The sequence below is a fragment of the Pedobacter sp. BAL39 genome (assembly GCF_000170795.1).
Taxonomy (GTDB): domain Bacteria; phylum Bacteroidota; class Bacteroidia; order Sphingobacteriales; family Sphingobacteriaceae; genus Pedobacter.
In genome coordinates this window covers 57672-115342 of the sequence record NZ_ABCM01000005.1, presented here as the reverse complement: position 1 = coordinate 115342, position 57671 = coordinate 57672, and the positions used below count along the sequence as shown (strand labels likewise).

The window sequence follows — 57671 nt, the reverse complement described above, 5'->3', positions numbered from 1 at the left end:
TTTTTCCTCTGTTTACCTCGTCTATACGGATGGATGTGCTTTCAACAAAAGGGCGCCATTCAGAAGATCCTATTAAAAATTGCGTATTTTTGCGGCTTTCAGGATAGACGTAAAGGTTAATATATGAGTTTGGTAAGGGCAAAAAAACATTTAGGGCAGCATTTTTTAACCGATAAAAAGATTGCGGCCAGGATCGTCGATGGTCTTGTGCATACCGATCAGTACCGCGAAGTGCTCGAAGTTGGCCCCGGAATGGGCATCCTGTCGGATATCCTGCTGGACCGTGATTACTTGGACACTTTCCTGATTGACATTGATGTGGAATCCTACGAGTTCCTGAAAGATAAATATCCGCAGCTGGGAGCGCGTTTGATCAATGGTGATTTTCTGGCACTGGACTTATCCTCTATTTTCAAGGGAAAGTATGCCGTGATCGGTAATTTCCCTTACAACATCTCCTCGCAGATTCTTTTCAAAATTCTTGATAACAGGGAACACGTAGTGGAGATGGTGGGCATGTTCCAAAAGGAGGTTGCCGAACGCTGTGCTTCCAAGTCAGGTACGAAGGAATATGGGATCCTGAGTGTGCTGATCCAGGCCTATTACGATATCGAATATCTGTTTACCGTAAAACCGGGAACCTTCAACCCGCCACCAAAGGTAAATTCAGGAGTGATTAGGCTTAGCAGAAATAAGATAGACACCTTGCCTTGCGATGAAAAACTGTTTTGGAGGACCGTAAAAGCAGGTTTCAACCAACGGAGAAAAACATTGAGAAATGCACTTTCCGGAGTGGTCTCTAAAGATAGAATGGACGACCATTTTTTCTTTGATAAACGTGCGGAGCAATTGAGTGTAGACCAGTTTATCGAGCTGACACAACATTTAACAAAACTGATGTCCTGAGATTTCAGACAAATAAGAAAATGAGCAAAGGAAAAATATTAATTGTTGATGAACTGCATGCCATCTTCAAAGAGCGTGCGGCTGCAATGGGTTATGAGGTGCATGATGAACCGAATTTTACCCGCGCACAAACCCTGGCGGCCATCGCCGACTATGATGGTATTGCGGTAAGGACCAAATTCCGTATCGACCGCGAGCTAATAGACGCTGGAACGAAGCTGAAGTTTATTGCACGCGCAGGTGCAGGTCTCGATAATATCGATGAGGCGGTGGCGCTGGAACGCAACATCCATTTGATTAATGCGCCGGAGGGAAATATGGATGCCGTTGGAGAGCATGCCGTAGGGTTGATGCTGTCGCTGATGAACAACTTCCGCAATGCTGATATGGAGATCCGCAAGGGGAAATGGGACAGAGAAGGGAACCGTGGTTATGAGCTGAAGGGCAAGACGGTGGGCATCATCGGTTATGGTTTTATGGGTAGCAGCCTGGCACGTAAGCTGTCTGGTTTTGGTGTTCAGGTCATCGCCTACGACAAATATAAAACAGGCTTCAGCGATCAGTATGCGAGAGAAGTGAGCATGGAAGAGATCGTTAAGCTGAGCGATGTGCTCAGTTTTCACATACCACTGACCAATGAAACGCGGCAGCTGGTAGATGAGGAGTACCTGCTCCATTTCCGGAAGCCCATCTTTTTCATCAACACAGCAAGAGGGGAAATTGTCAGCACACAGGCAGTGCTGAATGCATTGAACAAAGGAAAAATCCTTGGCGCTGGACTGGATGTGCTTGAGGTGGAGAAGTTCCCTGCGCTGGCAGAGCAGCCCTGGTTTGCGGAGCTGATCTCGAGTGGCAAGGTGATCCTTACACCACACGTAGGTGGCTGGACCTTTGACTCTTACCGTAAGATTTCAGAGGTGCTGTCGGATAAGCTGGCAGCGCTCTCCTAGCAGGGATTTTACAACTATACTGCATGATTTCAGATGAATAATTTGGTTTTGTGCTTAGACCCCATTATCTTCGTTTTAATTGAAGCAAGACTATGTAGGCTTATGAGCCGATATAGTCTTGTTTGTTTTTAGAGTAACTATAAAATAAATTGAGCTATGACAGAGGTAACGTATTATACCCAAGATGGTTTAGATAAACTAAAGGAAGAACTCCATCATATGAAGACTACAGGAAGGCAACTGATCTCCAAGGCAATCGCCGAGGCAAGGGATAAAGGTGACCTTTCAGAGAATGCAGAATACGATGCTGCAAAGGAGGCGCAGGGATTACATGAAGCAAAAATAGCAAAACTGGAAACTACCTTATCTACCGCCAGACTAATTGATGAATCCAAGCTGGACACCTCCAAGGTGCTTGCTTTATCCATAGTAAAGATCAAGAATGTTAAAAATGGGGCTACCATGTCCTATCAGCTGGTTGCCGAAAGTGAGGCCGACCTTAAAACAGGAAAGATCTCCGTGAAATCGCCGATAGCGCAGGGGTTGTTGGGCAAGTCGGTAGGTGACAAAACAGAAATTCAGGTTCCTGCGGGAAAGATTGAATTTGAAATCTTAGAAATCAGCAGGTAATCAATCGTTCTATGGCTACTATATTTTCAAAAATCATTGCAGGTGAAATTCCTGCACACATCGTCGCAGAGACCACAGAATTTCTCGCCTTCCTTGACGTCAACCCATTGACCATGGGGCACGTGCTGGTCATTCCCAAAAAAGAGATTGATTACATCTTTGATATGGATGAGGAGAGTTACTTCGGACTGACCTTATTTGCCAAAATTGTAGCGACAGGGTTGAAAGAAGCTTTCCCATGTAAAAAGGTGGGCGTCGCGGTCATTGGACTGGAAGTGCCTCATGTACACATCCACCTCATTCCCATGAATCATGTTGGGGACATGAATTTCGCTAAAGAAAAGCTGAAACCTTCGCAGGAAGAACTTGCTGAGGCTGCTCAAAAAATTAAAGAGGTATTGTCCAGAGATTAATACCTGCAGAAATTAAGAAAAGGGATGTTTCGATGAGCAGCATCCCTTTTTCTGTTTGCGGATTTATTTTGAATTCCTGCTGCATAAAACAGCGAAACGGTGTACATCCTGCATATAGGTTATTTATTATTTTACTTCAGCTTCTCGTTGTTCTGATGTCTTTCAGTATCTCTTTTTGTTTTCTTGATCAGGTTTTTATTTAGTGCCTCCGTCAGGTCAATACCGGTTTGATTGGCCAGGCAGATCAGTACGAACAGAACATCAGCCATCTCATCGCCGAGGTCTACCGCCTCATCACTCTTTTTAAAAGACTGCTCACCGTATTTCCTAGACATAATCCTGGCCACCTCGCCAACTTCCTCCATCAGGATCGCCGTATTGGTAAGTTCATTGAAATAGCGGATTCCTGTACTGTTGATCCATTTGTCTACGGTTTCCTGTGCTTCTTTAATTGTCATGTTATTGATTTAGAGTTTAATATGATAATGTTAAGGCTTTAACCTAAGAATTTCCAATAGTTATCTCGATGGATTACTTGTATGTATCAATATGCAGAGAATAATTTTCCCAAATATCATGACATCGGGAGAACAGGAATTTTATTCCTTGTTTTTTGTATCAATTATGATCGTTACAGGGCCGTCATTCAGCAGACTGATTTTCATGTCAGCGCCAAAAATTCCCGTTTGAATATTTTTATCTAGTTGTGTGGATAGCTGCCTGATCATCTCTTCATACATAGGGATGGCAAATTCAGGTCTTGCGGCTCTTGTAAAACCAGGTCTGTTTCCCTTTTTTACTGCTGCGAATAAGGTGAACTGGCTGATCAGGAGGATGTTTCCATCCACGTCGGAAAGAGATTTATTCATCATCCCATCTTCATCACCGAAAATTCTCATGTTGATAATTTTCTGGCTGAGCCAGATCAGGTCTTCCAGGGTATCGGCATCTTCAATGCCAAGCAGTACCAGGAAGCCATTGTCAATGCTGCCGGTCGTGTTTCCATCGACTACGCAGGAAGCTGCTGTAACACGTTGTATAATTGCTCTCATTGTTATTGGTTTTGTGCCAGGCCATATCAGGCGCGGGTTTCATTCCCGTGGTAGATACTCAGGTAACTTTCATACCTGCTGAGTTCGATATCACCATTTTCTACTGCTTTGATCACTGCACAGCCCGGTTCGTTTACATGTCTGCAATTGTTGAACCTGCACTGGTTCAGCATTGCTTTCATCTCCCGGAAATAATGACCAAGTTCTTCAGGACGGATGTCAAAAATGCCAAGCTCCCTGATGCCAGGGGTATCAATAAGATACCCGCCGAACGGAAGTGTGTGCATCTCGGCAAAAGTTGTGGTGTGCTGTCCCTTGTCGCTGGACTCCGAGATTTCACCCGTTTTGATGCTTCTGCCGGGAAGGAGCGCATTGATGAGGCTGGATTTTCCGACCCCGGAATGGCCGGAAAAAAGCGTGATTTTATCTTTCAGCAGGTTTTCAATTTGTGGTATATTCGTACCCTCCAATGCCGAAACGGTATAACAAGGATAGCCAATATGCTCATAAATGGATTTGTACTCATCAAGGACCGCAAGGCCATCCTCATTGAAAAGGTCAAGTTTGTTGAAGATCAGTATTGCCGGAATACCATATGCTTCGGCTGTCGCCAGAAAACGGTCTATAAAACCAAGAGAAGTACGTGGTGAGGCTAGTGTCACGACCAGGAATGCCTGATCCATATTGGCAGCAATGATCTGTGCCTGTTTTGACAGGTTGATGGATTTGCGGATGATGTAGTTTTTACGCTCGTGCAGCTTGCTGATCACACCTTTGTCTGAGTTTGGCTCCAGCTCAAACTCTACCTGGTCGCCGACGGCGATAGGGTTGGTAGTTTGAATGCCTTTAATCCTGAACTTACCTTTAATCCTGCAATCGTAGCTTAAGCCATCTTCTGCATGTACCTGATACCAGCTTCCTGTTGATTTTATAACTAATCCTTGCATATAGTGCGATAAAGGTACAGAAAAGTATGTCTTTTTTATAGTTCGTCCTCTTCAAACGACTCCAGACATTACTGGCCGATGGCTGGACCGGACCATCTTCGGCCATTGTTCGGGTGTGGTTCAGGAAGGAGCATAAACAATCTCAGACTAAAGTAAGCCAAAAGAGAGGCAAAAGAGAGGCGGGACGTATCTTCGGTCTCTGTTTAGTCTCTCTTTTGTCTCTGTTTAGTCTCTGTTTAGTCTCACTTTATCTACAACGATGACCGAACAGAGACCGGACAGAGACCGGACAATGACCGGACTTACAGATGCCGCTACAGAAACACTGCCTGAAAACTTAAATGGTGATAAGACGCTGATAATAGTGATGTGATGAAAATCATAATTATTTTTGTAATCATTTGCTAATTAGAAAAATATAACTTTACTTTACAGCACAACAAGAAAGTTTAAAAAATACAATGTATAACAATATATCAATTATTACCATTATTACCACCACCGGGATTTCTCGGAGGAAGGTAAGCTAGTGGCTATAATTGAAAGCAAAAGAAACCACAAAAAGCGCCTTCCTCTAAACGGGGAAGGCGCTTTTTTTTTAACCTAAAACTATGAACATTCTAAAATTCGGAGGTACATCTGTCGGTTCGGTACAAAGCATAGGCGCTTTGCTGAACATCCTCAGGCAGCAGGCGGGACCTGAAAATCCAGTTGTCGTATTATCGGCGATGAGTGGTGTGACCAACACCCTTGTGGCAATGGCTGAAAATGCAAGAGAGGGGAATGATTACAACGAGGCGCTCAGGACCATAGAAAAAAAACACTTCGACATCATCCGTGAGCTGCTGCCAGCAGCGGCACAAAATCCGGTGCTGACCAGATTGAAAATCTATTTCAATGAACTCGAAGACATCCTGCAGTCGGTATACAACCTGAAAGAGCTGAGCCCTCAGACAAAAGACCTCATCCTGAGTTATGGAGAGCGCTGTTCTACGGCGATGATCAGCCACATTGTTAAACAGGACTTTCCTCATGCCCTGTACGTGGACGGATCTGAGCTCATCAAGACCGACAGCAACTTTGGACAGGCAAAAGTGAATACCCAGCTGACAGAACTGCTGGTGCGTGAATTTTATGAGGCCAACTCGGAGAAACTGTTGTTTGTAACCGGCTTCATCGCCAGCAATGAGCATGGACGGGTTACTACACTTGGACGTGGGGGGAGCGACTATACTGCGGCGATCTGGGGATCTGCACTGAATGTGGAGGAAATTCAGATCTGGACAGATGTAGATGGCATGCTTACTGCCGATCCCAGGATCGTTAAGAAAGCATTTTCACTGCCTGAACTCAGCTATACGGAAGCAATGGAACTTTCCTACTTCGGTGCGAAGGTCATCTATCCGCCAACGATGATCCCTGCTTTTCTCAAAAAGATTCCCATTGTAATCAAAAATACATTCAATAGGGATTTTCAGGGTACCTATATCAGACATGGTCTTCAATCTTCCACGTTGCCGATCAAAGGCATTACCTCAATAGATGAAATCAGCGTGCTCAACCTTTCCGGCAGCGGAATGGTCGGCAAAGCCGGTTTTAGCGGGCGCCTGTTCTCCCTGTTGTCACGTGAACAGATCAACATCATCCTGATCACCCAGTCTTCTTCAGAGCACAGCATCACTTTTGCGGTGAAACCGGCGGATGCACTAACTGCACTGGCGCTGATCAACAAAGAGTTTGAGCTGGAACTCCAGGCACGTAAGCTCGAATATCCGGAGGTAGAAAATGGATTGGCGGCACTGGCGATTGTAGGTGAAAACATGAAACGTACACCGGGCATGTCGGGAAAGCTTTTCCATGCCTTAGGCAGGAACGGCGTGAACGTCAGGGCCATTGCGCAGGGTTCATCAGAATACAACATCTCCGTAATTCTTTCCAAAGCAGACCTTTCTAAGGCGGTGAATGCTGTACATGATGCTTTCTATGCAAATCTGAAACGCACGCTGAACATCTTCTGCCTCGGTACGGGCAACATCGGCAAAACATTGTTCAGTCAGCTGCAATACCAGATGCCCTTCCTTTCTACCAACAATGACCTGCAGGTGAAGGTGATGGGCATCAGTAATACTCGCAAAATGCACCTTGATGCGGATGGAATAGACCTTGCAGATTGGGAAAATAGCCTGGAAGCAAATGGAGTGCCCGCAGACCTCTCGGAGTTTGTGCACAAAATGAAAGAAATGAACCTGCCGAACTGTGTGTTTGTAGACAATACGGCGAGTCATAACCCCATCCGCTTTTATCAGGATATTCTGCAGTCGAGCATCTCTGTTGTCACCTGCAACAAGATTGGTAACTCTGCGGATTATGAGCAGTATGAGGCCTTCAAAAATGCAGCGCGAAAATACGGTGTGGACTTCTATTATGAAACCAACGTTGGTGCGGGGCTGCCCATCATCAGGACCTTAAAAGACCTGATGCTGAGCGGCGACAAGATCGCCAAGATTGAGGCCATCCTCTCCGGAACGATTTCTTATATTTTCAATAATTATAAAGGCGACCGCCTGTTTCATGAGGTCGTAAAGGAAGCACAGGATTTAGGATATACAGAGCCCGATCCGCGTGATGACCTTAACGGAAAGGACTTTATGCGTAAGATGCTGATCCTTGCCCGTGATGCCGGATATCCTTTGGAGGAGTCTGACATCGAGATCCAGAGTATGCTTCCGCCTGCCTGTCTTGCTGCCGCCACTGTGGCGGAGTTCTACCAGGAGCTGGAGCGCAACAGCGCTTACTTTGAACAATTGAAAACCGATGCGGCAGGAAGCAATAAAGTATTGCGTTACATCGGTAAACTTGAAGATGGCAAAGTGGCCATTACGCTGGAAATGGTAAATGACAGTCATCCATTTTTCATGCTTTCGGGAAGTGACAACATCATTTCCTTCAGCACGAACAGATACAAAGACCGCCCGCTGGTAGTTAAAGGGCCGGGGGCCGGGGCTGAGGTGACAGCCGCTGGTGTTTTTGCTGATATCATTAATGTAGGTAAACGATGAAAGATTCTATAAAAGTTTTCGCTCCCGCTACTGTTGCTAACGTAGTTTGTGGATATGATGTGCTGGGCTTCGCAGTGAATGAACCAGGAGATGAGGTCATCATGAAGCTGACCGGGGGCAGTGGCATCACGATCACTAAAATTACAGGTGATGAGGGCAAGCTGCCACTCGACCCGAAAAAAAATACGGTAAGTGCCAGCGTGCAGCACTACCTGAACCATATCGGTAAACCTGATACTGGCGTGGAGATTGAGCTCCATAAAAAGATGCCGATAGGCAGCGGACTGGGCTCCAGCTCTGCAAGTACTGTGGCTGGTCTTTTTGCCATTAACACTCTTTTTGATAATCTACTGACTAACAGGGGATTGGTGCCTTTCGCCATGAAGGGGGAGGAGCTTGCCTGCGGATACGGACATGCCGACAACGTGGCTCCCGCGCTAATGGGCGGTTTTGTGCTGATCAGAAGTTATGAGCCGCTCGACATCATCAGCCTGCCGTATCCTGAAGGTCTACATGCAGCCATAGTCTATCCCGAGGTTGATGTACCCACAAAAGATGCCCGTCAGATGATCCGTTCCAAAGTACTGCTGAAGGATGCCGTGACCCAATGGGGAAATGTTGCAGGGCTGGTCAGCGGACTTTTTATGAAGGACCATGACCTGATTGGCAGGAGCATGACGGACATCCTGATCGAGCCTACACGCTCCATCCTGATCCCTGATTTTTATCATATGAGGGGTATGGCGATGGAGGCTGGCGCTACCGGATTTGGAATATCAGGGTCTGGTCCTTCGGTATTTGCGCTGACCAGGGATCGGGAGACGGCTGAATCGATCACCGTACAGCTGAAAAAGCACCTCAGCACTTTAAACATCAATAGTTTATCATTTGTATCTGAAGTCAACCAAAAAGGACCTGTCGTCCTGGATTAAACCAAAAAAACATGAACCTATATAGTACCAACAATAAAGATTTAAGAATAGACTTTCCTACGGCGGTGTTCAATAGCATGCCCCTTGATAAGGGTTTGTACATGCCATTGGAAGTTCCCAAGCTGGATCCTGAATTTATTAGCCGGATTGCGGAGTATTCCATGCCTGAGATTGCCTTTAGGGTGGCTTCTGCCTTGTTGAAGGATGCCATCCCTGAGGCAGACCTTAAAGCGATCATCGATGAGGCGATTAACTTTGATGCGCCTGTGGTGCCCCTTTCAGAGGATGCTTTTGTCCTGGAGCTTTTCCATGGTCCCTCCCTCGCCTTTAAGGATTTTGGTGCACGCTTTATGAGCCGCGTCATGGGATATTTCCTGAAGGATAATGAGCAGATCCTCGATGTGTTGGTTGCTACCTCCGGAGATACCGGAGGGGCAGTAGCCCTTGGTTTTCTCGCAGTTCCAAACACCAGGGTGACGATCCTCTACCCGAAGGGGAAAGTAAGTGAGATTCAGGAGCTTCAGCTTTGTACAAACGGGCATAATATCCACGCCGTAGAGGTTGACGGTACCTTTGACGACTGTCAGGCCTTAGTGAAACAGGCTTTTGCAGATGAGGAGCTCAATAAAAAGTTACGTTTGACTTCTGCCAATTCCATCAACATCTCCAGACTGATCCCACAAACCTTTTATTATTTCAATGCTTATGCACAACTGTTGAGAAAGGGACGACGGAAGGTGGTGTTTTCTGTGCCAAGCGGGAATTTTGGAAATATTGCTGCAGGGCTGCTCGCTTACAAGATGGGGCTGCCCGTACATCAGTTCATTGCAGCAACCAATGTTAATGATACTGTACCACGTTTTCTTAGCACGGGTGTTTATGAAGCCAGGCCTTCTGTACAGACTTACGCCAATGCCATGGATGTAGGAGCGCCAAGTAACTGGGTGAGGATCATGGATCTTTTTCAGCAGGACCTGGATGTCCTGAAATCTCTGGTACGTAGTGCCAGTTATAACGATGCGCAGACGCTGCAGGGTATGAAAGACATCTATGCGAAATATGATTATCTGGCATGTCCGCATACTGCAATCGCATGGCTCGCACTGGAGGACTACAAAAAGGAAAACCCCGAAGCAGATGCTGCGGGTGTGTTTTTGTCAACGGCTCATGCCTGTAAATTTCCTGACGTCTTCCCTGAGGATATGAAGCAGCAGATTGCCATTCCAGCGGAAGTGGGGGCTTTAAGGGCAAAAAAGAAATTGGCAGAAAAGATGAATGCCGACTATGAAGCCTTTAGAGCGTACCTGATTACTTCTTATTAAACCGCATGATCGCGATGTCGCCCATCATAAAATTAAGGGTGCTGTCGCTTACCGAATAGGTGCTTACTTTTTTCAACATTTCAAGAAAAGTGGCCTCTCCTTCACCGGGGCAGGCCATTTTTGTCATGGCAAATCCGTTGCTGAAGTTGATGGTCGTATCATCGGCGGTCAGTGCACCGGAGAAGGAATTACAGCTGGTATTTCCACTTACTTTTTTACCGTTGATGTCGAAGGTCATGACCGGTTTTTTAGCCGGGTAAAGGCCGTTGAAAGCAATCCGTGGTCCTGAAATGTAATTGAGTTCCCAGGTTCCTCCGAGTTGTGATAATCCTCCATTTCCAATCGCTCCGGGTTTCATGGTTGTACAAGCAGAAAAGGTGCCGGTAATAACGATAGCCAGTAACATTAATCTCTTCATAAGGATCTTAAATTTAATGGTCATGATGTAGAGGTCCCTGCATCATGACGATAAGTTGATAGTTGAAAGGTACAAAGAGTATTCCAGAAAAAAGGCAAAAATATGAAAAGCTAGAATACTGCACGGGCAATTTTCCTGGTTGGCTCTGGGTTGCCCATAGTATAAAAATGGAGCACGGGGGCGCCCATCTCTTTCAACTCCTTGCATTGGTGGATCATCCACTCGATGCCGACTTCCTTAACTTCCTTCTCAGACTTGCAGGATTGAATGGCCTCTGTCAGCTCCAGAGGAATATCCAGATGGAAAACTTTAGGTAGCGACATTAGCTGTTTACTGTTGGTAATTGGTTTCAGCCCCGGGATAATGGGTACGTTGATGCCATTTTCGCGGCATTTATCCACAAAAGCCTTGTATCTCCTGTTGTCGAAGAACATCTGCGTAACGATAAAGTCCGCTCCGCCCTCGACTTTTTGTTTCAGGTATTTGAAGTCGGTGTCCAGATTTGGGGACTCAAAGTGTTTCTCCGGGTATCCTGCTACGCCGATGCAGAAATCTGTCTTTTCCAGGTTGTCGATGTCATCGTGCAGGTAACGGCCATTGTTCATGTTGACCACATGCTGGAGCAGTTCCGAAGCATAAGCGTGGCCATCCGGGGTGGGTACAAAAGCGCTGTCGCTTTTTCTCGCATCACCACGTAACACCAGCACATTGTCGATACCCAGAAACTGAAGATCAATCAGGGCGTTCTCAGTTTCATCTTTTGTAAAGCCACCGCAGATGAGGTGAGGAACGGCGTCTACCCTGTACTTGTTCATGATGGCAGCGCAAGTGGCCACTGTACTAGGCCGTTTGCGATAGGCTACTTTTTCCAGCAGGCCATTGGCATGTTGTTTATAGATATAATCTTCACGAAGGTAGGTCACGTCAATAAACGGAGGGTTGAATTCCATAAGCGGGTCGATGGCATCGAAGATTCCTTTGATGCTTTGTCCCTTAATGGGGGGTAACAATTCGAAAGAGAAAAGGGTCTTTCCCTTTGCGTTTTTGATGTGGTCTACAATCTTCATTAATATGGTGGTATGTAAGTCTGGTATTTGGTGTTTAAGTCCGGTGATTTTTGTTAATAGGCTAGGTTAGGGCTAAGCCACCTCTCCACTTCTTCCACAGGCATGTCCTTTCTCAGGGCATATTCTTCAATCTGGTCTTTGAGGATCTTGCCGAGACCGAAGTAACGCGATTGAGGATGTGCGAAATAGAAACCGCTGACAGCTGCTGTGGGGTACATGGCGTAACTTTCTGTCAGTCGCAGTCCGATCCTGTTCTCTGCATCCAGCAATTCAAAGAGGGTACCTTTTTCGGTATGTTCCGGGCAGGCGGGATATCCCGGTGCGGGGCGGATACCAGCATATTCCTCCTTGATCAGGGCTTCGTTGCTGAGGTGTTCATCCTGGGCATAACCCCAGTAATCCTTGCGCACCAGCTCATGCATGCGTTCCGCAAAAGCCTCGGCAAGCCTGTCGGCCAGCGCTTTTGCCATGATGCTGTTGTAGTCGTCATAATTGGCCTCAAACTCCGCAACCAGCTCATCACAGCCGATACCGGTGGTGACGGCAAAACCTCCGAAGTAATCGGCAACGCCTGATTCTTTTGGGGCTACGAAGTCGGACAGCGCATAGTAGGGTTGGCCATCTACTTTTTCGGCCTGCTGGCGCAGGGTATGTATAGTCACTTCTTTACCTTCTACATCAAGGATGATGTCATCACCTACAGTATTTGCAGGCCAGAATCCGATCACCCCTTTGGCGGTGAGCAGCTTTTCGTCGATAATGCGTTTCAGTAATACCTGAGCGTCATCGAATAATTTACGTGCCTCATCTCCGGCAAGCTTGTCTTCAAAAATTCTGGGATAACTGCCACGCAGTTCCCAGGTATGGAAAAATGGGGTCCAGTCGATGTAGGGCACCAGCTCCTCCAGTGGATAATCTTCGAAAACTTTGGTTCCTGTGAAACTTGGAGCCGGAGCTACCTGATCCAGGTCTATTTTAAACTTGTTTTCGCGGGCAACGTCCAAAGATTTGAATCTTTTGTCGGAACGTTTGTTCAGGTGTGCCTCACGTGCTTTATCATACTCTGCCCTGATGCCATTGATGTAATCATCCCTGGTTTCCTTATTCATCAGGGTACTACATACCGTTACACTTCTGGACGCATCCAATACATGGATTGCAGGTCCCGAATAGTTGGGTGCTACCTTAACGGCGGCATGGATCCTGGAGGTGGTGGCTCCGCCGATGATCAAAGGAATGGTAAATCCCTCACGTTCCATCTCTTTGGCGAAATGTACCATTTCATCGAGAGAAGGGGTAATCAGTCCGCTCAGCCCGATGATATCAGCATTGATCTCGCGTGCTTTTTTGATGATCTCCTGCGCAGGCACCATCACGCCCATGTCGACAATCTCGAAGTTATTACAGGCAAGGACTACGCCGACAATGTTTTTGCCGATATCGTGTACGTCGCCTTTTACGGTAGCCATCAGTACCCGTCCAGCCGATGAGCTTTGGTCGCCGTCAGGGTTATCCAGCTTTTCCTGTTCAATAAATGGAAGCAAGTAGGCCACCGCCTTTTTCATTACCCTGGCAGATTTCACGACTTGGGGAAGGAACATTTTTCCTGCACCAAAGAGGTCTCCGACAATGTTCATTCCGTCCATCAAGGGGCCTTCGATCACCTGTATCGGGCGGGCATACCGTTGTCGGGCTTCTTCCACATCGGCATCCAGGTATTCAATAATCCCTTTTACCAATGCATGTGAAAGTCTTTCTTCGACGCTACCTTTTCTCCACTCTTCATCCCTGACCACCTCTTTGCCTTTGGACTTGATGGTGTCGGCAAACTCTACCAGTCGTTCCGTAGCATCGTCCCTGCGGTTCAGCAATACATCTTCCACACGTTCCAATAGTTCCGGTGGTATTTCCTGGTAAACTTCCAGCATCCCTGCGTTGACAATCCCCATGTCCATTCCCGCGCCAATAGCGTGGTAGAGGAAGGCGGAGTGCATGGCTTCCCTGACGGTATTGTTTCCCCTGAAGGAGAAGGATATGTTGGATACCCCGCCGCTCACTTTTGCGTGGGGGAGGTTTTCCTTGATCCAGCGGGTGGCATTGATGAAGTCTACCGCATAGTTATTGTGTTCATCCATACCCGTCGCAACGGTAAGGATGTTGGGGTCAAAGATGATGTCTTCCGGAGGGAAGCCGATCTCGTGGACCAATATATTGTAAGAGCGTCCGCAGATCTCTTTCCGGCGTTCATAGTTATCAGCCTGACCTTTCTCATCGAAGGCCATCACCACTACGGCGGCACCGTAATCCATAATTTTAAGGGCACTTTCCCTGAACTTATCTTCACCCTCTTTGAGGGAGATGGAGTTGACAATCCCTTTCCCCTGCAGGCATTTTAACCCTGCTTCGATGACCGACCATTTTGAGGAATCGACCATGATGGGCAATTTGGAGATGTCTGGTTCTGAGGCGATCAGGTTGAGGAATTTGGTCATTGCCGCTTCTGAGTCGATCATCCCTTCATCCATGTTGACATCGATCACTTGTGCACCACCTTCTACCTGCTGGCGGGCAACGGTAAGCGCAGCCTCATAGTCGCCGCTCAGGATGAGCTTAGAGAACTTCGGGGAACCGGTGATGTTGGTACGCTCACCGATGTTAACGAAGATGCTCTCCGGAGTAATGGTCACAGGTTCCAGCCCGCTCAGGCGCATGAAAGGTTTTAGTTCAGCAATTTTTCTCGGTGTGATCCCGCGTGCTTTTTCGGCAATGCAGCCGATATGTTCAGGTGTTGTTCCACAGCATCCTCCGACAATGTTGACAAAGCCATGCTGAATAAAATCCTCTACCAAATGTGCCGTTTCATGAGGCATCTCATCGTAGGCGCCAAATTCATTGGGCAATCCTGCGTTGGGGTAGGCAGAGACATAACATGGTGCCTTTGCAGCGAGCTCCTCGATGTGAGGCCTCATTTCTTTGGCACCCAATGCGCAGTTAAAGCCGATGCTCAATGGTTTGGCGTGGATAATGGAGTTGAGGAAGGCCTCAACGGTTTGTCCAGATAAAGTTCTGCCAGAAGCATCAGTGATGGTCCCGGAGATCATGATTTCTATTTTTCTGCCGATGATGGCTTCGTACTTCTTGATAGAGAAGATTGCTGCCTTGGCATTTAGCGTATCAAAAATGGTTTCAATCAGGAGGAGGTCTGCACCACCATCAACCAGTCCGCGAACCTGTTGGTCATAAGCATCTACCAGCTCATCGAAGGTCAGGGCCCGGAACCCGGGGTCATTGACATCCGGAGAGATGGAAAGCGTCCTGTTGGTTGGACCTACCGCGCCTGCAACGAAACATTTTCTATCGGGATGAGCAGCCATAAAATCATCTACAGCATGTCGGGCAACGCGTGCACCCTCAAAACTCATCTCATAGTCGAGCTCCTCCATCTGGTAGTCGGCCAGGGAGATGCGCTGTGTGCTGAACGTGTTGGTTTCTATGATATCGGTACCTGCCCTCAGGTATTCCGTATGGATTTCTTTGATGATGTCAGGACGGGTAAGATTCAACAGGTCATTGTTACCCTTAACATCACATGGATGGTCTTTAAACCTTTCTCCCCTAAAATCTTCTTCTGTTAGATTGTAGCGCTGTATCATGGTGCCCATGGCGCCGTCGATGATCAAAATGCGTTTTTCTAACTCTGCTCTAATGTCCATTTAGTTTCTTTGTATTAGGTGGGTACGACAACTGTAAAGTGATGGTCACTGGCCATTTTTGTCCAGAATGTGTACTCAAAAAGGCTTATTGAAATGCGGGGCAGGGGGCGACTCCAACTTATCTTTCGGTGGCCAGTATGCCGGTCCCGGTAGAATGTAGCACCTTGTAAGCACAGGTTGCTAAGACTTCGCAGGGTCTAATCCCTCCGTCTTTCTCTATAAGCAGTGCAAAAGTGCAACAAAGAAAAATCAATTCCAAGGAAACGGCTGTTAAAGCATATAAAATTGCAGAAGTCAGGCAATTCTTGTTGCTCTCCGAAATTTAATTCTGATGAGGGTCTTGGCCATTGATGCCGTTGAATTGATGCGAAGTAATGGGCATAAAAAAGGCCGCAATAGATGCAGCCTAATTTTTTTTGTTATAAATGACAATTATCTTCTGTCTCCAAAGATTCTCAACAGATAAATGAAGATGTTGAGGAAGTCCAGATAAAGAGACAGTGCACCCATGATGGCTAGTTTTTTAGTGTCAGCATCTTGAATCTGTGCGCCACTTTCTTCAAGCCCTGCGCCGATTCTTTTCAGTTTCTGCACGTCATATGCGGTAAGGGCAGTGAAGATTGCGATCCCTACAAACGCCATGAAAAGGCTGAAGCTTTCACTCTGAATAAACATATTCGCTACGCTGGCAATGATCAGTCCAACGACACCTACCATCAGGATGGGTCCGAATTTGCTCAGGTCCACATCAGTAGTATATCCTAAGAAGGCCATGATCCCAAAGATACCTGCAGCTGCAGCAAAACAAGTGATCACTGATGCTGAAGTATATATTAATAAGATAAAACTAAGGCTCACACCTGTTAACGCGGAGTATAAAATGAAAACACCGATAAGGGCAGTATAAGAAAGCCTGCTCAGGCCGGCACTCATTAAAAGAACAAGTCCAAGGGGCGCAAAAGTAGCGATCCATCCCAATGTAGTCGGTTTACCGGTTTCCAGGTTGCGCAAAGCACTGTAGATTTCAGGGCTGCTGGTCATAAAGATTGCCGACAGCGTAGATAAGGTAAGGGCTACAAACATCCATAAGAAAACATTTGCAAAAAACTTTTTGGCAACTACCCCAGTTTGATCTTGCACATAAACATCTTTCTGTGTCCAGTTGAAATTATTGTTGTTGTCCATTTGTGTTAAAATTTATTTAAATATACTAATAGTAATTGTTTAGCAAAACCTATGCCCCAAGCCTTTTTGTCAGCATTTCTTCGATTTTCTTAAATAACTGAAGTGGTTTCAATGTTCTCCATGCCAAATCGTCAAGTTGACCGCCGAAGTTGATGTAGTAGTCAATATTGTTGGACCTGAATTCGTTGATGACATGCTCCTGGAAATTTACGCCGGTTATCCATCCGTCTTCGACATCCTGAAACCATTCTTCATAGTAGCTGTCTTCCGAAGAATGGAAATTGAGGATGTTTTCTCCGATGAGGATAAATTTGTTAATGCCTTCGTCAATCATCAGCTCCAGAATCTCTCTTTTTAAAAGCATGATGTCATTGCTGATGGCATCGTTCCATTCGCCAATGAATTCGATAATGGCATAACCACGGTCGTAATCGGCAAAGAGCACCTTCAGGTACAGGGTGCTGGAGCCAAAGTCGTCCCATTGCGGGTGAATGAGAAAGTTGTACAGCTGTTTATCAAAATAGAATTCTGAATACTCAGTATTGTAAAAAGGCGAACGCTCGTCTTCGGCGGCAATATAGTCGTCACGCCAAAGGTAGAAAGGTTCAATTTCGTGCATATCGTTTTATTTTGTGACTGCTTCCACAGCTTTTCTGACGCTTCCGTATTGGTTTAGCAATTCTGCTGCCTGCTCGCGGCCTATGTTTAGTTCGTCCATGATCATCTGGGTGCCGCGATCTACCAGCTTATGGTTGGTTAACTGCATATCAACCATTTTATTGCCTTTGACTTTTCCAAGTTTGATCATTACGGTGGTACTGAGCATGTTCAGCACCATCTTTTGTGCGGTGCCCGATTTCATCCGGGTGGAGCCGGTAAGGAATTCCGGTCCAACTACGACTTCTACTGGATGGTCGCTCGCAGCGACAATGGGGCCTCCGCTGTTGCAGATGATACATCCGGTGAGGATGCCATGCTCCCGTGCCGTGTTTAGTCCGCCGACTACATAGGGAGTGGTACCAGATGCTGCGATACCGATCAGGCAATCTTTTTCATTGATCTGGTATTCCATAAGGTCCTTCCATGCCTGTGCAGTGTTGTCTTCTGCATTTTCGACCGCTCTGCGAATGGCCTGGTCTCCACCTGCAATGATGCCCAGGACAAGGTCGAAGGGCACGCCAAATGTTGGAGGGCATTCCGAAGCATCTACTACACCGAGCCTGCCGCTGGTGCCGGCGCCGATATAAAATAACCTGCCCCCCATGGCCATACGGTCAGCAACTGAGGACGCCAGTTGTGCGATCTGCGGAATCGCCTGCTTCACAGCAATGGCAACTGTTTGATCTTCATTGTTGATACCCTGAAGAATTTCAAGTACAGACATCTGATCAATGTTTGTGTACTTCGAGTCTTGCTCAGTTACTCTGATCATATTTGATATTTTTGCTAAAAATCGGGATTTTCTTTTTAAACCAGAAATATTAAGAAAAATCGGTTTTTTCTTGGAAATCAGGTGATTTATAATTGAAAAATAAAAAATCTGAAACAATTATAAATGAATGAGACTTAGTTTGTTAAATAACTGGGTAATTTCATAACTTTACGCAGTAGTCTGTCCATGAAGAAAAGTACCAGGTCTAATCTTTTTCTTGCCCTCGCTTATGCCATCACCTTAATCGGGGGGATGTTCCTTGGCTATAAATTTTTAAGGGACCAGGGATATAGTATAGACAGGGTCATCAGTTACGCTTCAAATGATAACGAAAAGGTGGATGAGATCATCCACATCATCAACAGAAATTACGTGGACGACGTGGATGCAGACAGTCTGCACCACCTGCCTATCGACAGTTTACTTCATAAGCTGGATCCACATAGCATCTATCTGCCTGCCAAAGCTGCGAATGAGCTTTCCGAGAGTTTGGGAGGGAACTTTGAAGGAATTGGCATTGAATATTATATCCTGAATGATACTTTGTTGATTACAAATGTGATCAAAAACGGGCCGGCCTTTGCTGCGGGACTTCGCCAGGGGGACAAGATCTTAAAGATCGACACCACCTTTGTGAGTGGCCGCTCTCTGCCAAGGGAAAAGATGATCGGGAAGATAAAAGGTAAAAAGGGAACTGCTGTGAAGTTGAGTATTCTGCATCCGGGAGCATTGCATCCGGTACTTTTCACCGTCAATAGGGGGAAGGTGAAGGTGAGCAGTATTGATGCTTCTTATTTGCTGAATCCCGAAACGGGATACATCCGCATCAGTAAGTTCGGTGCAGATACCGATTTGGATTTTGTGTCTTGTGTAAAGAACCTCAAGGCAAAAGGGATGAAGAAGCTGGTGCTGGACCTTCGTGACAATGGTGGAGGCTATCTGACCGCTGCTACAGGCCTTGCCAATCAGTTGCTGGAGGAGAATAAACTTATCGTATACACCCAGGGAAAACACGAACCCCGTACAGATTATTTTACGACCGGAGGTGGGGAGTTTGAGCAAGGTAAACTTGTGATCCTGATCAATGAGAACTCTGCATCTGCGAGCGAAATTCTTGCCGGTGCGGTACAGGACCTGAACCGGGGGGTAATCATTGGCCGTCGTTCCTTTGGAAAGGGCCTTGTGCAGGAGCAGTTTCCTTTTGGAGATGGCTCTGCCTTAAATCTCACTATTGCAAGGTATTACACTCCCTCAGGTCGCAGCATTCAGAAATCCTATAAAAAGGGTTATGCGGCGTATCAGAATGAAATCGAAGACCGCTTCAATGATGGAGAGCTTACGAGTGAAAGGACGACGACACTTAAGGATAGTGTAAAGGTCATTAAACCGGTTGTTGATCCCGGAGGGATTCGCCCGGACATTTATGTGAAGATGGATACCAGTGGGTACAATCGTTTTTACGCAAAGCTGGTTGCCCAAAAGGTAATGTTTGACTTTGTTTATGATATCCTTGCCAGTCGGTACACAGCCTCATTCCTGGAACAGAATATGGCTACCTTCAATATCAATGATGCAGATTATAAAGATTTTGTAAAGTACGTACAGACCAAAGACCTGGTCATCGAGCCTAAACTGCTACAGGCCGCCAGGCCACTCATTTATAATGACATTAAGGTCTTGCTGTGTAAATATCACCTTGGAGATTCCGGGTATTACAAAGCCTTAAATATGAACGATGCCATGGTGAAACAGGCCCTAAGCAGTCTGCAGTAAAACTTACCTTTATTTTTGGATTAAACTGTACAACCTTTGAATGTGGTTTGATAAGTGTGGTTTGAAATGAAGCTACCGGTGCCAGCTGAAAGGAATGTCTGATCAGCAAACAGGCCAGCTTAAGCTGACCTGTCTGGAGGATTTTCTACGTCGAATGACCGCAATATGATTTTGCCTGCGAGTTATTTTTGTCTGAAGTAAATCTGGATCGGTACGCCGCTAAAGTCAAAGTGCTCACGCAGTTTATTCTCAATAAAACGTTTGTAAGGCTCTTTGATGTACTGCGGAAGGTTACAGAAGAAGGCGAACATCGGAGATGAACCGTTGATCTGTGTGATGTATTTGATCTTAATGTACTTTCCTTTAAGTGCTGGCGGCGGATAGTTCTCAATGATTGGCAGCATGACATCATTCAGTTTCGAGGTAGGTACTTTTTTACCCCTGTTTTTGAATACCTCAAGTGAGGTTTCGATGGCCTGGAAGATCCGTTGTTTGTTAAGTACTGAAGTAAATATGATCGGTACATCTGTGAACGGCTGTAATTTCTGGCGGATCTGATCTTCAAAGATTTTAATTGTCTTGCTATCTTTTTCTACTAAATCCCATTTGTTGACCAGGATAACGATACCTTTTTTGTTTTTCTCGGCAAGATGGAAGATGTTCACATCCTGTGATTCGAGGCCTTCCATCGCGTCGATCATGAGTACGACCACATCTGCTTCTTCCAAAGCTTTAATGGTACGCATGACAGAATAAAATTCAATGTTCTCTTTTACTTTTGTCTTTTTGCGAAGACCAGCTGTGTCGATGAACATGAACTCATGTCCGAACTGGTTGTAGTGAATGTGTATAGAATCCCGGGTAGTTCCCGCAATAGGAGTCACGATATTTCTTTCTTTACCTATCAGTGCATTGATCAGGGAAGATTTACCTACGTTAGGTCTGCCGACAATGGTAATTTTCGGCAAGGCATTTTCTTCTTCAGGGATATCCTCAAAGTGTTTGATCACTTCATCAAGAAGATCTCCTGTACCTGAACCCGTCATAGAAGAGATCGGATAGATTTCTCCCAGTCCGAAGCCGTAGAATACAGAAGCATCATTCTGAAGTTGTGTGTTGTCCACTTTATTGACAACAATGAAAACAGGCTTTTTACTGCGTCTCAATAACTGGGCGATGTCATCGTCCAGGTCAGTAATGCCGGTAACGACATCCACCATAAATAATAAAACGGTAGCTTCTTCAATGGCAATGACCACCTGCTCACGAATGGCGGCTTCAAAGACATCCTCAGAGTTTGCTACATATCCACCAGTATCAATGACGGTAAATTGTTTGTCGGTCCATTCTGCGGAACCATAATGACGATCACGCGTTACACCGCTAAAATCATCAACAATAGCTTTGCGACTCTCTGTTAAGCGGTTAAATAGGGTAGATTTGCCTACGTTTGGTCTTCCGACGATTGCGATAATGTTGCTCATGTGTATGTATGAATTGTATTAATTATTAAGGGGTTGCAAAGGTAAGCTTAATTTTCGTACCCGAAACTTTTTAAGTAGTTCTTTTTAGATCTCCAATCGGGAAGTACCTTTACAAAGGTCTCCAGGAAGACTTTCTGGTCTAAAAATTTCTCGATGTCCTTACGTGCTTCCATACCAACTTTTTTAAGCATGGATCCACCTTTACCTATGAGGATGTTTTTCTGGGAGTCGCGCTCAACGATGATTTCCGCACTGATCCTGACCAGTTTTTCTTCTTCTTTAAAGGCGGTGATGACTACTTCCGTACTATAAGGGATTTCTTTCTGATAGTTGTTAAAGATCTTTTCACGGATGATTTCTGACACAAAGAACCTCTGGTTGCGGTCAGTCAGGTCTTCTTTATCATAATAGGCAGGATGTTCAGGAAGGAAGTCCAGTACCCTGTCCATGATGCCTTCCAGGTTGTACTGGTGTAAAGCAGAGATTGCAAATATATATTTAGGGTTTAATTTTTCCTGCCAGAAGGCTGATTTCTCTTCCACCTGCTCCTGTGTCGCGTTGTCGATCTTGTTGATCAGTACGATCATAGGAATGGTGGTGTCGATAATTTTTTCAAGCACATCATTTTCATCGTGCTGTTCATTAATGTCTGTCACAAAGAGAATTAAGTCGGCGTCGGTAAGTGCACCTTTTACAGAAGTCATCATTGAATCCTGCAGTCCGTATTTGGGTTTTATGATTCCCGGGGTGTCGGAAAAGACAATTTGGTATTCTTCTTCGTTGACAATTCCGAGAATACGGTGCCTGGTAGTCTGTGCTTTAGGAGTGATGATGCTCAGTTTTTCCCCTATCAGGGCATTCATTAACGTGGATTTGCCCACATTGGGCTTCCCGATTATACTTACAAAACCTGCTTTGTGCGACATGGAAATATTTTTTAAAATAAATTTGCAGTACAAAGAAACGAATTATATCTTTGCATTCCAATTCGGAAGAAGAGTTAAGGATTTAACAGAGACTTACGAAATTGTATAAAGTGCGGGGTGGAGCAGTTGGTAGCTCGTCGGGCTCATAACCCGAAGGTCATCAGTTCGAGTCTGGTCCCCGCTACCAAAAATAGGTTCGTAACCGAGAGGTTAAGGCAATCTAAAATGGCCCGTTCGTCTAGGGGTGAGGACGCCAGATTTTCATTCTGGAAACAGGGGTTCGATTCCCCTACGGGCTACGATCCGCTTTGCAGAGCACAGCGGTTTTTTGAAAAGATATAGTGCGGGGTGGAGCAGTTGGTAGCTCGTCGGGCTCATAACCCGAAGGTCATCAGTTCGAGTCTGGTCCCCGCTACCAATTAGGTTCGTGATCGAGAGGTCAAGGCAATCTAAAAATGGCCCGTTCGTCTAGGGGTGAGGACGCCAGATTTTCATTCTGGAAACAGGGGTTCGATTCCCCTACGGGCTACGATAAGGGAAAGAGGTTCAAAATGAATTTCTTTCCCTTTTTTATTTCCGTCTAACTTGCTGTTAATCAACAGAATTAAGTCCACTACAGTATTAGATTTAGGTGTTCGATAAATTTCTCCGTCGAACTGAAGTTTGTTAGGATACAGACAGCAGATAATTCTACGCTTATCAGCTACATTAGCATTAACATACAACTCATCAAGCTTAGAAAGCCCTTTTATAACTTTATTGACCAGCTTTTCAATTCCAATCCTCACCAACGGCTGAGCGGAAACACGTGCCATTTTAGCTTCTAAACGGCGTATTTTCTCCTCACAGTCGGCCTTGATGGTTCTATAGTCGGATGGATCAATATCACTACTTAAAAGTAACTCTCTCGCTTTGCTCACTTTAGCGTTTAAACTTTCAATATCAACCAAAATCGCTTTTTTATCAGTTAGGTCATTTTGAGTTCGAGATTTGTAAACTTTGGTTATGACCAGTTTTAGCAATTCAGTTGCAGCAGGTTTAACCGTGACTTCCTTTAACTGCTTCAAAAAAAGGTCGTTTGCTTCCAAAGCATTATACCTTACGCCACATTCAGAAAGACAGTGATAGTAATAATAGTGTTTGTATTTACCTTTTGATTTGCTGCCTGTCAACATACGGTGGCATTTCGGGCAATGGATCAACCCCCTAAGTGGCAAATGATCTAAAGAGACTTCCTTTAAAGCCTTCTTTCTTTTTCTCGCTTCCAGAACATCTTGAACATCGTAAAATAATGTTTCGGTAATTAACGCCTCATGCTGACCATCTACAATAGCAAGGTCTTCGTCCTTATGTTGGGGGATAGTTATTTTTCCGCAGTAAACGGGATTTCTAATTAACCTCCAGAAATTCATACGGGGACATCTCAGCCCCTTTTGATTTGCGATTTTACGAATTTGATCAGCACCGTAATTATTTTTGGCAATTTCTTTAAACACCCATTTCATTAGTCCAGCTTGCGGTTCATTCGGTGCAATGTACTTTTTACCGTCAGCAGTAATGAAATTTTTGTAACCGAGCGGAGCGGTAGACATCCAGCGACCTTCTTTTTTTGCCCTACGCATTCCGTTAAATGTATTTAATGCCCTACGGTCATTCTCTACTTCAGGAGCAGCGAGGTAAAATGCCAGCATCATCTTGTTTTCTGGTACAGATAAATCAAGCGGTTGTTCTACGGCCTGCGGTTCTACACCATATTTCCTAAGTATGGCAATCATGCCATAGGCATCTCCAGTATTTCTGCTAAACCGATCCCATTTTGTAAAAAGGATCAAACTACGTTTGCCTTTATATCTTTTAATATCGGCTAATAATTTGATCCACTCGGGGCGGTTGAAAGTCTTAGCCGAATGATCTTCAAAAATTACTTTGTTGATTGCGATACAATTAATATCGCAATACTTCCTCAATCGTTCTTCCTGGTCACGCTGGGAATAGCCTTTGTCGGCCTGCTCATCCGTACTTACACGGATATACAAATCTGCTGTTTTCATATTTTACTATTTTCGTCATCAACTATCTGATTTACAGACAATTTAACTAAAAAATATAGTATTTCCAAGACTTTTTTTGCTTCTTCTCTATCCATTTTGACACCATTTTTAGCAAGAATTTCGATAGCAATTTCAGGCTTAATCATTTCTGGGTTATAATGTTCTATCTCCATGGGCAAACTAATTATGGTTTTAAAAACCAAAAATCCGAAGACTACATAAGAGACAAACCCAATATGGGAAGGTATGGGGAAGTTTATATAATAATTAGTTTAATACTTACCTTCGCCAAAAGATCGAATATAAAATTATGAGAAACCAAATATAAACATGGAAAATAACTTCTTTAAGAATCTATTTGAGAGCTTTTTATCAAGGACGGTAATTACTTTACTCGGTATTGCAGGAACAATTATAACTATTTACGCTTTTCTTCAAGAACAAAAGGTTGACTTAACCTATGAGATTGTGGCTAATACTAATGTATTAGACTTTAATGCTGATTTGAGTAAACTGGAGGTCACTTATGATAGCACCAATTTGAAGCAAACGAAGCAAAATCTAAAAATATTTACCATTAAAGTCGTAAATCATGGAGATAAAGATATTCTTAAAGAATATTATGATTCAAATGAACCTCTAGGAATGCAAATTAAGGGAGGTAGAATAATTGAGACTCCTGAACTGATTAATGCTAGTAGCGACTATTTGAAACGCAATGTTAAGACTAGAATTCTAACGAATGAAAAGATCAATTTTTCTCAGGTTATTTTGGAATCAAAAGAATATTTCATCATTAAAATTTTAGTGCTTCATAAGAAGGATGTAGTACCCAGAATTCTTTCAACTGGTAAAATAGCAGGTCAAAAAGACATAACAGTTATGAGTGCTATTGATGTAAAAAAGGATTACAGTTTTTTAGAACAAACATTTTATGGTTCTGCTTGGACTCAAGTTATTCGCTTAATATCTTACTTTTTTGGTCTGCTACTAATAATAGCATTCATAATAATCGTTGCTACTTCTATAGATAGATTTAGCGATAAACGGAAAAAGTCAAAAATCATATCCAATTTCAAGAACTTAAAATCGTATGAATATACGAGAATGGATGATGCAATATTTGATAGGTATAAAAAGGATGGCCCTAGTATAGTTAAGGAAATGCAAAAACTAGTAAATTCTGAAACAGAGCTAAATGAAACGTACACAAAGCTGTCTGAGGGATTAAGGAGTAAGGAATTTCGAAGATTTAGAAATAGTGAGGGAGTTAGCTATCGTTACAAAAACAGTAATTGGTCTGTAATTAAGGAGATGATAAGTGACGGAGTTATTTTTAAAGATCAGACTTCATTGCGAATAAATCTCGCGATGAAGGATACAATAGAGAAGTTTGTAATTTTTCTTGAAGAGAATGGAGAGTTTAAGAAGAAAAATTATGGGTCACATACTGAAACAGTATCTTATTTTGAAGTGGACGATGAAGACGAAGAAACTACAGAATAATAGAATTTAGATTTAATCTTTCTTGTCATCAGGATCATCGTAATCTATATCCCTATCCTCGTCATCCCATTTATCATGTAGCTTATCCAGCGCATCCAGCATTTTTTCCGGCAGATCACTATTGCCGCTGATCAGTTTTAATGTATTAAAATCGATCCCATCCGGCAGATTGGTTTCCAGCCCGCCTTTAAGCTTTTCAAATAATTCTTCCTCGGTGTAGGGCTTACCTGTTTCGGGATTAGGTGGCATTCCAATTTGCTTGACCATCTCCACCACCTCTAAAAAATCTGCGTTGCTTCCAGTAAATGTCAGTTTAGTTTTAGGTACTTCATCCCCTGCAAGCAACGAGGCTTCAAACTCATTTTCTAGATGATCTTTTAAAAGTTCCATAGCCCTAATTTTAGCAAAAGCATAATCAAAGCCAGTAGAAAAAGAACGATCACTGTAAAAGAAAACCGGATCAATATCTATTGCCATATCTCGCTTCGTAAACCGATCGTCCACATTACGGACGAAATACTTAGTATCTAGGGAGTCCAAATCTTCTTTGTAATAATCGAACAGATGTTCATTGCGGCGAAAGTAATTTTCAATCTCATCTACCTCATCAATTAAATATTCCTTATCCTCATTGGTATGGTGTGCAGGCCGGAATACCTCAGTATTGTAAACTTCACACATATAAATCATTCTTCCCATCACTACCGGCTTTACATACTTGAAAAAGTATATTTCCTCTGATCTCTTTTTGAATGGATGTTCTAAGATGTAGGCTTTGAGTTCGCCAAGGTAGACCTCAATAATCTCAATAGAAATTTGCGCCCACTGATCCGACTTTGGATATTCTAAGCGAATGTTCAGCAGCTCTTTATCCATTCGGTTGATCAGCTCCCCGCAATATGATTTCAGTTCTTCCATACTTTATGATTCTGAGGGTACATCCGTCGTTTCTTTTTTATACCACTTATGAAACTGCCTTGACATATTCAATGGTGTAAAATCTTGCTCGGTCATATCAATCCAAAAAGGTTCTTCCGATTCCAATTCTTCAAGCGTGAAGTTTAACAATAGGCGCCTGTGTAAATCATGTTTGTCAAAATAGGATACAATGTATTCATATTGACTTTTATTGATGTCACTCTTAAATTCTCCTTCCCGCCCACTGGTTCTTTGTACGGGAACAAATGATTTAAGTAAGTTCAAAACATCTCCTTTATCTCTATCAAGATATTGCTTAATGTATAATTGTAAACTATCGTTGTCACGCTCTTTCCAAGTTGCTACTAGATAATGTATTTGATCTGGAAATTTTTCAAAAATGGTTTCATCGCCAGCTTCTTTTACAGCTCGTTCGGTTAATATCTTAGCTAATTCCTGATATTGCGCTAAATCAAACAACTTATCTTCGGGACGATCCCCCGTTCTTAACCAGTTGTTTAAACTATATGCAAACGCAAAATCTTGGGGATAGTTCATGAGTTCCTTTGCAAACTCAAAGATGTTTTCCTCTTTATTGTTTTTTAAAAGCTGATAAATGAAAATAGCAGCCTGTCCCACCTGAGTGTCGTATCCATAACCAAGCATGCCGCCTTTATTTGAAAAGAGGTCAGTAACCAAGCAGATTGATTTTGCAATGGTTTGACTATCTTTCCAGTTTAAACTAGTTTCGTGTGTCCTAAGTTTCTGAATAAGAGAACCAGCAGAGCTTCGGCTAATTATATCCCTTACTTGATTTGCAATCTCTTGGGCTGCAGAATTGTCAAGCTTTTTTAACAGAAGATCAAATTCGATGTCCGATATATCACCCTCAACCACAGCATAGGAAAAGTATCTGTCAAAATATTGTGGAGCCACAATACGCTTTGCTCTATACCAGTCGTCCTTATTTTCTTCCGAAAAATGAAAGTTATCGTAAACAGTATCTAAATTCGGAAACAGGTTACTAATTATATCTAAAATATTTGCACGGTCAACTTTATTAAAACCCTTACCTAGAGTATCTAAGTTCACTTTAATATCTTTTATTTTTTGTTGATTATTACCCATTCCGAAATTGGTGTAAGAACCAATGAAATAATCAGGATTTGATTTAATAAATTGATAATGATCTGGATAAAATATTTTAAGTGCCTCTATTAGCATCAAATCAACCATGTTTGCTTCACCCTTCAAAAGCGGTAGAGAAAATGAAAGTGAGTTCCCAAATCTTACAGCAAGACGGGGCGTGTTCAGGCGAGGAAGAATATTGGTGCTAAATTGATAAACGAACCGTTGTACTTCTGTTTCCGTTAAAGTAATTGTTGCAGCATCAATGGCATTGTTAATCATATCAAAGCAAAACTTCTTCAAAGCTTCAGGCTGGGCTTTTGGTATCGTTAAGGGTATTTGAATTATTTTCTCTAAAAAACTCATGCCCGAGTTTTTATCACCAGCACCAAATCGCTCTCCAATAGCCGCCGCTACCATCGCCTCGTCAAAAGACAATATGTAAGTTGTATTTGAAAAATCTGCTGTAAGCTTAACTAAACGGAATAGAGTATATATTTCCTGTTTGTCTAACCGATCTATATCATCTATGGTAATTACGATCTTATTACTGCTTTCATTTAGAAATTCATCGACCCGCTCTTTAAATTCCTCAAGCTTTGTCTCTGATACTGCTTGACCAATTCCTGAAAAGTCGAATCCCAGTATTCGCCCTGATGATCCATATTTTTTAACAAGGCCGCCTACTTTTTCTATTTTGGTCTTCAGTTGTTTATCGAGTGCGGTGGCAACCTTATTAAAAAAGCTCATTAAAAGGGTTTCTTCATCGCTGTAGCGCCATGGATTCAAATTTATTCTAATTACTGTATCATCTTTAGCTAATTCTTCATCAATGAAGTTCAATACTGATGACTTACCTTCTCCCCATGCTCCAAACAATCCAAAAACTATGCTTTCCTTGCTTTTTCTGTTAATTATGGTTTCAGCAATCCGTTTGGAAAAATTGTATCGTTGAAATCTATCTTCTTTCGCTTCCTTTACAGGACGGTCTGCCGTATAGTTTTCTATCGTGGTGGTTTGCTGTGTCATTTGGTAAGGTTAAGTTATAAAATTACAAAATTAATCTAAGCTCATCTATAAATGCTAACTCCCCTTTCATTCCCAACAGGGGAATGCCCAAAAATTTCAACCTCAATCTTTGGCATAAACAATAATTGCCATGAGACAAAGATCAAAACCCATCAAGGAAAAAGCGCCAGATAAGCCCACTTATAAACTGCAACTGCCAAAGAAAGGGATAACACCAGAACGGCAGAAAATCCGGCAGCTTTTGGCTGGCATGGATGCGGTGGCCAGACAGGAAACGGACGGAGCAGCTCAAATCTGGTGGGCAGGCATCCCAGGCAATGCCGCAGATTTTCCGGTCAATGATACTTTTGACACCTTTGTAGAACAGGCCAGCTGCTTTTTGAATATGGAAAGTAATGCGAAGTCTGATGGTACAGGCATCCGCTTTGGTGACCGGAGTTTTGGCAGACCTGTGTATGTGGATTTATTCGATCAGCCAATGAAAACGGGGGTGGTCACCAACCGGAACCTGTTCATCTGCGGTGGTAGTGGCGCGGGTAAGTCAATGGCCTGTAACCACATGTTGCGTACACTTTACGATGAAGGAACACATTGTGTGACCATTGACATTGGCGGCAGTTATAAGGGGCTTTGTGATCTGGTAGGTGGCTATTACTTTAGCTATACCGAAGAGAACCCGATTAAATTCAATCCTTTTTTTATTGGTACAGATGATGTGCTGGATATTGAAAAGAAAGAGAGTTTAAAAACCCTGCTTTTGGCGCTCTGGAAACGGGACGGTGAGCATTTCAGCCGCTCGGAATACGTGGCGATCTCTGGTGCTATCACCCTGTACTATGAATATTTAGCAGAAAACTCATCTGTCTTTCCTGGCTTTAATTCCTTCTATGATTTTCTGATGCTGGAATATATGCAGGTGATGGAAAACGGCAAGGTCAAGGAAAAGGATTTTGATCTGGGTAACCTGCTGTATGTTTTGAACCCATACTATAAGGGCGGCGAGTTTGATTATCTGCTCAATGCTACCGAGAATTTAGACCTGCTGAATGAGCGCTTTATCGTTTTTGAACTGGACAACATCCGCTCGCATGAGGTTTTGTTTCCCGTGGTTACGATCATCATCATGGAAATGTTCATTTCCAAAATGCGCAAGCTAAAAGGGCAACGCAAGATATTGGCAATCGATGAGGCATGGGTCGCCATTGCAAAGACTGGTATGAGCCATTTTATTAAATACCTTTTTAAGACGGTTCGTAAGTTCAATGGGATCGCGGCACTGATTACCCAGGAGGTGGACGATTTGATTTCTTCGCCCATCATCAAGGAAACAGTGATCAATTTATCAGATACCAAAATCCTGCTGGATATGCGCAAGTTCATGAACAAGTTTGACAAACTGCAAGAGACGCTGGGTTTGTCTGATAAGGCCAAAGCCCTGCTTTTATCGGTCAACAAGGCCAATGAGAAAGGTAAAAATTACCGTGAGGTCTTTATCGATCAGGGCGGGCAGAAGCTTAGCGTATACCGCAACGAGCTGTCAGTTTCCGAGTATTTGGCTTATACGACGGAGGAAAGCGAAAAGCTTCGCGTCATGGAATATGCTGAAAAGTACGGCAGCATGGAAAAGGGAATTACCATACTGGCTGAAGAGCTTCGCCAGAAGAAGGCTCAGTAAATCATTTTAATTCTGAAATTTTATGAAAAGAATAAAAGCAATATTATTTGGCTGCTTTGCAGCAATGCTGTTTTTCGCATCCTGTGAAAACAGCATTAAATCATCTATCGATGGCACCTATGCCAGTTATGAATCCGGTGAATACAGTATCTCCAAAGATACGCTGGTCATTATGCCTTACGGCGATCAGGGAGACTACCAGGTAATTAGAAAATCCGCTTTCCAGACGGTAAGGAACGGGAAGCTTCAACCATCTGAGCGAAAGATCCGCGAGTATATCGGCAGGTTTGACGGGAAAACTAAAACGCTGATCATCGATGCCCAGGGCAAAAAGATCAGTTTCTTTCCCGATAAAGGAAGCCTGCTTTTGATGCAGCGAGAATACCATAAGGTTAAACCATAAAAGAGGGCAGCTTATGAGAGAATTTATAAATAGAGCAAAGGTATATTATGTAGTAATGCCACTCAGTTTGGTGGTACTGCTGGTAGCAATGCCCACCAAACAGGTTTCAGCGCAGGTCGCTATTGCCGAAGTGATTAAAGCAGGTGTTAAAAAGGTGATCAAGGCGCTGGATCTGAAAGTGCAGCGTTTGCAGAACCAGACCATCTGGCTGCAAAATGCACAAAAGGTATTGGAAAATACCTTGTCTAAATTGAAGCTGACAGAGATCGCCGATTGGACGACCCGCCAAAAGGAACTGTATGGTAAATACTTTGACGAGCTGGCAAGGATCAAATCTGCCATCGCCTATTACCAGCGGATCAGGGACATTACCCAGCGGCAGGCGGATATTGTGGAAGAATACAGGCAGGCCAAAAGCCTGTTTGCCAAAGACAAACATTTCAGCCCGGATGAACTTGGCTTCATGGAAGATGTCTTTAAGGGGATTCTGGATGCCAGTCTGAAAAACATCGATCAACTGTTATTAGTCGTCAACTCGTTCAAGGTGCAGATGGATGATGCCAAACGCCTAGAAATCATTGAGCAGGTAGCGGTGAAGATCGACCAGAATTATTTTGACTTGAAGCAGTTCAATACCCGCCAAATTAAACTGAGCCTGTCCAGGGCAAAAGAAGCGGGTGATCTGAACATCATTAAAAAACTGTATGGGATTGAGTAGGAAACTATGCGGACTGGTAATGCTGGTTGCATTATCCCTCTGGGCTTTTTCAGGTTCGGCACAGACCTGGGGAGAGATTTTTAATCAGAAGAAAACGCAGAAAAAATACCTGTTACAGCAGATCGCCGCCTTGCAGATTTACATCGGCTACGCAAAGAAAGGCTATGATATTGTGGGCGGTGGCATCCATGCGGTTAAGGATATAACTAATGGAGAATTCAGTTTGCACCGGAATTTCTTTGCATCACTGGCTGCGGTAAACCCAGCTGTTAAAAACAGCGCAGCGGTTGCTGAGATCGTTAACGGCGGCCTGGGTATCATTTCCGTGCTGAAAAGCTGGAAAGCATCGGAGCTGAATGCAAATGATTGGGTGTACGTTTCATTGGTCAAGGCAAATCTTTTAGCTGAATGTGCCAGTGATCTGGAGGAATTGTTTCTGATAATCACATCCGGTAAGCTGGAAATGAAAGACAACGAGCGTTTGGGTCGGCTCGAAAAACTGCGGTTGTCGATGCAGGATAAATATGATTTTGCACTTTCCTTTAGTACCGACCTGCGAATGCTGATCCGTCAAAAGAATAGGGAACAGGAATCCATTAACCAGATCAGGAGGTGGTATGAAATTGAGTAAGCTAAGTTTTTTTTGCTTCGGTCTGCTGGTCTTATGTTCGGCAAATCGTGTAAAAGCGCAGTCCGCCGAGGTACAGCAGTTGATTTTAAACGTGGAAAAACTGTCGCAGTTTAAAAATATCCTGAAGGATATGAAAGCTGGCTACCAGATTATCAGTAAGGGTTATAATGCCGTTCGTGATATATCCAAAGGCAATTTCTCCTTGCATGAAACTTTTCTTGATGGACTGATGGCAGTTAGCCCGGAAGTGAGAAGATACCATAAGATCGCAGGGATCATCAAAACGCAGGGCAACATCCTATCCGAATATAAAGCAGCATTTAGCAGGTTCAAGTCCGGCGGGCAGTTTATCACCGCTGAAGTGGATTATATGGCCTCGGTTTACTCGCAGCTTAACAAGCAGAGCCTGCAAAATCTGGAAGCGCTGTTAATGGTGATTACCGCCGGAGAACTGCGTATGTCCGACGATGATCGGCTGGCCGCAATAGACCGGATTTTTGAAGATATGCAGGACAAGCTTTTGTTCCTGCGGCACTTTAATGCCCAGGGCATTGGTATTTCAAGGCAGCGGACAATGGAACAGAAAGAGGTTTCATCCATGCAAGAACTGTTTAAGTCAAACCCTTAACCTATTATTATGAACAGATTTATTAAGGCCACATTATTTGTGGTCATGGCCATGCTTTTAACGTTCTCGCCAATATTTTCCTTTGGGCAGGGCTTGGCTGGCGAGATGAAAAGTATGCACCTGGTCCTGGATCAGGTGTATAAGGAAATGATACCGCTATGCTCCGGACTAATCGGCGTAGGCCGTGGTCTGGCGGGTTTTGCCGCACTGTTTTATATTGCTTCCCGTGTCTGGAAGAACATTGCGCAAGCTGAAGCGGTAGACTTTTACCCGCTGCTGCGCCCTTTTGCGCTCGGCTTAGCGATCTTGCTTTTTCCGGCAGTCATTGGCCTGATGAATGGCATTTTGCAGCCAACCGTTTCCGCTACATCGGCAATGGTGAAAAATTCCGACCGGGCAATAGCGGTACTACTGAAGCAAAAAGAGAATACCATTAAAAAGACCGACCAGTACCAGATGTATGTCGGTGCCGACGGCACTGGTGACAGTGATAAGTACTATAAATACCTGCATCCTGATGATCCTAACAGGCAGGACGAGGGAATGCTGGACAGGCTGGCGCACGGAATTGATTTTGCGATTGCGAAAGCTTCTTACAACTTTCGTAATTCGATCAAGCAGTGGATGAGCGAGGTTTTGCAGGTGGTTTATGCGGCAGCATCGCTGTGTATCAATACGATCAGGACATTTTATCTCATCATTCTAGCTATACTCGGCCCATTGGTATTTGCCTTTGCGGTATTTGATGGCTTTGAGCATACGCTAACGGTGTGGATTGCCCGCTATGTCAATATTTTTCTATGGTTGCCCATTGCCAACATCTTTGGCAGCATCATCGGAAAAGTGCAGGAAAATATGCTGCGTTATGACATTTCGCAGAATGGTCAGCAGGGCGATACTTTCTTTTCAAGTACCGATACGGCGTATTTATGTTTTTTGATCATTGGCATTATTGGCTACTTCTCTGTACCAACGGTTGCCAATTACATTGTACATGCAGGTGGCGGCAACTCGATTTTGTCAAAAGTCAATTCGCTGGTTATCGGTGGTGCCAGTACATCAACCAAAATGGTTTCCGGTGGTGCTGGTATGGCTGCCGATGCGATGGGAAATGCCATGCGCAATTCCAAAGGTGGCAGCGCATCTGAAGGCAATGACTATTTCAAGAATAAACTTAAGAGCAACGATTAATCCATTAAGCCTATGTTTACACAACTCAAAAATATAGATACCGCATTCCGGCACATCAAGCTGTTCAGCTACCTGCTGATACTGGCCAATACTTTTACGATATGCTTTGGTTTGTACAAATGGTGCCAGCTGTCGGCTGAGAAGGATGGGAAAATCTACATCCTGTATAACGGCAAAGTATTACAAGCATTGGCTTCTGATAAGAAAACCAACTTGCCTGTGCAGCTCCGTGACCACATCAAAACCTTTCACCAGTACTTTTTTAACCTGAGCCCCGATGACAAGGCCATTAAAGCCAGTGTTTCCAAATCGCTTTTCTTAGCTGATCTCTCAGCGAAAAAACAATATGATAATCTGCTGGAAAGCGGCTATTACAACAACCTGATCTCGGCAAGCATTTCCCAGGAAATCGAAGTGGACAGTACGGTGCTGAATATTGATGTTTATCCGTATTCCTTTACGACCTATGGTACCCAGCGACTGGTTCGTTCCAGTAGTACCGCAATTCGTAAGCTGGTTACCAAGGGACAAGTCCGGGACTTGAAAACCCAGACCGATGATAACCCGCATGGCTTTTTGATACAGGGCTGGGAAATTCTGGAAAACAGGGACGAACCTAAATCCTATGGCAATGAGACTATTCCGCAGTAAAAAGCAGAGCATTTCTCCGTCTGCTGATACACTGAGGGGAAAACTGGCGAGCTACATCCTGCGCCAGCAATCAAGAATTGCCGGATGGCTCAATGAGCGGACAAGCTCCTATTCTCCCTTTCGGTGGATGGTGCTACTGATCCTGTTCTGCTTGGGCGTGGGCGGCATTTGCATTTATTTAATCATTATATCCATTTAGTAATTACCGCCGAAGGCAGCTTTAGTTCCAATTAACAAAATAAAAACAACACTAAAAATCATATAGCTTATGAATACAACACATTCTCCCGCTTTTTTAAAGCGACGTAAATTTTTGATGGTGCTGCCATTACTGATCCTGCCGTTTATGACAATGGCCTTCTGGTCATTAGGTGGTGGCTCTAAACCGCCTGCGGCAGAGGCCTCGGTCAGCAAAGGCTTAAACATGGTTCTGCCAGATGCAGATTTTAAAAATGAAAAACCCGTAGACAAAATGAGCTTATATAGCCAGGCACAAAAGGACTCGGCTGATCTGATCAAGCACGGTTTAACTACTGGCGAAAGCTCGGAACTAGCGGGTGTTGGCAGCGGTTTCAGCCCTGATCCAAGCGAACTGGCAATTCAAGCAAAACTTGCGCAGATCAATGCACAGGTAAACGCAAAGCCGATTACTCCTGCCTATAGCCCTGGTGCAACTAATACCCGTGCTGCCGCTGATCCGGCAATGAGCGCAGATGTTGCGAAGCTGGAAGCGCTGATGAAAAATATGCAGGCTTCTTCCGGTGGTGATGATCCGGAAATGTACCAGCTCAATTCAATGATGGATAAAATATTGGCTATCCAAAATCCCGATCTGGTTAGGCAGCAGCATGTTAAATCTTCCAGTGGTGTACCCGACACCTTGTTCAAGGCCATTCCCGCAGAAATTGCAGGAAATGTAAAGGCCGTCGAGGGTTCGGTGATCGAACTTCGTTTGCTCGATACCATTGTACTGAACGGGCAGCGCATCCCTAAAGGTCATTCCATATTTGGCCTTGCAAACTTTTCCAACCAGCGTATCAGTTTGGAGATCAAAAACATCCGTTTGGGAAATCAGATTATTCCGGTGAGTTTAACTGTTTTTGATAAACGTGACGGTATGATCGGACTCAATGCACCAGAGGCTTTGCTTATTGATGCCGTCAATGGCGGTGCCGATGATGCCATCCGCAGTATGCAGTTTTTAAGTATGGATCAAAGCATCGGAACGCAGGTTGCAGGTGCTGGTCTGGAAGCTGCGAAAGGATTATTCTCTAAAAAGGTCAAAAGAGTGAAGCAGAAATTGTCTGCGGGATATCCAGTACTGTTGCGAGATAACTCGAAGAAAAAATGAGGTTCAGAAGGGACGATCTGGTCTCCACCGCTGAATTCCTAGTTGATGTAAAGATAGATGGTTATGAGTTTGTAAGTTATCCCAGGGATAGGGATATGTATACTGGAAACGAGATCTATGCTTTTGTTGAGCGAAGGAGTGCAGACAAACATGCCAGGGAGAATGGTGACTGGTATGTTGAACCCTTAGCGCCATTCCTGCGGAACATGATCGAAGCCCTTAAAGACAGTAAACTTGTCGAGATCGTGGAAACCGGACACTATTATCATTTAAATAATCAAAAGAATATGAACGAAAACAATTTAGCATTCCTAAAGAACAAGCTCGAAAAGATGGATTTTCCAGTTGCGGTGCTTGATAAACTTGAAAAGGAAATAGATGTAAAGGATCAGAAGACCGAAATCAAGATCGGTCATGAAATGAACCGTGGAAATGAAACTGTAAATTATGAGCTGAACTTTAAGCAATCCGATACCACCGATATGTATTTTTTTAATAGCTATAAGGCTACCTTGAATACCGGAAACGAGGCAACCGATAAAAGCCAGGATTTTAGGATCCGTAACGGGAATAATATCGGAGCTGATGAAGCCTTTAACTTGGTTGCTGGCAGGGCGGTACAAAAGACGATGGTCAATGGTGATGGCGATAACTATCTGGCATGGCTGAAAATTGATTTTTCTCAGAAAGATAACTATGGCAATAACAAGGTGGAACAGTTTCACGAACGTTATGGCTATAATCTTGACAAGGCACTGGATAAATTTCCGATTGCTGAACTTGCCAAACCAGAGGAAAAGGCCGATTTGATGGCTTCAATGAAAGCTGGGAATTCTACGGCGGTAACGATGACCAAAGATGGAAAAGATGCTTTGTTGTTTATCGAGGCCAATCCACGCCTGCGCACGATTAATATCAAGGATGAAAAGGGCGTGTCTGTTCGTCGTGACCAGCTGGAAATCAAAGACAAAAGCCAGAGCCAGAAGATTGGTGAAAACCAAGGACAGGAAAAAGGCCAGAATAGCAGAAAAAAGCAGGGTTTGTCCGTTTAGTGCCTAATTTATATATTTAAAACGCGAATCATTATTAAATCACTAATTATTAATCATAAAAAACAATTAAAATAATATGGAAAAATTCACGAAAGTAAAAGAACTGATAGCTGGTATCGAGGCTGATGTAGAAAAATTCAGTAATGCAGGTAATGGCGCAGCAGGTACAAGGGTTAGAAAAGCGATGCAAGACTTAAAAGTATTGGCGCAGGAAATTCGTACTGAGGTAACGGAAAAAAAGAACAGCAAATAGATAGATAACTGTTTTGGGAATTATAGAACCCTGCCTAAATAGGCAGGGTTTTCTGTCTAATTTTAAGTCAAATAAAGTTTAAACTATGTCACAATACGAAGGTTTGTCTGACGACGAATTCCCTGATAATTTCGGGTATACCCATAGAAGTCTGTTTTTTTTGTCCATGACCCTTGGTGAAATGGTGACGTTGAATAAAGCCCGCAGAAAAAGAGAAGAATTGGACATACTTGAAAACTACATCTTTCATAAGTTCCACACAACGCTAATGTATACCTTTACCATGGAGTACTGTAAGTTATTAGAATCTGGAAAAGGCAGTTCCAATTATGCAGCTCTTCATAAGCTTAACCGAAAAGTCCTACATTTTAAGGGGACTGTCTACCAAAAAACGTTTGAACACGTTGAAGGACGAATTGATCAACTTATTGGTTCCGATTTTCATAAATATCTAAGAATTTTACGGGATAAAACACTTGCCCATAGTGATAAGTCTGAGAAAGGAAGCAACTTTAACGTATCCTCATTTTCCGATAAACAATTGAAAACCGCATTGGCCCATTTTAGCGAAATGAATAGTATCCATAGCGTTTGCGCTCAGCAGTTCCAGATGGAATATATCATTTCCCTTGATGATATCAGTTCGGAACTGTTTATAGAAAGAGCAGGAAAATACCTGAAATCCTATAAAGAAAACGTAAAAGATGATTGGGACGTAGATTAGTTTTCTGATTTCTTCATCATATTTTCAACTGTTAATAACGCTTCTGAAAGTGGCTGCCTTAGATCAAGACCATGACAGTTTTTATAACTAAGTTGCCGGCCACAGAAACATAGGCAATCGTAATTGCCATTTGCATCCAGATAAGGTTCAAAAATTTTTGCAAATTCTTCGAGCCCCGTTAGCATGGGTACGAGATTTTCAGGCATAGTGATAGTATTTTCAGCCGTTCTATGTGCATAACTATATAATTTATAGATAGCTTCACAGACAAAAATCCAATCATCTACGACTTTATTTTCGGAAATATTTACTCGCACGTTATCTAAGACTTGGCCGTCATATATAAACCCATTATCTATTACAAATAGTGTTTGGCTTACAGGTTGTATTGTAGGGGTAATATCTAAGTATGTGTTATCCGGTGCTTGCCAAACGGCATGTCTCTCGGCCTCGATCATATATTTCAACGGTCTTATTGCCCAACCATAAACTGCCCTCCCTCCATCTTTAACTATCTTCCGTTGAACATTGTAAAAACAGCCATTTATTGCCGCATCTGTTTCAGGCTGTATATTAATTACTATTGGATTACTCGCCGCTTTAATCCTTGATAATAATAGTGGCAAATATTGATTAATTCTTGCAATGTATTCGCTATTCATCTTTAAATTATATTTTTTACAGGAAATAGTATAGCCCATTGTGTTCACCTGCGATCCTTTCATGGGCTTCTAACTGCCGAATAAATTTTTCTTTACAGTGTTTGCATGTATGTTTCTTCCGGTTGAGTACACCGATTTGCCTATGTCCACAGTTCGTACATTGGACATCTCCCCAACTGTACCCGGTAAGAAGCGACCTTACTTTCGGCCTGCCATAGTTGTTTCCTGTGACCAGGTCCAGTTTTTGTCGGATGACGTTTTCAATACTGATCAAGAAGTCAGAAACATGGTTTTCATGTTCAGAAAACTTGATGATTTCTTCGTGGACTTCCTTTGAGGTGAACCGCATTACTAGCCAACCAGCAGCCTGGAGATTGACATCTTTTCGCCTATCCTTACGCACGTGCTTTTGTCCATGTGAGCGCTGTCCATCTATTTCCACCGCTACCTTGACTGGGTCATTGACCGAACCTCCATAAATTGCGAAATCGATCTCGTATTCAATTCCTGGAGTACTCATATCGTAGACATCTTCTAGTAGAACCATTTCATTTGGAATGATTATATAATCGCTATTATCTCCGGGAAATTGGTTCAACACTAGAAAAAACGCTTTTTCAAGATCGCTTTTCACTTCGCTGTTCAAATAGTCATCAATATCTTTAATCATCATGTCTTTCAACCCGAATTCGTCTCTTCTGAGGCTATATTCGATCTGGTTCCTGAGTGTTTGTATATAGGGTTTTAGATCCATTCTATGTTTTCAATATACTGCTTCTGCGTTATTTTCTCTATATTATAAAGGGCTAAGATTGCTTTCATCGTCAATATTAAAGTTGAAACGTTTGACCATTAAATTCTTCACTGCATTGAAATCTGGGAAATCAGATTTCTGCCCTTCCAATCCCCAATTCCTTAGTGTCAGTAGGGCTGCTTGCCTTAGTTGAAAATCCAAGTCTCCTTCAAAATAATAGTCCACTGGGATTTCTATATAGTTTTCTTCTTCATCCATCTTAAACAACCTTCCAAAGGCTTCCTGCACCAGATCATACTCCTCCTGCGCTGAATGGAAAGATTTTTTCTGCATTTCTATACTCACTTTATAGCTAACAGTATGGTTAAACAATGCCAATAGGATCTGCCAGTCCAGCCAGCCTTGCTCTCTTAATTTTTTAATGAAGTCGGGATAGCGCGGATCTTTTTGTAGACGAATTAGGGTAAGATGCATTGGAACCATACAAGCGGGGTATCTCTCTCGGATCATCTCTAGGGATTTCTCCACTGAATATTTGCCGCTAAGGCTGTCGTCCCATTTTAGTCCGGAAAAAGGCGTACTGGTAAAACCTATATCTGGTTTTTCATATGATGCTCTGTTTGGTTCATAAAAATATTTCCGCTCAATAAAGTACCTATAAAGCCTCTGATAGAGAAAATCTGCCATGGTTTTTCCCGCTAGATCTTCTTTTTCCAATCTTCGCTGTATTTCGTTTTCGAGTTCCTCAGTAGGCAATAAGCTGATTTCATCCAACATTTTTTTAATACATACCGCCATGAAAGCACATTGCATTTGAATGGCTTGGTAATCTTCCTTAGCGACAGCAGGAACTTTAACGATCCACTTGTGAATGTCGTTTGAAGCTAGTCTTACAGGCGGCTCCCAGCGTTCACCTAACTGGATATTTATCTCGATTTTGCTTTCCAGAAGATGCAGGTCCGTTTTGCTGAGTCCCAGGTCAGCAACAAGGATTTGAAGCACTGCAATAAATTCCTCGGCAATCGAATTAGTCAACCAGTCATTTTCAAAGATGAACTTCCAGTTACTTCCCAGTGCATCCCAGAAGATTGTCCGTTGCGGACCGGCATCGTTCAAAGGAGCATCATCCAGCTTTTTCTGTAACAATGCTGCCAGTTCGGTATCCCTGACCGATCCGTTCAGTTCTTCTACCATTGGTTCCAAAATGTCTTTATATAATTGCCCCATTTCCCTTATTTCTGATTCGATTATGGCAGCGACTTCAGAACTAAGCCTTGACGCGAAAGCAATGACAATAGCGATGTCCCTTAACGAGTACATGAGTTTATTGTCTTCAGTATCATATTCCCTACTTTTGAATTCACCTCTATACAATATGAACAGCCTGAAATCTTCTAGGCAACTGATCCAGGCACCTTCCTTGAAGTCGGCGTTCAAGATCATAGCAAATGCATCTGAAATCCTGTGGTTGAGTGCAGATTCGGATGTTGCGTGGCGGGCCGCAGATAATGCATAATATTTCGCGGCAAAATTACAGCCGATCAGCAAATAGAGCTGCGAGATATTGAGCAGGGCTAGAATATGTCCACCCCGGGTATGATCATGGCGCCAGAGCGTTTTTGCCTTATGGAAATAGTTGATCGCCCTAAGCACTGATTTAGGTTCTGTCGTGTGGAGGTATTTTACTCCGCGGTCAACATAAACTTTGGCTAGATCATGATCTGAGCTTTTTTGGGCGACAAAAGGCATTAACTTATCTGTAAATTCTTCCAAGCGCTCAATTTCTTCAGTATCGTGTGCCAACGTAATCAATATTTTGATGAAGCCGGTTAACCGATTAGCCAACTCCTTGACATCATATTGAGTAGCGGAGTCCAATAGATTAAGAATTTCATCCAAATGCACAAAAGTATCATCCATGATGGTTTCACTATCAGGATTTATTGTGTGATGCAAGGTTAAAAGCGCTGCTATGGCATGAAAATAACAGGCTTGGTTCGGGTCTTTTACTTTTTCCAATTCATCAATGGCCTTTTGCAAGATACGTTCTCTCCAATATGCTATTTCTTCTGCCTTGATCTCTACTCTACCGAAATGGACAGAGCCCTCTATCAGCCCCACTAGGGCAGACGCATCTTCTAAAGATTCCACATCATCACCGAAATTTTCAAATTCTGCGAAATAGCCTCTGACTTGGGCCTCCATTCCTTCTAAAGTACCATCTGGTGCGGCTAGCATTTTGGGTCTAACTGTTGTCCAGATTAGTTCATAAATTGCTTTTTGCTTGTAAAATTTAGGAATATCTGGCAGGTCAATGTAATGTTTGAGGAGTGTTGCCCAGGTCTCCCAGTGGTGCTTGAGATATCCCGCGTACCTACAGTAGAAAGAAGAATTCAAAACCTTTAAAAATTCTGCTACCCTGAAGCCGGCGATTGTGGTGACCTTACTCCAGAACTGATAGTCTTCATTATATCCTTTATCTTCTTCATCACCGCTTTCCAGCAACAGTTGATCCAAAAGCGCCACATCCAGCTTGCGATCTTCTCCTTCTGTTTGAATAGATCTTTCACTTATCGCATAATATAACCGGGCGAAAACAATTTCCTTATTTTTTTTTGCAATAGGGTTTTCTAATTTTGAGATATATGTGTTTATTCGCTCAATAACTCCTTCCATGGCCTTTTCTGCTGAGATGTCGCTAAAATTCCATTTTATGGTGCGGGCAAATCTTTCCCATACCTCGTCTGGTAATTCGGCCAGGATAAGTTTTGCGTCTTTAATTTTTTCCAATAGCACAAGGTCTTTTATGCCTTCATTCGCAGATTCCGCATATTTCAGCACTATTGATCTCACCTTTTCGGCGCACTGTTTTAAAAGCTCGGGATCAAGGCTTTCCTGATGCTCTTTCCACTTTTTTAATAACTCGGCATCATTATCCTTATACTTGCGGGCGATATCCGCATTCGTTTCAAAAATAAACTGCTGCTGATCGAACTTATATTCACCTTTAACAAACAGCATAAAAAAGTGACTGATCGCTTTGGTAACTTCTACACTGCTAAATGAGAAATTTTTACTAGAGTAGAGCTTTAGCTGGGTAAATTTTGAACTCCATTCATCCAGATCACGCTGAAAAATATCTTCTTCATAATCACAGTATATGATTTGATTATTTTTACTGTGATAATTATCCAACCAGTTTTCCAGTGCCCGGAGCTTCTGGTATTCATAGCCCCTAAGCGCTTCAGCCGCATCGGTATTCTTTGAAAAAATGAATAGTTTATCTAAACTCATGACCTAAGTTTTGCGAATTATTTATAATTTAATACCTATAATATAATTATCTTATGAGGCTATTCCCTGAATAATCCCGTTAATTTGCCGCTCGCTCAGGCTATACTTTGGTATGAACTCAAAACCATTTTGTTGCATTTGCTCAGGAGTGGCAATGATTGAACCTCTTCCTTCGCCAAACTGGTTTACCACCATTTCTTTAAGGGTTTCTGGAACATTCCCATAGTAGATCGTTCTGAAAAACGAGGCGTCTGCGATGAAACCTCCGAACTCCAGCCAACAATGACCATCCCATTCACCGATGATATCAGTTCCATCTTCTGCAGTTGGCAAAGGCTCATTACAGACAAATATTTTTTTGCTATTGTATTGTAGATCTCCACAGATTACGCTTATAGGAATTTTGGAATGATCAGCAATGATTGCCGCCCATATCGCTGAAATTTGCGTACAATTGAAAGCCCTTTGAGGCATATTCCTGAGCACATCCTTAACAGCGGCCTGGATAAAGGCCATATCGTCTTCGGTTAATTGGTAGGACAAGAAGTTTGCGATTTGCGCGTGTTCTAAATTCTGTGCCAATACGGCTGTTAAATTCTGATCTCTAGACATTGCGTTAATTTTTAAGTGCTAAAATAATGATTTAAGATTTATTTAAATTTCATATTTTCATCCAATGATCAGTGAAGAAAAACTCAAAGGGGATTTAGGTGAGCAGGCCGTGAATACGCTCGCATTTGACACCTATCTAAAATACTGGTGTTACCCTGGTCCGAAGGATGAAAAGGGATCTAGGAAAGAAATATGTGATTTGTTGATTCTTTTCCGCGATACCATGATTATTCTTTCGGTCAAAAATTATGGTTTCAAAGGCAACTATCACCGTTACTTTAGATCTACCCTCGATAAAGCAGTTTCGCAGATTGCTGGGGCAGAAAGAAGATTGGCTGATAGTTCACGCGAACTTTTTATTCGTCATGCTGATCTGGGGGAAATGAAATTTGACTTTGCTAAGTACAAGAAAATTTACCGTATCATCGTCAATCATAACACCGCTCCACTTTTCTATCCGGGAGGGAGATTGACGTCTACTGGAAAATATGTTCACATCTTTAACTGGGATGCTTTTCTATGTGTAGTCAAGGAACTGGACACTATCCCCGATTTTATCCAGTATCTGACCGAGCGAGAGCTAATCTTCAAAGATAAAAAGATAACTATTATGAACGGCACTGAAGAAGTCTGGGATTCAGATGTTCAGCGGTCTTTTTATGATTACAATACTGCGCAACTCGATTCAGGGCCCAATTTTTTGTTGATCTCCGGTACCGAAAATGATTTGCTTGCTGATTACCTCTGGCATGACCGTAAGTTTAATAAGCATTTTTATGATACTACCTATAATGGTGGTAGCTTTCAGTTGGATGATAAATGGCAGAAATATTTGTCACAAAAGGAGGTTCAACGTAAGAAATCCGCTGATTTCGCAAGTTATTTTGTAGACGAATTTTTGAAGAACGAGGTTTTATATAAACAGGACTCTACAAATTTGGAATTGGCCGTGGAGTTACTGTCTCTGAGCAGGTTCGAAAGACGCATCGTTGGCTCGCAATTCCTTTCCATGCTTACGCAGTACAAGCATCTTGATAAAGACAATATTGTGAGGCGTTATGGTAAAACCGGCGATTTGGTTATTGCCTTTGTACTCTACAGCAGAGATATTCCACGGGAAATGATGGTTTTGCTTTCTCAAATTGCGGCGGAAGGGTATGCTTATTGGAACAGATATCAGGATAAAAAAATTGCCATTATTGGCTTTTCACAGGATGCTATAGGCTTTGTATTTGGGCTGTTGAACGTCGAACCTTTTTCAGCAGAGCGGGAAGAGATCACCAGGCTGAACCTAAATGATCTGAAATGGTTCACTAATTTTGAGACATTTATGGTTAACCACAAAGAGTATCCAGATGAAAGATAACTTAACGAAGTAATGTCACTACAAGCTGAATTTATAAAAGGGATAGATAGAACAAAGATCATCAAGGTTTCAGAAAAAATAAGGGAAGCTTGGAATGATTATTTTCTGGAATCTCAGTATTGCCAAAAGCAGATCAACTTTGGCCCCGAAGAGAAGACCAATTATATGGGAGATATGCTGAACTATTTTGATGATACCGTGGAACTTTTAGAACGGATTCCCCTAAAGTCAAACTATCAGCTGGCCTTGTATGATACTGTTTCGGTGCTGCAACTGATGTACATTGGACAGGATCTGATAGATGAACTACGCTTTGTGTTCAAGATGTCCCAAAGTAGCGGCACAGACAAATTACTGATAAGGACATTGAGAAATGAACTTACCGGACACCCCATCAGCAGGGACAAAAAGAACAATTTTATCTCTTCTGTGTTTTTTACACGCAATTCTCATGGAGAGATTATTGAGTACCTACGCTACCATAAGGACAAAGATTATAAGCCTGAAGTTATCCGCCATGAGTGGTCTGAATTGGTGAGGACGCATGAAGCTTATCTTCTTGAAAACTTAAATGACATATTAGCAACGATCAAGAGTAAGCTTAAGCGATATCAAAATCAACTTGCCCAGTTTCTGAAAACCTTCCCCAAGATTTCGCTTGAAGGAATGATTACTAAAACAGAGCACCTGCTCGAGACTTTTTTCGAGCATTCTAATTTATATTCTACGACCAATTTGCATCACTTTTTCCGAAACCAAGACTTACATCCACGTTACAAACATTGTATAGATTGTTTTCTGCGAGATCTAAACCGAGATTTGTTGCAGGTAACAGCGAATCTTAAACAATTTAGGGCCGATGAGCTTCGTGCAGAGGATTCTCAAAGCGATCACCAGGTAATGACCAGAATTGTATTTACAAGCTCGGGGGAGGTTTTTAAAGCCAAGCCAGTGCAGCCCAATATCAGGTATCATTTTTCCAAACTCCGAGAAAAACACCCAGTTTTTGGAATTGAATATTTCATTGAAAGCTACCAGGATGACCCTGTCTTGCTTTGCGAACTGAAGCACATGCAAAGCGCAAATGCTGACGATAGAGAATTCTATTGTTCTTATGAATATCTGCGTCATCTGTTTACCATCAGAGGCTTATTGTAATCTCCATTTTTTCTAGCAATATATTTCCATTGCTACTATTTTTCTTGGACATAAGCCAAATGAACATGATGATCTAAAAATACTTGTTATAGAAATCACCATCGTTTTTATTATTTCATGTTTGATTTGAGGCAGGATGCTGAATATTGTCTCGTCGTAGAATTACTTAGCCACCTGAAGATCTTAACTTTATTTTATATTTTTAGCGGATGCTCGACTTTAGATTACTCGCCATAAGGCCTAGGAAAAACTGCAATCCAGATTTCCTTAAAAATCTGGACAACGACCGGATTTATCAGTTCTACAACGACTATTCATTTTTGGACAATGATGGCATAAAGGTAAATCGGGAAACGGAAGTATCCTTTGTAGACTTCCATTCACGAATCCCTTCGGGTTTTTACGATGTAAAAACCAGAGACGGACAGCCGCTTTCAGTAAATATATCTGCCGTGGTCGGCAAGAATGGATCGGGCAAGAGTACTCTGATTGATCTTTTGCTGGTTGGGATCTATATTTTCTCCAACGAAGCCAAGGTTCTTTATGACCGCCCAAATTTGATTAAGGCCGAATATGAAAGAATGAAAAACCTTGCAGTTCCCTATCTTAAACCGAGTGACGAAGAAATTATTTCCCAAATTCGCAAGCAGGTTTCCGAGGATATTTCCAGTACCGGGCAGCTGGATATCGACGGTATTGTCAGGCTAGCCTGGAAGATGAAAACCGACGCTGAAAACAGCGAGGAAACCTACAGATCAGACCTGAAGTCACTTTTAGCGATGGGCGAAAAAAATTTGGAAGTAAATGAGCTATACCGTTCCATCAAACTCGATATATACTACCAGTTATCGGGAAATATCTATGTTCTAAGGATAGGTACCGTTCATAAAACACAGTGTAAAATCGAACTGGTAAAAAGTAACCTTCCCGGAGAAGGGAGGGGCGTAAATTATGATGAGGTTGGCTCCACGGATTTTAAAGTACTTTTATCAGAATATTTCTTTTACACCATTGGCATTAATTATTCGCAGTTCGGATTAAATGCAAACATCACAGGCCAATGGATCAATTCATTATTCCACAAAAACGATGGTTATAAGACTCCGGTAGTTATCAACCCAATGCGGACCGAGGGAAATTTTGACGTGAATAATGAAATGTCGCTGGCTAAATACCGCCTGCTTTCCAACGTTCTTATCGATGCGGGCTTTGCAGAAGGGGAAGAAAAAAGCGTTCCGGTCACTGAGAAACAATCCGCCTCCAGGGTGATATTTTCGCTAAACATGGAAAAAGTCAAAAGGAACCAGATCAACAGGGAAGGCAGGTCTATTTCGGGATCTAACGGTATGCCCTCATTACTTATCGACCTCTACAGCGTGTTTTTTTCAGGGGTGAAGATTGTACCTATAATGGAGGGCACATCCCCCTACCAGCAGATTCTGGAGAATTATATTATTCAGAAAATAGATTCAATATCCAGTAGATATGATGGATTCCGGGGCGGATATAAGCTCAACCGAGAATCTGGTAATGAAGAGAATCTTCGCTTTCTAAAGAGGTTATTTGAAGAGGGAAGTCATGTTACCTTTAAGTTAAAACAGGCACTTAATTTCCTGCAGCGGACCCAAGACCTCGATGCGGCGAAACCATTTTTTCCAGCAACTGATCTTGATGGTGACGAGGCGGTAACTTTTGATATGCCCATCAAAAAACTTCTTGACTTCATCGGAGAAAACCGTTCCTTTGATCTGATAACATTTCTGCCTCCTTCAATCTTTTCCATCGACATCGTTTTAATTGACGAAAACAGAAATCCTTCTCTGTTTGAATCGTTAAGCTCAGGCGAACAGCAACTTATACACGCTGTGCAAAGTGTGCTTTACCATATTCGGAATCTTCAATCGGTCCATTACAGTGCAGTAGAGCGGATCAGATACAGGGCAATAAATATTATCTACGATGAAATCGAACTCTATTTCCACCCTGATTTCCAGAGAAAATTTACCAATGGCCTTTTAAAGGCTTTGGAGGGCATGCGTTTCGGAGAACGGGCTGGTATTGGTGCTATTAATATTTTGTTTCTTACCCATTCTCCGTTTATATTGTCCGATATCCCAGAAAATAACATCCTTAAACTCGGTGAAGCCCCGGAGCAGTCTTCCCAGATAGAATCAAGGACCTTTGCTGCAAATATCCATGACCTTTTGGGGAATAAATTTTTCCTTAGTGATTCATTGATGGGTGAATTTGCAGATAAAAAAATCAGTGAACTGATTGAAAGGATTTCATCGGGAAACAAAAGGGAGGATGATGACAAGCTCATTGCTATTGTAGGTGACTCTTTTTTAAGGGCAGGACTTGAACGCTTTAATGCAGAAAACCTATGATAAAGATCCATATCCCGGCTGCCGAACTCCCATCACGGAAAATGCAATATTATAATCTGATCCAAAATGCCATCAGGATCCGTTTACGCAATCTGAGAGTTTCACTTGAAAACCTTATTAACCCAACAACCATTGATATTTCTTCACAGCCCTTGGGAAGCATTAATGCAGTGAGTTATAAGCTAATGAAACTAATTGATCCAGCATCAACGTCCAAAACAAGACCACAAACGGCAGACTATGAGATGCAGACCAAACTTTTCCGTAGCAAAAATGCCACAAAAATCAATGCGCTGGATCTAAAATTCGTGATTAATCTACTCAATGATCTGGACGTTAAGAATGACTTGCTTTATATTCTACTTACCAAAGAAGCAGACGGTATAAAAGGCTTTAACGATAAATTGATCAGCGATTACAGCATTGATGAGATAAAACACCTCAACATTATCAAACTTGCTTTTAACTATGAAGAATTTGACCGTGACATAGCTTCCGAGATCAGAAATTACTATTGGTCATCAGTAGATAAAATCTCCTATACTTTTTGCCCTTACTGTAATCTGGTAAAAATTGCCCCTGATAAAATGCCAAATGGAGGTCAGATAATCATCGGTACACTGGATCATTTTTTTAACAAGGATGATTTCCCGCTTCTAAGCTACTCGATGTTCAACCTAGTTCCCTCGTGCCAGCCCTGTAATATGGTTTACAAGAAAAAAATAGGTTTTACCGAACTTTATCACCTTAATCCCCACTATTCTGGAGCAAATAAAAGGATGCGGTTTGAGCCGAAATACAAAGGCGATTTTAGGAAAATGGAAGAAATAACAATTTCTCATCATTTTGCCGATACAACTCTTGAATATCAACAGCTTATGGGCGACACTAAATTACCAAACCCTTTTGAACTGGGCAATCTGAATGTATTCAACATCCTAAACCGTTACAATCCTGATGCGGTAGATAGCGCAAAAAATAGGTTAGATCGTATTGACGCTACAAATAAAAATATTCCTTACATCAAAAAGCACCTGCAGCGTATTTTCGGAAAACCGGATCCAGAAGTTTACAGGGACTGGTATCTTGCAAATATGGAAAGTTCTTTTGATGAAAAGGATTTTGGCCAAAGGGCTTATTCCAAATTCAACCGTGACATGCATGATTTTTATTACCGGGTCATTGACACCGATAGCGTCAATGATTTCGTCAGGCAGATCAATGATCATGAAGAGGATTAAATTAAAGGGTACAAACTACGAAAATTAAAAAGAGTGACGGCGGCAAGTCAGTTGAAAATACAACCTCACGCCTCCATAATGGGATTGATTACGGCTATGCCAGGTGAGCTTCAAAATAGAGCAACGGTATGATAATTGCCAACTCGAAGATATGATTTTATGTACTTTATCAGTAATTGCCCAGCAGATATTCCTGCTGGACAATTACTGGTGTTTAAGTCTTTATGCCAATAATCAAGCAATTCCGTGTTTTAGCCGGAAATCTGGATCACTCATGTGGCCGCTATAAAAAGTTGGCAGTACTTTGGGTTCACCATAGCCAATATTTCCAGCAATACGTGGCAGCGTTATAGCTACCGATGCATGTCTGCTCGGTTTTTTTGCCTGTTTAGGATAATCGTATGTCACGGTCATCAGTACATCGGTCTCCATTGTTTTGATATCGACCTGAATAAGCCAATCCAGTTCCCCTTGATCAAATCCGCCATCTATCCCAATCATTCTCATCATTTTCTCATTATAAAACACCCTGTCTTCGGCATAGGCTATCGCCATCTCATTGATATCCGTCCATATATTCTCTGACAATTGTTCATTGGTGGTAATTGTCTTGTAAATTGCCGTAGCAAGAATGTCGCTGGATGGAAGTCCAGATGGTAGATTTTCCAAAGTTTTAAGGCGCTGCTCAACCAAGAGCGATTGAAGAGGTATGATGACAATTTCTGCATCATTTAGTTTCTCAACTGGACATCTTTTGTCAGCAAGCAGTGCGGCTCGCGAAGCATAACCGAAATAAGCCGCCACGAGTTCATGCGCATGGGAGGATTTCAATTGGACGTTGTAATTGTTTAGGATAAAGGTGCGCAAAGAATCAGCGCAAGCTTTCGTAATTTCAAAGTTCATTGCAATTATTTTTGAAGCCGGACTTTTTGATCGTCGTGAGTGTTTAAGGACAACCATGCCAGCGTTTAACCAAAAAATTGCTGTTTGACTTGTCTATTATTGATTTCATCTTGCGTTTTAGCCACTCACAACTAGGGCGCTCGATTCCTTACTCGAAAGTAAAAATAATAATTTAAAAAACAAGTATAATAATTTAAGATTTTGCTAACGAAGTACGGTCAGCTTCAACGGTTGGTAGATAAGCAAACTATAAACGCTTAATAGGTGACAATGTGGAGATGTAATAGAGTTTCGGTGATATCGGAAAACCTATAACTGGAATCATTTTTTTAGCTGAAAATTTGTTCTATAAATTCTCAAATCGAAAAACTAAAACCTTCGGCGTCTTCTAATTCTTCGATCTTTTGGTATGTTTCTATTCAACAACCATATCGCAAGACCTGCTAAAATTCCCCATGGCCACCATGAAAATTTATCATCTTCTACTTTCTTTATCAGTTGATCAGCATAAGACAGCATATGCCGGTTGGTACGGTCATTTAAAACAAGATCTGTTAATGCCTCATAATCCAGATCCCTGTCCACTTCGGAAAGGGTAATGACAAGAACAGGTGAAAGGTCTGATTTGTATTTCAGATACTTTTCACTATTGATTGGATTTGTAACAACAATTTCAATATAAAAAGGTAGCCCATCGATAATGATAGTAGCATCAGGAATCACATCTTTGTACCATACTTCAGTTACAGGATCAGCATAAGTAACAATCCCTTTGTGTGCAATGTTTATCCGATTGTGATCCAAGATGATTTTCTTAGCGAGAAGATGCAGCTCAGTTTCCGGTGTTGGATTACAGTTGCCCCGATTACTATGCCTAAAATGCTTTCTGCGGGTCGTATTTAGCACAGCCTCCAGTGTTCCTTTGCATTCATAACATATGCAATCACATTTTAGGCCAGTCAAGCTAACCGTACCGATTGGCATAATTGCTTCGGTTTGCCTTTGAACACCAACGATGATCTGTCCCTTCATTAACTGCTTTTCCTAGTCTTGCGTTTCGGATAACAAAGATAGATTTTCAAACTGCTGCTTCGCCCGTTTATACGCTGTTTTTGAATATATCCTTGGTTCGCGATTCACATTTGCGATGATCTCAGGGATACTGAGTACGTTATAACGTTGTTCAGCCAGTGCTGACCTGTCGGCAGAGGATAGGCGACAAAACGCGATCAGTGATTTCACCTCGTCGATAGTCATCTTGTATCGCTGGACACCTGTTGGCAGCTTGATATTTATATAATCGAGATAAATTTTCTCCCTTGTGCCTGGAAAGGAAAAATGGCGCTTCATGCCATGCGGATCGTAGTTGTCACCAACTAGACGTCTGGCATGTTCAGGATAAGTTTTGCTGGTATCTTCAACAAATCCGTTTTTCAAAAGGATGTCAATAAGCTCATTGGAAGCTTCGTAGTTTTTCATATTTTGGATTTATAAATGGAATGACTACTCTAAAATTAAAAAGTTTTTATCGTTCTTCTGCAGGATTTTAAACTTGTTGAAAAGTTAGTGGAAAAACCAAAAGCCAATGACCCCCTGTCGCCAAAAAGCAAAAGCCTGCAACCCTTTATATTTCAGACAGGTTCTAGAAAGATTAAAATTGACAAAGCGGGGTCATACAAATTGGTTTATCCAATAGACTTCACTTTAATATGTTAATAGATTAAGATGTGAATATTTTTCTGATGTTCGTGAATTCTTTGTAATCAGATTCAAAACCTAAAAGTGTAGGGCTGTTATCAATCTCTCCCGGATTACTATGCCCGATAAGAAAACCACAGCATCTTTCGAATATTTCATTGATTTTGTCTTTGTGATCATTAATCGACTGGCCCTTAACTTTGGCAAATGAAGTCAATGCTACGTTTTTTTGATAGCGTTTTACCGTTCCCTGGAAAATTTCATGCTCTACACAAAGTTCAACAGCAGAACGCAGATGACCATACGCTTCTCCAGCGACTTCACTTTCTGGTCGTCCTTTAGGAGTATTGTGTAATAGCACCTCAATTTTTTTAATTACACTTTTTATGGTGTTTATTTCTTCCGCTTCTGAAATTACGCCAGTCTCCTTGTATTCATTTTTTGTATTAAGGAATTTGCTGTCCACGCTTTTGAATAAGGGCAAACTTGAAGTATAAAGAAGACTGTTAAAAAGTAAAACACTATGCGTAAATATCACAACTTGTCTATCTTTTGATAGTTTAATGAATCTTTTTGCTACATCGTCAATGATATGGTGATCAAGACTATTTACTGGGTCATCAAAAATTACAGGGGCTTTAGAATTGTCAAGTTGTAGCTCTGTTAGAAATTCGGCCAAAGCAATTGCCTTTTGTTCACCTTCACTTAGTATGTCAGTAAGCTGGTATTGATTTATTTTTTGTGAGATTTTTGAATTTCCTTTATCGGTTCCAAAACTCAAATCAATTTTGAGATGCGATTTGCCGAATGCTTTCAGCTCGGTTTGAAAAATGTCATCAAAATTTTGACTGATTAGTTCCTCTCTTGCTTCACTGGTCTTCCTGCTAATCGAATTGCTGCTGAAGTCGGTTGCCTTGGAGTTTAATAGTTTTAGGCTCTTTTTGTTCTGAATTACTTTCTTAATATCAACCTCATTGTCTGCCAGTAATTTTCTGTCCTTTAATTCGTCTATTTCCTTTTGTAAAGCAATTACTTTATCAGAGATGGTTAATAGTGATTCTTTTTTAGTCGCAAGAGTAGTTGTTAAGGAGGTTTGTTTGCCTTCAATAATTTTAATTATTGCTGGATAATCTACATCAAAGCTCAGGTCTTTGGTCAGTGTATTGTTAATGAAATGAGTTTTAAGCCCGTTTAGCTTTTTATTAAATGCCGTTAATTCAGAAGGCTGAACGGTTTTGGATGTTGTATCCATCCCAAATGAAGGGTGATTTAGAATGTGATTATCTTCAATTAGTTTAACTTTATTGATGATGTCAAGCCTACTTTGAATTAGTTTTTTTAGATCATTTTCTGTAGTATCATTCAGGAGATTCTTATAGGATAGCAATAATTTTTGCGCAGGCTCTTCTAAAGGCTGATTGCAATAAGCGCAATTGTCTCCCTTTTTAGGGTAGGGCTGATCTAGAAGATTGATGTAATGGTCAGCAGAAGTCAGGAAATCTTTAAATTGTTGGGTTTCATAAAACTGAATTCCATTAGCTTGTGCAATGTCTTTCAAGCCAAGTTTAGTTTTTCCTTCCAGTGTAACGATGTCTTCATTTAGCTTGAAAAGTGCATTCCATTCGGTTTGAGTAAATGCTAATTGTATACTTTTAATTTTTGTTACAAGAAGTCCCAACTCTGAGATTTGGCTGTTTAAATTGTTAATTTGTGTATTTAAAAGTTCTTGGTTCAAACCTTTAAGATCTTTTTCCTTTTGCTCAACTGCCGCTGTAATATCTGTTGGGAACTCGGAGAGTTCTTTTAGTTTTAAGTCTGTTGATTTTTCTGAAAGTTCTGTGATAAATTTGTGTTGTGGTGTCCCATCATGTAATGCTGCTGCGCAGAGTAAGGTTACAGGGTAGGCTGCTTTTTTCGAGTTGAGAAGTGTTGAGAGTTCGGCTAATTCGCTCGTAACTATATTAAATAAATGGAAGCCTATTGGCGACACAATTAATTTTCTGTCAGATAATGAGATTTGAACGCAGTTGTTATTAAATACAGAAATATTGGATAGTGCATCGTCAATATTGGCTCCGTTCCAGGTGAAGGTTTTGGCCACACCATTTACGTTAAAATCAATGAGAGCAGATTTAGATTCTGTCGTGCCGAAAATATTATGATGAATGGTTGTTTGCTGTTCGTAACTGAATCCAAGGGATTTTAATATTCTTCCATAGCCTGTTTTCCCTGTGCCGTTTTCACCATAGATAACTGTTAAATTATCTGCAAAGGTCATTTTTTGATTTTTAGCAAGTCTGTTAACCCCGGTAATATTTGAAAGGGAAGATAACTTTATATCTTTAGTGGTAGCAGTAAATGTAGGTTTGATTATAGTTACAGGAGTTAATTTTTTGGTTGTCCGTAAGGAATCTATAAAGTGATCAAATATTTCCTGCCTGTCAACAGCAGGTAATGCTACCTCTGTTTTGACAATTTTATCTACCAATAATTTTGCCCAATCACCTTTTGGATCAGCCCATTCCCATAAAAAATCGATTATTTCTTTTTTTGCATTAGTTGTTGAGGCCATTGTTTGAGGTTTAATTTATTTGGTATTTCAAAGGTAAACTAAAGGATTAACATATTGAACAGAAGTTTTTTAAGGTGTGTGAAAAGATTCAATGTTAATTTTAAATCTTTATTTAGGAAAGGTACTGTACTGCTTCTGTTTTCCGATAGCCCCGCTTTTCAATCGGAGTTTATTTTACCCCGTTTAGTATTTTATAGGTGCTGTAGCCGCCCATGCAGGAAATGCCGGATCATCCATTTTGCTCTCTTCGCTTCGCGGCATTCCTTCTCCCACTTTTCCTGCTGCTCCGCAAGAGCATGAAGTATGCACTTGCGCTTTCCCTTTGACCCTTTAAGAGACAAGTTTTAATGACGGGGAGAAAGAGGATGAACTTTTTAAGAAAAAGGGCAAAAAAGGAAAGCGAAGGTTGATGGCGGCAGAAGGGGCGGCTCTTAATGGTTCTACGAACCACCCTACGGGACTTATTCCGCCCCATTTTCTGCCTAGCCATCCTTTCTGTTGCTTTCTTTTTTGTCCTTTTTTCTTTGGAAAAAAGCTCTGTTAGGACAGGGACAAGGAAGAAGAGTTAACAGATTTTTTAACCTTTTATTTTTCTTCATTATGAGCGTGCAAACCCAAAACCCTTTTTTTTCAATTTCAGAGATCAAAGTGAGCTATCAACCTAAATTTAAAGCATCGGAGCGGCCACAGGTCACTACATCGCAACACGCATACGACATCTTTTATGAGAACTGGAATCACGACGTCATCGAGATGACCGAGCAGTGCTATATGCTTTTACTGAACCGTTCCAATAGAGTAATTGGCATTAAAGAGGTTTCAAGCGGGGGAATGACTGGGACTGTAATTGATCCGAAACTGGTTTTTTCAGTGGCTTTAAAGAGCTTATGTACTGGGATTATCTTATGTCATAACCACCCCAGCGGACGTCTGAAACCAAGTGAAGCCGATTTAATGCTTACCAGAAGACTGGTAGAAGTGGGTAAATTACTTGACTTGCAGTTGCTTGATCACATCATCCTGACCAAGCACTGCGGCTTCTATTCTTTTGCCGATGAAGGCATCATTTAAAATTCCAATCCCTATTCACTCAATCTATCCTAATATGTGTTGTACAGAGAAAACCCCGAAAAAAGCACTCTTTGAGCTAGCTAAAGCCCTGAAACATTTTTATAATCTTGAAGATATGCAGATGCACCAAGGTGATTTGCACACGGCTAATGTAGCGGAGAAACTGGTAAGAAGCATCATTGAAGATAACGGCTATACGGCCAGTTACCTGAAAAAGCGGGGAACAAGGTTGTTTAAATTCCGCAGATAATTAATTGATTTTTTTACGGGGAGCAATCCCCTTTTTACATAAACCTATGTTTTCAAATTTAGATACAAATGGACTGATACTGATTTCAATTGGTCTAGTGATCCGTTTTTGGGTCGGCAGGCGCAGGTTCAGGCGCAGAAATATTGCAGGTATAGAAGTATTCTCCAGCTATTTAACAGCTGTAGCTATCCGGTTTTTGGAGCGGTTTTTTAATCTGTTTGGATTTTTGCTGATAGTTTTTGGAGTGATTACTGTGCTTATGAGATTATAACAGTAGCTATTTTTAAACGTTCAAAGCCAGCAGATTTTAACCTGCTGGCTTTTCATTTTCAGATGTTGTAGGATAATTTTTTAAATTGATATTGAGCAAGTTAAAAACGAATTTCCTGAAATTGAAAAAGCACTTTAGGAAATCCTATTCTAATTCCTATATTTGCATTACGGTTCAAGCTAATGGATCATCTCCAATAGCAGCCAAAAGCATTAAATCGTCCTTGAAAGAGTTCAACATTTGTAACTCTTGGGCTACGATCCCGCTTTACGATGAGTAGAGCGGGATTTTTTGCTTCCTAAAACAACGATATCTGCGGATCTAATGATCCTTTTCCCAAAAATGGACAGTTGCCGATGATTTTGTATTTAAAGTTTTTGGTCGTCAATGACCTCCTTAATAACATCATTCGGTCTGCATTAGTACTGGATTGATATTCAGAAGTTTTCCAACTGTCCCATACAGTCGGGAATTCAGGCTCTAAAATTCCTTTTGCGATAGTTAAATGAACATTTTCTGTATTGTAGTGAGGAGGGTATTGTCAAACATGTAATTGATATTATTGATCCTGATACAGATTTGTTTTTTTAAGATCAATAAAAAAGCGCACATTGGCAATAGCCAATGTGCGCTTTTTACTTTAGAGATACTTACTTCCAGCCACCACCAAGTGCTTTATACACATTGATGGCTGCATTCAGTTGTTCCTTTTTAGTTTCCACCAGCTCCAGTTTTGAAGCCAGTGCATCTCTTTGTGTCATCAGTACTTCCAGATAGTCTGCCCTTGATGACCTGAACAGGTCATTAGAGATGTCTATAGATTTCGTTAGGGCCTCTACTTCTTTCGATTTGAGCTCATAACTTTTGTCCAGATTGCTGATGCTGGACAGTGAGTTGGACACCTCCATATATGCATTTAAGATGGTCTTTTCATAGTTGTACATGGCCTGGATCTGTCGCGCATTGGCACTCAGGAATTCTGCTTTGATGCCATTCCTGTTGATCAGCGGGCCAGCAAGGTCCCCCACCAGGGAATATAACATTGATTCCGGGAACTTTACCAGGTACGATGGGTTGAATGCCTGAAAGCCAAATCCCGCGGAGATGCCAAAAGAAGGATAGAATTCTGCCCTTGCAACCTTTACGTCCAGCTTGGCGGCAACGAGTTCAAGTTCTGCCTTTTTGATGTCCGGACGGTTGGCCAGCAATTGTGAAGGAATTCCAGTCTGAACCATTGCAGGCATGATGTCGAAGAAGTGATGCTGGGTTCTCGGTATTGCCTGTGGATAACGGCCAAGCAAGGCATTGATCTTA

The 57671-nt window shown here is 42.3% G+C and carries 51 protein-coding genes, 4 tRNA genes and 1 riboswitch (1 of these 56 only partly in view); of the genes, 31 read left to right on the top strand and 24 right to left on the bottom strand.

What is annotated here, in order from left to right; all coding sequences use genetic code 11:
- The first annotated feature begins 123 nt into the window (after window positions 1–123).
- The 4 genes from rsmA (at window position 124) to PBAL39_RS08540 (ending at window position 2899) form a co-directional block, all read left to right on the top strand.
- Window positions 124–906, top strand: coding sequence for a 16S rRNA (adenine(1518)-N(6)/adenine(1519)-N(6))-dimethyltransferase RsmA (gene rsmA, locus PBAL39_RS08555; protein WP_008240387.1), 783 nt, complete (start codon window positions 124–126; stop codon window positions 904–906).
- Between the two features lie 20 nt (window positions 907–926).
- Window positions 927–1856, top strand: coding sequence for a 2-hydroxyacid dehydrogenase (locus PBAL39_RS08550; protein WP_008240386.1), 930 nt, complete (start codon window positions 927–929; stop codon window positions 1854–1856).
- Window positions 1857–2012: 156 nt separating this feature from the next.
- Window positions 2013–2486, top strand: coding sequence for a transcription elongation factor GreA (gene greA / locus PBAL39_RS08545; protein ID WP_008240385.1), 474 nt, complete (start codon window positions 2013–2015; stop codon window positions 2484–2486).
- 11 nt (window positions 2487–2497) lie between these two features.
- A complete protein-coding gene (locus PBAL39_RS08540) occupies window positions 2498–2899 on the top strand; it encodes an HIT family protein (RefSeq protein WP_008240384.1) in 402 nt (133 codons plus the stop codon).
- 131 nt (window positions 2900–3030) lie between these two features.
- Here PBAL39_RS08540 and PBAL39_RS08535 read toward each other — a convergent pair whose 3' ends face one another.
- The 3 genes from PBAL39_RS08535 to rsgA form a co-directional block, all read right to left on the bottom strand.
- Window positions 3031–3357, bottom strand: a complete 327-nt coding sequence (locus tag PBAL39_RS08535; protein WP_008240382.1) for a nucleotide pyrophosphohydrolase — start codon at window positions 3355–3357, stop codon at window positions 3031–3033.
- Between the two features lie 141 nt (window positions 3358–3498).
- Window positions 3499–3951 carry a D-aminoacyl-tRNA deacylase gene (gene dtd, locus PBAL39_RS08530; RefSeq protein WP_008240381.1) on the bottom strand — a complete coding sequence of 151 codons (453 nt, stop codon included), beginning with the start codon at window positions 3949–3951 and terminating at the stop codon, window positions 3499–3501.
- A 26-nt stretch (window positions 3952–3977) separates the two neighbouring features.
- Window positions 3978–4898, bottom strand: coding sequence for a ribosome small subunit-dependent GTPase A (gene rsgA / locus PBAL39_RS08525; protein ID WP_008240379.1), 921 nt, complete (start codon window positions 4896–4898; stop codon window positions 3978–3980).
- Between the two features lie 611 nt (window positions 4899–5509).
- On the opposite strand from rsgA, the gene thrA reads away from it, so the two are divergent.
- The 3 genes from thrA to thrC are packed head-to-tail and all read left to right on the top strand — an operon-like array spanning window position 5510 to window position 10211.
- The gene (gene thrA, locus PBAL39_RS08520; protein WP_008240375.1) at window positions 5510–7957 is read left to right on the top strand and encodes a bifunctional aspartate kinase/homoserine dehydrogenase I; all 2448 of its coding nucleotides are present in this window, start codon (window positions 5510–5512) and stop codon (window positions 7955–7957) included.
- Window positions 7954–8889, top strand: coding sequence for a homoserine kinase (locus PBAL39_RS08515; protein ID WP_008240374.1), 936 nt, complete (start codon window positions 7954–7956; stop codon window positions 8887–8889). Before thrA ends, PBAL39_RS08515 begins: the two co-directional genes overlap by 4 nt.
- A gap of 11 nt (window positions 8890–8900) precedes the next feature.
- The gene (gene thrC, locus PBAL39_RS08510; RefSeq protein ID WP_008240372.1) at window positions 8901–10211 is read left to right on the top strand and encodes a threonine synthase; all 1311 of its coding nucleotides are present in this window, start codon (window positions 8901–8903) and stop codon (window positions 10209–10211) included.
- Here the strand turns inward: thrC and PBAL39_RS08505 are convergent.
- The 6 genes from PBAL39_RS08505 to murQ all read right to left on the bottom strand — a co-directional run bounded on the left by PBAL39_RS08505 (window position 10198) and on the right by murQ (window position 18026).
- Window positions 10198–10629, bottom strand: coding sequence for an META domain-containing protein (locus tag PBAL39_RS08505; protein ID WP_157273949.1), 432 nt, complete (start codon window positions 10627–10629; stop codon window positions 10198–10200). The genes thrC and PBAL39_RS08505 overlap by 14 nt on opposite strands.
- A 110-nt stretch (window positions 10630–10739) precedes the next feature.
- Window positions 10740–11696, bottom strand: coding sequence for a methylenetetrahydrofolate reductase [NAD(P)H] (gene metF, locus PBAL39_RS08500; protein ID WP_008240369.1), 957 nt, complete (start codon window positions 11694–11696; stop codon window positions 10740–10742).
- Between the two features lie 53 nt (window positions 11697–11749).
- On the bottom strand, window positions 11750–15409 hold the full coding sequence (metH, locus tag PBAL39_RS08495) for a methionine synthase (RefSeq protein WP_008240366.1): 3660 nt from the start codon (window positions 15407–15409) through the stop codon (window positions 11750–11752).
- A gap of 115 nt (window positions 15410–15524) precedes the next feature.
- A riboswitch (SAM riboswitch) is annotated at window positions 15525–15634 on the bottom strand.
- A gap of 207 nt (window positions 15635–15841) precedes the next feature.
- Window positions 15842–16594 (bottom strand): Bax inhibitor-1/YccA family protein, encoded by a 753-nt coding sequence (locus tag PBAL39_RS08490; RefSeq protein WP_008240364.1) that lies wholly within the window; start codon window positions 16592–16594, stop codon window positions 15842–15844.
- A gap of 49 nt (window positions 16595–16643) precedes the next feature.
- Window positions 16644–17213 (bottom strand): hypothetical protein, encoded by a 570-nt coding sequence (locus PBAL39_RS08485; RefSeq protein WP_008240362.1) that lies wholly within the window; start codon window positions 17211–17213, stop codon window positions 16644–16646.
- 6 nt (window positions 17214–17219) lie between these two features.
- Window positions 17220–18026, bottom strand: coding sequence for an N-acetylmuramic acid 6-phosphate etherase (gene murQ / locus PBAL39_RS08480; protein WP_039866339.1), 807 nt, complete (start codon window positions 18024–18026; stop codon window positions 17220–17222).
- A 186-nt stretch (window positions 18027–18212) separates the two neighbouring features.
- Between murQ and PBAL39_RS08475 the strand changes: the two genes are divergently transcribed.
- Entirely contained in the window at window positions 18213–19799 is a 1587-nt protein-coding gene (locus tag PBAL39_RS08475; protein WP_008240360.1) for a S41 family peptidase, read from the top strand.
- Between the two features lie 182 nt (window positions 19800–19981).
- Here the strand turns inward: PBAL39_RS08475 and der are convergent, their stop codons facing one another.
- A complete protein-coding gene (gene der, locus PBAL39_RS08470) occupies window positions 19982–21283 on the bottom strand; it encodes a ribosome biogenesis GTPase Der (RefSeq protein WP_008240359.1) in 1302 nt (433 codons plus the stop codon).
- 47 nt (window positions 21284–21330) lie between these two features.
- The gene (era, locus tag PBAL39_RS08465; RefSeq protein ID WP_008240358.1) at window positions 21331–22209 is read right to left on the bottom strand and encodes a GTPase Era; all 879 of its coding nucleotides are present in this window, start codon (window positions 22207–22209) and stop codon (window positions 21331–21333) included.
- Window positions 22210–22320: 111 nt separating this feature from the next.
- Here era and PBAL39_RS08460 point away from each other — a divergent pair.
- The 4 genes from PBAL39_RS08460 to PBAL39_RS08445 all read left to right on the top strand — a co-directional run bounded on the left by PBAL39_RS08460 (window position 22321) and on the right by PBAL39_RS08445 (window position 22738).
- Window positions 22321–22396, top strand: a tRNA-Met gene (locus PBAL39_RS08460).
- Window positions 22397–22436: 40 nt separating this feature from the next.
- Window positions 22437–22508 (top strand) — tRNA-Glu (locus PBAL39_RS08455).
- Between the two features lie 43 nt (window positions 22509–22551).
- Window positions 22552–22627: transfer RNA gene (locus PBAL39_RS08450), tRNA-Met, on the top strand.
- Between the two features lie 39 nt (window positions 22628–22666).
- Window positions 22667–22738, top strand: a tRNA-Glu gene (locus PBAL39_RS08445).
- Here the strand turns inward: PBAL39_RS08445 and PBAL39_RS25010 are convergent.
- Both PBAL39_RS25010 and PBAL39_RS25300 read right to left on the bottom strand, forming a co-directional pair.
- A complete protein-coding gene (locus tag PBAL39_RS25010; protein WP_008240356.1) occupies window positions 22701–24260 on the bottom strand; it encodes a recombinase family protein in 1560 nt (519 codons plus the stop codon). The two genes, PBAL39_RS08445 and PBAL39_RS25010, sit on opposite strands and share 38 nt — an antisense overlap.
- Entirely contained in the window at window positions 24257–24433 is a 177-nt protein-coding gene (locus PBAL39_RS25300; RefSeq protein ID WP_008240354.1) for a hypothetical protein, read from the bottom strand. The genes PBAL39_RS25010 and PBAL39_RS25300 overlap by 4 nt, the downstream gene beginning before the upstream one ends.
- Before the next feature lie 157 nt (window positions 24434–24590).
- Here PBAL39_RS25300 and PBAL39_RS08440 point away from each other — a divergent pair, with 157 nt between their 5' ends.
- On the top strand, window positions 24591–25766 hold the full coding sequence (locus tag PBAL39_RS08440) for a hypothetical protein (protein WP_008240352.1): 1176 nt from the start codon (window positions 24591–24593) through the stop codon (window positions 25764–25766).
- Window positions 25767–25778: 12 nt separating this feature from the next.
- Here PBAL39_RS08440 and PBAL39_RS08435 read toward each other — a convergent pair whose 3' ends face one another.
- Both PBAL39_RS08435 and PBAL39_RS08430 read right to left on the bottom strand, forming a co-directional pair.
- Window positions 25779–26684 (bottom strand): RteC domain-containing protein, encoded by a 906-nt coding sequence (locus PBAL39_RS08435; RefSeq protein WP_008240350.1) that lies wholly within the window; start codon window positions 26682–26684, stop codon window positions 25779–25781.
- 3 nt (window positions 26685–26687) lie between these two features.
- Window positions 26688–28841 carry a P-loop NTPase fold protein gene (locus tag PBAL39_RS08430; RefSeq protein WP_008240348.1) on the bottom strand — a complete coding sequence of 718 codons (2154 nt, stop codon included), beginning with the start codon at window positions 28839–28841 and terminating at the stop codon, window positions 26688–26690.
- A 130-nt stretch (window positions 28842–28971) separates the two neighbouring features.
- Between PBAL39_RS08430 and PBAL39_RS08425 the strand changes: the two genes are divergently transcribed.
- The 12 genes from PBAL39_RS08425 (at window position 28972) to PBAL39_RS08375 (ending at window position 38118) form a co-directional block, all read left to right on the top strand.
- On the top strand, window positions 28972–30516 hold the full coding sequence (locus PBAL39_RS08425; RefSeq protein ID WP_008240347.1) for a TraG family conjugative transposon ATPase: 1545 nt from the start codon (window positions 28972–28974) through the stop codon (window positions 30514–30516).
- Between the two features lie 22 nt (window positions 30517–30538).
- Window positions 30539–30919: a hypothetical protein gene (locus PBAL39_RS08420; protein WP_008240346.1), complete on the top strand. Its 381-nt coding sequence runs from the start codon at window positions 30539–30541 to the stop codon at window positions 30917–30919.
- A 13-nt stretch (window positions 30920–30932) separates the two neighbouring features.
- A complete protein-coding gene (locus PBAL39_RS08415; protein WP_050784332.1) occupies window positions 30933–31637 on the top strand; it encodes a hypothetical protein in 705 nt (234 codons plus the stop codon).
- Between the two features lie 19 nt (window positions 31638–31656).
- On the top strand, window positions 31657–32268 hold the full coding sequence (locus PBAL39_RS08410; protein ID WP_008240343.1) for a hypothetical protein: 612 nt from the start codon (window positions 31657–31659) through the stop codon (window positions 32266–32268).
- Entirely contained in the window at window positions 32255–32896 is a 642-nt protein-coding gene (locus PBAL39_RS08405) for a hypothetical protein (RefSeq protein WP_008240342.1), read from the top strand. Before PBAL39_RS08410 ends, PBAL39_RS08405 begins: the two co-directional genes overlap by 14 nt.
- A 9-nt stretch (window positions 32897–32905) precedes the next feature.
- Window positions 32906–34087 carry a conjugative transposon protein TraJ gene (gene traJ, locus PBAL39_RS08400; RefSeq protein WP_008240340.1) on the top strand — a complete coding sequence of 394 codons (1182 nt, stop codon included), beginning with the start codon at window positions 32906–32908 and terminating at the stop codon, window positions 34085–34087.
- Window positions 34088–34099: 12 nt separating this feature from the next.
- Window positions 34100–34738, top strand: coding sequence for a conjugative transposon protein TraK (gene traK, locus PBAL39_RS08395; RefSeq protein WP_008240338.1), 639 nt, complete (start codon window positions 34100–34102; stop codon window positions 34736–34738).
- A complete protein-coding gene (locus PBAL39_RS25295) occupies window positions 34719–34937 on the top strand; it encodes a hypothetical protein (protein WP_008240336.1) in 219 nt (72 codons plus the stop codon). The genes traK and PBAL39_RS25295 overlap by 20 nt, the downstream gene beginning before the upstream one ends.
- 69 nt (window positions 34938–35006) lie before the next feature.
- Window positions 35007–36089, top strand: coding sequence for a conjugative transposon protein TraM (traM, locus tag PBAL39_RS08390; RefSeq protein ID WP_039866315.1), 1083 nt, complete (start codon window positions 35007–35009; stop codon window positions 36087–36089).
- Window positions 36086–37141: a hypothetical protein gene (locus PBAL39_RS24585; protein ID WP_008240332.1), complete on the top strand. Its 1056-nt coding sequence runs from the start codon at window positions 36086–36088 to the stop codon at window positions 37139–37141. The genes traM and PBAL39_RS24585 overlap by 4 nt, the downstream gene beginning before the upstream one ends.
- Window positions 37142–37217: 76 nt before the next feature.
- Window positions 37218–37394, top strand: a complete 177-nt coding sequence (locus PBAL39_RS08380; protein ID WP_008240331.1) for a hypothetical protein — start codon at window positions 37218–37220, stop codon at window positions 37392–37394.
- An 85-nt stretch (window positions 37395–37479) separates the two neighbouring features.
- Window positions 37480–38118 carry a hypothetical protein gene (locus PBAL39_RS08375; protein ID WP_008240328.1) on the top strand — a complete coding sequence of 213 codons (639 nt, stop codon included), beginning with the start codon at window positions 37480–37482 and terminating at the stop codon, window positions 38116–38118.
- Here the strand turns inward: PBAL39_RS08375 and PBAL39_RS08370 are convergent.
- The 4 genes from PBAL39_RS08370 to PBAL39_RS08355 are packed head-to-tail and all read right to left on the bottom strand — an operon-like array spanning window position 38115 to window position 43440.
- Window positions 38115–38780, bottom strand: a complete 666-nt coding sequence (locus PBAL39_RS08370) for a hypothetical protein (protein WP_039866314.1) — start codon at window positions 38778–38780, stop codon at window positions 38115–38117. The genes PBAL39_RS08375 and PBAL39_RS08370 overlap by 4 nt on opposite strands.
- Before the next feature lie 16 nt (window positions 38781–38796).
- Window positions 38797–39534 (bottom strand): DUF559 domain-containing protein, encoded by a 738-nt coding sequence (locus PBAL39_RS08365; RefSeq protein WP_008240323.1) that lies wholly within the window; start codon window positions 39532–39534, stop codon window positions 38797–38799.
- Window positions 39535–39576: 42 nt separating this feature from the next.
- Window positions 39577–42828, bottom strand: a complete 3252-nt coding sequence (locus PBAL39_RS08360) for a dsDNA nuclease domain-containing protein (protein WP_008240322.1) — start codon at window positions 42826–42828, stop codon at window positions 39577–39579.
- Between the two features lie 51 nt (window positions 42829–42879).
- Window positions 42880–43440 (bottom strand): hypothetical protein, encoded by a 561-nt coding sequence (locus tag PBAL39_RS08355; protein ID WP_008240321.1) that lies wholly within the window; start codon window positions 43438–43440, stop codon window positions 42880–42882.
- A 64-nt stretch (window positions 43441–43504) separates the two neighbouring features.
- On the opposite strand from PBAL39_RS08355, the gene PBAL39_RS08350 reads away from it, so the two are divergent.
- The 4 genes from PBAL39_RS08350 to PBAL39_RS08335 all read left to right on the top strand — a co-directional run bounded on the left by PBAL39_RS08350 (window position 43505) and on the right by PBAL39_RS08335 (window position 49592).
- Complete coding sequence (locus PBAL39_RS08350; RefSeq protein ID WP_008240319.1) at window positions 43505–44806, top strand: hypothetical protein; 1302 nt, start codon at window positions 43505–43507, stop codon at window positions 44804–44806.
- Between the two features lie 12 nt (window positions 44807–44818).
- Complete coding sequence (locus PBAL39_RS08345) at window positions 44819–45964, top strand: hypothetical protein (RefSeq protein ID WP_008240318.1); 1146 nt, start codon at window positions 44819–44821, stop codon at window positions 45962–45964.
- Window positions 45965–46173: 209 nt separating this feature from the next.
- A complete protein-coding gene (locus PBAL39_RS08340) occupies window positions 46174–48351 on the top strand; it encodes an AAA family ATPase (RefSeq protein ID WP_008240317.1) in 2178 nt (725 codons plus the stop codon).
- Window positions 48348–49592: a hypothetical protein gene (locus PBAL39_RS08335; RefSeq protein WP_008240316.1), complete on the top strand. Its 1245-nt coding sequence runs from the start codon at window positions 48348–48350 to the stop codon at window positions 49590–49592. Before PBAL39_RS08340 ends, PBAL39_RS08335 begins: the two co-directional genes overlap by 4 nt.
- 234 nt (window positions 49593–49826) lie before the next feature.
- On the opposite strand, the gene PBAL39_RS24580 is transcribed toward PBAL39_RS08335, so the two are convergent.
- The 4 genes from PBAL39_RS24580 to PBAL39_RS08315 all read right to left on the bottom strand — a co-directional run bounded on the left by PBAL39_RS24580 (window position 49827) and on the right by PBAL39_RS08315 (window position 54765).
- Complete coding sequence (locus PBAL39_RS24580; protein WP_008240315.1) at window positions 49827–50495, bottom strand: hypothetical protein; 669 nt, start codon at window positions 50493–50495, stop codon at window positions 49827–49829.
- A gap of 369 nt (window positions 50496–50864) precedes the next feature.
- Window positions 50865–51527 (bottom strand): hypothetical protein, encoded by a 663-nt coding sequence (locus tag PBAL39_RS08325; RefSeq protein WP_008240314.1) that lies wholly within the window; start codon window positions 51525–51527, stop codon window positions 50865–50867.
- A 12-nt stretch (window positions 51528–51539) separates the two neighbouring features.
- A complete protein-coding gene (locus PBAL39_RS08320) occupies window positions 51540–51974 on the bottom strand; it encodes a hypothetical protein (RefSeq protein ID WP_008240313.1) in 435 nt (144 codons plus the stop codon).
- 241 nt (window positions 51975–52215) lie between these two features.
- Window positions 52216–54765 (bottom strand): AAA family ATPase, encoded by a 2550-nt coding sequence (locus PBAL39_RS08315; protein ID WP_008240312.1) that lies wholly within the window; start codon window positions 54763–54765, stop codon window positions 52216–52218.
- Window positions 54766–55365: 600 nt separating this feature from the next.
- Here PBAL39_RS08315 and PBAL39_RS08310 point away from each other — a divergent pair.
- Together PBAL39_RS08310 and PBAL39_RS25795 are read left to right on the top strand one after the other, a co-directional pair.
- Window positions 55366–55836, top strand: a complete 471-nt coding sequence (locus tag PBAL39_RS08310; protein ID WP_039866313.1) for a RadC family protein — start codon at window positions 55366–55368, stop codon at window positions 55834–55836.
- 115 nt (window positions 55837–55951) lie between these two features.
- On the top strand, window positions 55952–56086 hold the full coding sequence (locus tag PBAL39_RS25795; protein WP_255348736.1) for a hypothetical protein: 135 nt from the start codon (window positions 55952–55954) through the stop codon (window positions 56084–56086).
- A gap of 921 nt (window positions 56087–57007) precedes the next feature.
- Here the strand turns inward: PBAL39_RS25795 and PBAL39_RS08295 are convergent.
- Window positions 57008–57671 carry the 3' portion of a TolC family protein gene (locus tag PBAL39_RS08295; RefSeq protein WP_008240303.1) on the bottom strand. Its footprint extends 770 nt past the window's final position, so the window shows 664 of its 1434 coding nt (coding positions 771–1434); the start codon falls outside the window, past its right edge — the gene reads right to left on this strand; it ends in the stop codon at window positions 57008–57010.

Coding starts and splice junctions, on each gene's coding strand:
- rsmA (WP_008240387.1), top strand. CDS start 124: ATGAGTTTGGTAAGGGCAAAAAAACATTTAGGGCAGCATTTTTTAACC.
- PBAL39_RS08550 (WP_008240386.1), top strand. CDS start 927: ATGAGCAAAGGAAAAATATTAATTGTTGATGAACTGCATGCCATCTTC.
- greA (WP_008240385.1), top strand. CDS start 2,013: ATGACAGAGGTAACGTATTATACCCAAGATGGTTTAGATAAACTAAAG.
- PBAL39_RS08540 (WP_008240384.1), top strand. CDS start 2,498: ATGGCTACTATATTTTCAAAAATCATTGCAGGTGAAATTCCTGCACAC.
- PBAL39_RS08535 (WP_008240382.1), bottom strand. CDS start 3,357: ATGACAATTAAAGAAGCACAGGAAACCGTAGACAAATGGATCAACAGT.
- dtd (WP_008240381.1), bottom strand. CDS start 3,951: ATGAGAGCAATTATACAACGTGTTACAGCAGCTTCCTGCGTAGTCGAT.
- rsgA (WP_008240379.1), bottom strand. CDS start 4,898: ATGCAAGGATTAGTTATAAAATCAACAGGAAGCTGGTATCAGGTACAT.
- thrA (WP_008240375.1), top strand. CDS start 5,510: ATGAACATTCTAAAATTCGGAGGTACATCTGTCGGTTCGGTACAAAGC.
- PBAL39_RS08515 (WP_008240374.1), top strand. CDS start 7,954: ATGAAAGATTCTATAAAAGTTTTCGCTCCCGCTACTGTTGCTAACGTA.
- thrC (WP_008240372.1), top strand. CDS start 8,901: ATGAACCTATATAGTACCAACAATAAAGATTTAAGAATAGACTTTCCT.
- PBAL39_RS08505 (WP_157273949.1), bottom strand. CDS start 10,629: ATGAAGAGATTAATGTTACTGGCTATCGTTATTACCGGCACCTTTTCT.
- metF (WP_008240369.1), bottom strand. CDS start 11,696: ATGAAGATTGTAGACCACATCAAAAACGCAAAGGGAAAGACCCTTTTC.
- metH (WP_008240366.1), bottom strand. CDS start 15,409: ATGGACATTAGAGCAGAGTTAGAAAAACGCATTTTGATCATCGACGGC.
- PBAL39_RS08490 (WP_008240364.1), bottom strand. CDS start 16,594: ATGGACAACAACAATAATTTCAACTGGACACAGAAAGATGTTTATGTG.
- PBAL39_RS08485 (WP_008240362.1), bottom strand. CDS start 17,213: ATGCACGAAATTGAACCTTTCTACCTTTGGCGTGACGACTATATTGCC.
- murQ (WP_039866339.1), bottom strand. CDS start 18,026: ATGATCAGAGTAACTGAGCAAGACTCGAAGTACACAAACATTGATCAG.
- PBAL39_RS08475 (WP_008240360.1), top strand. CDS start 18,213: ATGAAGAAAAGTACCAGGTCTAATCTTTTTCTTGCCCTCGCTTATGCC.
- der (WP_008240359.1), bottom strand. CDS start 21,283: ATGAGCAACATTATCGCAATCGTCGGAAGACCAAACGTAGGCAAATCT.
- era (WP_008240358.1), bottom strand. CDS start 22,209: ATGTCGCACAAAGCAGGTTTTGTAAGTATAATCGGGAAGCCCAATGTG.
- PBAL39_RS25010 (WP_008240356.1), bottom strand. CDS start 24,260: ATGAAAACAGCAGATTTGTATATCCGTGTAAGTACGGATGAGCAGGCC.
- PBAL39_RS25300 (WP_008240354.1), bottom strand. CDS start 24,433: ATGGAGATAGAACATTATAACCCAGAAATGATTAAGCCTGAAATTGCT.
- PBAL39_RS08440 (WP_008240352.1), top strand. CDS start 24,591: ATGGAAAATAACTTCTTTAAGAATCTATTTGAGAGCTTTTTATCAAGG.
- PBAL39_RS08435 (WP_008240350.1), bottom strand. CDS start 26,684: ATGGAAGAACTGAAATCATATTGCGGGGAGCTGATCAACCGAATGGAT.
- PBAL39_RS08430 (WP_008240348.1), bottom strand. CDS start 28,841: ATGACACAGCAAACCACCACGATAGAAAACTATACGGCAGACCGTCCT.
- PBAL39_RS08425 (WP_008240347.1), top strand. CDS start 28,972: ATGAGACAAAGATCAAAACCCATCAAGGAAAAAGCGCCAGATAAGCCC.
- PBAL39_RS08420 (WP_008240346.1), top strand. CDS start 30,539: ATGAAAAGAATAAAAGCAATATTATTTGGCTGCTTTGCAGCAATGCTG.
- PBAL39_RS08415 (WP_050784332.1), top strand. CDS start 30,933: ATGAGAGAATTTATAAATAGAGCAAAGGTATATTATGTAGTAATGCCA.
- PBAL39_RS08410 (WP_008240343.1), top strand. CDS start 31,657: ATGCTGGTTGCATTATCCCTCTGGGCTTTTTCAGGTTCGGCACAGACC.
- PBAL39_RS08405 (WP_008240342.1), top strand. CDS start 32,255: ATGAAATTGAGTAAGCTAAGTTTTTTTTGCTTCGGTCTGCTGGTCTTA.
- traJ (WP_008240340.1), top strand. CDS start 32,906: ATGAACAGATTTATTAAGGCCACATTATTTGTGGTCATGGCCATGCTT.
- traK (WP_008240338.1), top strand. CDS start 34,100: ATGTTTACACAACTCAAAAATATAGATACCGCATTCCGGCACATCAAG.
- PBAL39_RS25295 (WP_008240336.1), top strand. CDS start 34,719: ATGAGACTATTCCGCAGTAAAAAGCAGAGCATTTCTCCGTCTGCTGAT.
- traM (WP_039866315.1), top strand. CDS start 35,007: ATGAATACAACACATTCTCCCGCTTTTTTAAAGCGACGTAAATTTTTG.
- PBAL39_RS24585 (WP_008240332.1), top strand. CDS start 36,086: ATGAGGTTCAGAAGGGACGATCTGGTCTCCACCGCTGAATTCCTAGTT.
- PBAL39_RS08380 (WP_008240331.1), top strand. CDS start 37,218: ATGGAAAAATTCACGAAAGTAAAAGAACTGATAGCTGGTATCGAGGCT.
- PBAL39_RS08375 (WP_008240328.1), top strand. CDS start 37,480: ATGTCACAATACGAAGGTTTGTCTGACGACGAATTCCCTGATAATTTC.
- PBAL39_RS08370 (WP_039866314.1), bottom strand. CDS start 38,780: ATGAATAGCGAATACATTGCAAGAATTAATCAATATTTGCCACTATTA.
- PBAL39_RS08365 (WP_008240323.1), bottom strand. CDS start 39,534: ATGGATCTAAAACCCTATATACAAACACTCAGGAACCAGATCGAATAT.
- PBAL39_RS08360 (WP_008240322.1), bottom strand. CDS start 42,828: ATGAGTTTAGATAAACTATTCATTTTTTCAAAGAATACCGATGCGGCT.
- PBAL39_RS08355 (WP_008240321.1), bottom strand. CDS start 43,440: ATGTCTAGAGATCAGAATTTAACAGCCGTATTGGCACAGAATTTAGAA.
- PBAL39_RS08350 (WP_008240319.1), top strand. CDS start 43,505: ATGATCAGTGAAGAAAAACTCAAAGGGGATTTAGGTGAGCAGGCCGTG.
- PBAL39_RS08345 (WP_008240318.1), top strand. CDS start 44,819: ATGTCACTACAAGCTGAATTTATAAAAGGGATAGATAGAACAAAGATC.
- PBAL39_RS08340 (WP_008240317.1), top strand. CDS start 46,174: ATGCTCGACTTTAGATTACTCGCCATAAGGCCTAGGAAAAACTGCAAT.
- PBAL39_RS08335 (WP_008240316.1), top strand. CDS start 48,348: ATGATAAAGATCCATATCCCGGCTGCCGAACTCCCATCACGGAAAATG.
- PBAL39_RS24580 (WP_008240315.1), bottom strand. CDS start 50,495: ATGAACTTTGAAATTACGAAAGCTTGCGCTGATTCTTTGCGCACCTTT.
- PBAL39_RS08325 (WP_008240314.1), bottom strand. CDS start 51,527: ATGAAGGGACAGATCATCGTTGGTGTTCAAAGGCAAACCGAAGCAATT.
- PBAL39_RS08320 (WP_008240313.1), bottom strand. CDS start 51,974: ATGAAAAACTACGAAGCTTCCAATGAGCTTATTGACATCCTTTTGAAA.
- PBAL39_RS08315 (WP_008240312.1), bottom strand. CDS start 54,765: ATGGCCTCAACAACTAATGCAAAAAAAGAAATAATCGATTTTTTATGG.
- PBAL39_RS08310 (WP_039866313.1), top strand. CDS start 55,366: ATGAGCGTGCAAACCCAAAACCCTTTTTTTTCAATTTCAGAGATCAAA.
- PBAL39_RS25795 (WP_255348736.1), top strand. CDS start 55,952: ATGCAGATGCACCAAGGTGATTTGCACACGGCTAATGTAGCGGAGAAA.